Source organism: Flammeovirga sp. EKP202 (assembly GCF_014534745.1).
Taxonomy (GTDB): Bacteria; Bacteroidota; Bacteroidia; order Cytophagales; family Flammeovirgaceae; genus Flammeovirga.
Window position 1 is genome coordinate 1 of the sequence record NZ_JACVVP010000002.1, and the last position, 57,671, is coordinate 57,671.

At 35.1% G+C, this 57,671-nt stretch carries 46 protein-coding genes, 1 tRNA gene and 1 pseudogene; 17 read left to right on the forward strand and 31 right to left on the reverse strand.

Features of this window, described 5'->3' with window-relative positions; genetic code table 11:
- Window positions 1-54: 54 nt before the first annotated feature.
- A complete protein-coding gene (locus tag IC221_RS01130; protein WP_367397753.1) occupies window positions 55-3,096 on the forward strand; it encodes a hypothetical protein in 3,042 nt (1,013 codons plus the stop codon).
- A gap of 238 nt (window positions 3,097-3,334) precedes the next feature.
- On the opposite strand, the gene IC221_RS01135 is transcribed toward IC221_RS01130, so the two are convergent.
- Window positions 3,335-3,407: transfer RNA gene (locus IC221_RS01135), tRNA-Arg, on the reverse strand.
- A 219-nt stretch (window positions 3,408-3,626) separates the two neighbouring features.
- Here IC221_RS01135 and IC221_RS01140 point away from each other — a divergent pair.
- The 6 genes from IC221_RS01140 (at window position 3,627) to IC221_RS01165 (ending at window position 11,959) form a co-directional block, all read left to right on the forward strand.
- The gene (locus IC221_RS01140; RefSeq protein WP_188167219.1) at window positions 3,627-5,306 is read left to right on the forward strand and encodes a DcaP family trimeric outer membrane transporter; all 1,680 of its coding nucleotides are present in this window, start codon (window positions 3,627-3,629) and stop codon (window positions 5,304-5,306) included.
- A gap of 8 nt (window positions 5,307-5,314) precedes the next feature.
- Window positions 5,315-7,072, forward strand: coding sequence for a DcaP family trimeric outer membrane transporter (locus tag IC221_RS01145; RefSeq protein WP_188167220.1), 1,758 nt, complete (start codon window positions 5,315-5,317; stop codon window positions 7,070-7,072).
- Window positions 7,062-8,777, forward strand: a complete 1,716-nt coding sequence (locus IC221_RS01150) for a PAS domain-containing protein (RefSeq protein WP_188167221.1) — start codon at window positions 7,062-7,064, stop codon at window positions 8,775-8,777. Before IC221_RS01145 ends, IC221_RS01150 begins: the two co-directional genes overlap by 11 nt.
- Before the next feature lies 1 nt (window position 8,778).
- On the forward strand, window positions 8,779-9,435 hold the full coding sequence (locus IC221_RS01155) for a response regulator transcription factor (protein WP_188167222.1): 657 nt from the start codon (window positions 8,779-8,781) through the stop codon (window positions 9,433-9,435).
- Between the two features lie 280 nt (window positions 9,436-9,715).
- The gene (locus IC221_RS01160; protein ID WP_188167223.1) at window positions 9,716-9,862 is read left to right on the forward strand and encodes a hypothetical protein; all 147 of its coding nucleotides are present in this window, start codon (window positions 9,716-9,718) and stop codon (window positions 9,860-9,862) included.
- Between the two features lie 567 nt (window positions 9,863-10,429).
- Window positions 10,430-11,959, forward strand: a complete 1,530-nt coding sequence (locus IC221_RS01165) for an arylsulfatase (protein ID WP_188167224.1) — start codon at window positions 10,430-10,432, stop codon at window positions 11,957-11,959.
- A 150-nt stretch (window positions 11,960-12,109) separates the two neighbouring features.
- Here the strand turns inward: IC221_RS01165 and IC221_RS01170 are convergent, their stop codons facing one another.
- A complete protein-coding gene (locus IC221_RS01170; RefSeq protein ID WP_188167225.1) occupies window positions 12,110-12,493 on the reverse strand; it encodes an AAA family ATPase in 384 nt (127 codons plus the stop codon).
- A gap of 200 nt (window positions 12,494-12,693) precedes the next feature.
- On the opposite strand from IC221_RS01170, the gene IC221_RS01175 reads away from it, so the two are divergent.
- A complete protein-coding gene (locus tag IC221_RS01175; protein WP_044211318.1) occupies window positions 12,694-12,951 on the forward strand; it encodes a hypothetical protein in 258 nt (85 codons plus the stop codon).
- Window positions 12,952-13,250: 299 nt separating this feature from the next.
- On the opposite strand, the gene IC221_RS01180 is transcribed toward IC221_RS01175, so the two are convergent.
- From IC221_RS01180 to IC221_RS01205, 6 genes are all read right to left on the reverse strand, one after another.
- Window positions 13,251-14,237 (reverse strand): nitronate monooxygenase family protein, encoded by a 987-nt coding sequence (locus IC221_RS01180; RefSeq protein WP_188167226.1) that lies wholly within the window; start codon window positions 14,235-14,237, stop codon window positions 13,251-13,253.
- A gap of 434 nt (window positions 14,238-14,671) precedes the next feature.
- Window positions 14,672-15,358 carry an ATP-binding cassette domain-containing protein gene (locus IC221_RS01185; protein WP_188167227.1) on the reverse strand — a complete coding sequence of 229 codons (687 nt, stop codon included), beginning with the start codon at window positions 15,356-15,358 and terminating at the stop codon, window positions 14,672-14,674.
- A 10-nt stretch (window positions 15,359-15,368) separates the two neighbouring features.
- Window positions 15,369-16,187, reverse strand: a complete 819-nt coding sequence (locus tag IC221_RS01190; RefSeq protein WP_188167228.1) for a hypothetical protein — start codon at window positions 16,185-16,187, stop codon at window positions 15,369-15,371.
- Window positions 16,188-16,334: 147 nt separating this feature from the next.
- The gene (locus tag IC221_RS01195; RefSeq protein WP_188167229.1) at window positions 16,335-17,060 is read right to left on the reverse strand and encodes a hypothetical protein; all 726 of its coding nucleotides are present in this window, start codon (window positions 17,058-17,060) and stop codon (window positions 16,335-16,337) included.
- Between the two features lie 427 nt (window positions 17,061-17,487).
- The gene (locus IC221_RS01200) at window positions 17,488-18,444 is read right to left on the reverse strand and encodes an SDR family NAD(P)-dependent oxidoreductase (protein ID WP_188167230.1); all 957 of its coding nucleotides are present in this window, start codon (window positions 18,442-18,444) and stop codon (window positions 17,488-17,490) included.
- A gap of 37 nt (window positions 18,445-18,481) precedes the next feature.
- Entirely contained in the window at window positions 18,482-19,381 is a 900-nt protein-coding gene (locus tag IC221_RS01205) for a S9 family peptidase (RefSeq protein ID WP_044213302.1), read from the reverse strand.
- Window positions 19,382-20,138: 757 nt separating this feature from the next.
- Between IC221_RS01205 and IC221_RS01210 the strand changes: the two genes are divergently transcribed.
- Window positions 20,139-20,420 carry a DUF427 domain-containing protein gene (locus tag IC221_RS01210; RefSeq protein ID WP_188167231.1) on the forward strand — a complete coding sequence of 94 codons (282 nt, stop codon included), beginning with the start codon at window positions 20,139-20,141 and terminating at the stop codon, window positions 20,418-20,420.
- Between the two features lie 57 nt (window positions 20,421-20,477).
- Here IC221_RS01210 and IC221_RS01215 read toward each other — a convergent pair whose 3' ends face one another.
- Window positions 20,478-22,082: a glutamate synthase-related protein gene (locus IC221_RS01215; protein WP_188167232.1), complete on the reverse strand. Its 1,605-nt coding sequence runs from the start codon at window positions 22,080-22,082 to the stop codon at window positions 20,478-20,480.
- A gap of 563 nt (window positions 22,083-22,645) precedes the next feature.
- Entirely contained in the window at window positions 22,646-22,843 is a 198-nt protein-coding gene (locus IC221_RS01220; protein WP_044213311.1) for a hypothetical protein, read from the reverse strand.
- Between the two features lie 161 nt (window positions 22,844-23,004).
- Here IC221_RS01220 and IC221_RS01225 point away from each other — a divergent pair, with 161 nt between their 5' ends.
- On the forward strand, window positions 23,005-23,850 hold the full coding sequence (locus tag IC221_RS01225; protein WP_044213314.1) for a helix-turn-helix domain-containing protein: 846 nt from the start codon (window positions 23,005-23,007) through the stop codon (window positions 23,848-23,850).
- A 91-nt stretch (window positions 23,851-23,941) separates the two neighbouring features.
- A complete protein-coding gene (locus IC221_RS01230; protein ID WP_188167233.1) occupies window positions 23,942-24,142 on the forward strand; it encodes a hypothetical protein in 201 nt (66 codons plus the stop codon).
- A 55-nt stretch (window positions 24,143-24,197) separates the two neighbouring features.
- On the opposite strand, the gene IC221_RS01235 is transcribed toward IC221_RS01230, so the two are convergent.
- The 3 genes from IC221_RS01235 to IC221_RS01245 all read right to left on the reverse strand — a co-directional run bounded on the left by IC221_RS01235 (window position 24,198) and on the right by IC221_RS01245 (window position 25,918).
- The gene (locus tag IC221_RS01235; RefSeq protein ID WP_188167234.1) at window positions 24,198-24,548 is read right to left on the reverse strand and encodes a DUF5713 family protein; all 351 of its coding nucleotides are present in this window, start codon (window positions 24,546-24,548) and stop codon (window positions 24,198-24,200) included.
- 152 nt (window positions 24,549-24,700) lie between these two features.
- Complete coding sequence (locus IC221_RS01240) at window positions 24,701-25,333, reverse strand: macro domain-containing protein (RefSeq protein ID WP_188167235.1); 633 nt, start codon at window positions 25,331-25,333, stop codon at window positions 24,701-24,703.
- Window positions 25,334-25,345: 12 nt separating this feature from the next.
- On the reverse strand, window positions 25,346-25,918 hold the full coding sequence (locus IC221_RS01245; protein WP_188167236.1) for a Crp/Fnr family transcriptional regulator: 573 nt from the start codon (window positions 25,916-25,918) through the stop codon (window positions 25,346-25,348).
- A 73-nt stretch (window positions 25,919-25,991) separates the two neighbouring features.
- Here IC221_RS01245 and IC221_RS01250 point away from each other — a divergent pair, with 73 nt between their 5' ends.
- Entirely contained in the window at window positions 25,992-26,657 is a 666-nt protein-coding gene (locus IC221_RS01250) for an HAD family phosphatase (RefSeq protein ID WP_188167237.1), read from the forward strand.
- Window positions 26,658-26,761: 104 nt separating this feature from the next.
- Here IC221_RS01250 and IC221_RS01255 read toward each other — a convergent pair whose 3' ends face one another.
- From IC221_RS01255 to IC221_RS01315, 13 genes are all read right to left on the reverse strand, one after another.
- Window positions 26,762-27,181 (reverse strand): hypothetical protein, encoded by a 420-nt coding sequence (locus IC221_RS01255; protein ID WP_188167238.1) that lies wholly within the window; start codon window positions 27,179-27,181, stop codon window positions 26,762-26,764.
- Between the two features lie 91 nt (window positions 27,182-27,272).
- Window positions 27,273-29,534 carry an SIR2 family protein gene (locus IC221_RS01260; RefSeq protein ID WP_188167239.1) on the reverse strand — a complete coding sequence of 754 codons (2,262 nt, stop codon included), beginning with the start codon at window positions 29,532-29,534 and terminating at the stop codon, window positions 27,273-27,275.
- Between the two features lie 58 nt (window positions 29,535-29,592).
- Window positions 29,593-30,645 carry a hypothetical protein gene (locus tag IC221_RS01265; RefSeq protein ID WP_188167240.1) on the reverse strand — a complete coding sequence of 351 codons (1,053 nt, stop codon included), beginning with the start codon at window positions 30,643-30,645 and terminating at the stop codon, window positions 29,593-29,595.
- Window positions 30,646-30,695: 50 nt separating this feature from the next.
- Window positions 30,696-30,947, reverse strand: a complete 252-nt coding sequence (locus IC221_RS01270; protein WP_188167241.1) for a hypothetical protein — start codon at window positions 30,945-30,947, stop codon at window positions 30,696-30,698.
- Between the two features lie 10 nt (window positions 30,948-30,957).
- A complete protein-coding gene (locus IC221_RS01275) occupies window positions 30,958-31,503 on the reverse strand; it encodes a hypothetical protein (RefSeq protein WP_188167242.1) in 546 nt (181 codons plus the stop codon).
- Window positions 31,504-31,732: 229 nt separating this feature from the next.
- A complete protein-coding gene (locus IC221_RS01280; RefSeq protein WP_188167243.1) occupies window positions 31,733-33,139 on the reverse strand; it encodes a hypothetical protein in 1,407 nt (468 codons plus the stop codon).
- An 80-nt stretch (window positions 33,140-33,219) separates the two neighbouring features.
- Complete coding sequence (locus tag IC221_RS01285; RefSeq protein WP_188167244.1) at window positions 33,220-34,317, reverse strand: hypothetical protein; 1,098 nt, start codon at window positions 34,315-34,317, stop codon at window positions 33,220-33,222.
- 405 nt (window positions 34,318-34,722) lie between these two features.
- Window positions 34,723-35,292 carry a helix-turn-helix domain-containing protein gene (locus IC221_RS01290; protein WP_188167245.1) on the reverse strand — a complete coding sequence of 190 codons (570 nt, stop codon included), beginning with the start codon at window positions 35,290-35,292 and terminating at the stop codon, window positions 34,723-34,725.
- Window positions 35,293-35,525: 233 nt separating this feature from the next.
- A complete protein-coding gene (locus IC221_RS01295) occupies window positions 35,526-36,017 on the reverse strand; it encodes a hypothetical protein (RefSeq protein WP_188167246.1) in 492 nt (163 codons plus the stop codon).
- A 414-nt stretch (window positions 36,018-36,431) separates the two neighbouring features.
- A complete protein-coding gene (locus IC221_RS01300; RefSeq protein WP_188167247.1) occupies window positions 36,432-37,169 on the reverse strand; it encodes a hypothetical protein in 738 nt (245 codons plus the stop codon).
- Between the two features lie 394 nt (window positions 37,170-37,563).
- The gene (locus IC221_RS01305) at window positions 37,564-38,844 is read right to left on the reverse strand and encodes a hypothetical protein (RefSeq protein WP_188167248.1); all 1,281 of its coding nucleotides are present in this window, start codon (window positions 38,842-38,844) and stop codon (window positions 37,564-37,566) included.
- A 109-nt stretch (window positions 38,845-38,953) separates the two neighbouring features.
- Window positions 38,954-40,294, reverse strand: coding sequence for a sugar porter family MFS transporter (locus tag IC221_RS01310; RefSeq protein WP_188167249.1), 1,341 nt, complete (start codon window positions 40,292-40,294; stop codon window positions 38,954-38,956).
- 4 nt (window positions 40,295-40,298) lie between these two features.
- A complete protein-coding gene (locus tag IC221_RS01315) occupies window positions 40,299-42,068 on the reverse strand; it encodes a class I mannose-6-phosphate isomerase (protein ID WP_188167250.1) in 1,770 nt (589 codons plus the stop codon).
- 321 nt (window positions 42,069-42,389) lie between these two features.
- On the opposite strand from IC221_RS01315, the pseudogene IC221_RS29840 reads away from it, so the two are divergent.
- A pseudogene (locus tag IC221_RS29840) lies at window positions 42,390-42,443 on the forward strand (hypothetical protein); the annotation flags it as partial.
- A gap of 11 nt (window positions 42,444-42,454) precedes the next feature.
- Here IC221_RS29840 and IC221_RS01325 read toward each other — a convergent pair.
- Window positions 42,455-43,339 carry an ROK family protein gene (locus IC221_RS01325; protein ID WP_188167252.1) on the reverse strand — a complete coding sequence of 295 codons (885 nt, stop codon included), beginning with the start codon at window positions 43,337-43,339 and terminating at the stop codon, window positions 42,455-42,457.
- A 475-nt stretch (window positions 43,340-43,814) separates the two neighbouring features.
- Window positions 43,815-44,543, reverse strand: a complete 729-nt coding sequence (locus tag IC221_RS01330; protein WP_188167253.1) for a GntR family transcriptional regulator — start codon at window positions 44,541-44,543, stop codon at window positions 43,815-43,817.
- Window positions 44,544-44,879: 336 nt separating this feature from the next.
- On the opposite strand from IC221_RS01330, the gene IC221_RS01335 reads away from it, so the two are divergent.
- Entirely contained in the window at window positions 44,880-48,158 is a 3,279-nt protein-coding gene (locus IC221_RS01335) for an AsmA-like C-terminal region-containing protein (RefSeq protein WP_188167254.1), read from the forward strand.
- A 452-nt stretch (window positions 48,159-48,610) separates the two neighbouring features.
- Here IC221_RS01335 and IC221_RS01340 read toward each other — a convergent pair whose 3' ends face one another.
- A complete protein-coding gene (locus IC221_RS01340) occupies window positions 48,611-49,111 on the reverse strand; it encodes a GNAT family N-acetyltransferase (RefSeq protein ID WP_188167255.1) in 501 nt (166 codons plus the stop codon).
- 604 nt (window positions 49,112-49,715) lie between these two features.
- Here IC221_RS01340 and IC221_RS01345 point away from each other — a divergent pair.
- Entirely contained in the window at window positions 49,716-50,873 is a 1,158-nt protein-coding gene (locus tag IC221_RS01345; protein WP_188167256.1) for a BamA/TamA family outer membrane protein, read from the forward strand.
- A gap of 521 nt (window positions 50,874-51,394) precedes the next feature.
- The gene (locus tag IC221_RS01350) at window positions 51,395-52,477 is read left to right on the forward strand and encodes an AI-2E family transporter (RefSeq protein WP_188167257.1); all 1,083 of its coding nucleotides are present in this window, start codon (window positions 51,395-51,397) and stop codon (window positions 52,475-52,477) included.
- 69 nt (window positions 52,478-52,546) lie between these two features.
- On the opposite strand, the gene IC221_RS01355 is transcribed toward IC221_RS01350, so the two are convergent.
- Together IC221_RS01355 and IC221_RS01360 are read right to left on the reverse strand one after the other, a co-directional pair.
- Window positions 52,547-55,192, reverse strand: coding sequence for a glycoside hydrolase family 19 protein (locus tag IC221_RS01355; protein WP_188167258.1), 2,646 nt, complete (start codon window positions 55,190-55,192; stop codon window positions 52,547-52,549).
- Between the two features lie 296 nt (window positions 55,193-55,488).
- Window positions 55,489-56,127, reverse strand: coding sequence for a cysteine hydrolase (locus IC221_RS01360; protein ID WP_044212756.1), 639 nt, complete (start codon window positions 56,125-56,127; stop codon window positions 55,489-55,491).
- Window positions 56,128-56,654: 527 nt separating this feature from the next.
- Here IC221_RS01360 and IC221_RS01365 point away from each other — a divergent pair.
- Window positions 56,655-57,521 (forward strand): SDR family oxidoreductase, encoded by an 867-nt coding sequence (locus IC221_RS01365; RefSeq protein WP_188167259.1) that lies wholly within the window; start codon window positions 56,655-56,657, stop codon window positions 57,519-57,521.
- Window positions 57,522-57,671 lie beyond the last annotated feature (150 nt).

The following is a 57,671-nucleotide window of genomic DNA, read 5'->3' on the forward strand; positions in this document are numbered from 1 at the left end:
GTCTAAAAACAGCTTAATTTAGCATCCTTATATTTATACTTTTACCATTCGCAAATTTTTGGTGAGCGAAAGGTCAGTTATTTAAAAAACTTTACTTCGGAACATCTCAAAATTGATATATTCAGCTTTGAAGTAAATAAAACTTTTCAAATACTACTATTCATCGCTTGTTCAGTAATAGCACTGTGTTTCCTTATAAGATATTTACAGATTAAAAGCATTAAAAAAATTAACCTTCTCAAATCTGAGGTTGAGTTTAATCATGATTTTAAAGAATCTCTTTTCAACAAATATATCGATGAGTTAATTTATTTCTTCAAAAGAACAAAATATGATGTTGTCATTTTTGAAGATATTGATAGATTTGATTGTATTGAAGTTTTTTCAAATCTCCGAGAAATCAACTTTATCTTGAATAATAATGATCAGATAAAACAAAAGATCACTTTCGTATATGCTATTAAAGATTCTTTATTTAAACTTCCAGAAGAACGTACTAAATTCTTTGATTATATTATTCCAATTATTCCACATGTAAACTCTGCAAATGCTGAAGCTACATTATATAAGAAGTTAGACTTAAATCATAAAGATAATAATGAGCTATTAAGGCAAATTATTGACAATATTTCTATATATATTCAGGATAACCGAATCGTAAATTCAATTTTAAATGAATACGAAATTTATGAGGAAAAACTGACAGATATAAAAAATGAGATAACAGCTAACGATAAAGACAATAAGACTGAAAAAGAGAAAATAATAAAATCTAAAATCTTCGCAATGATATGTTATAAAATACTTTGTCCTGAAGATTTTCATAAACTCCTTATTGGAAAAAGTGTACTGAATGAAATAATAGATAAGAAAAAAGAATATAAAAAATTATATATAGAGTCTCTTGAAGAAAAAATACAAGATTTCACAAATGATACCTTCGAATCACTAGTAAAAGAACATAGGAGAAAATATATTACTGAACTTGCTTTCAAAACTACTCCTCATAGTGGATCAAGATTGTATTTTAATGGTAGTAATTATTATTCATTCAAAGATTTATTGGAGAATGATCTTTTTGAAACTTGGATAGAAAGAGATACAATCATAGTAGGAAATCATTCCGCTTCTTTTAATGAAATACAAAAAATTATTGAAGAAGTATCTTATAAAAGATCTTTAATTAATATCGGTTTGCAAATTGATTTTAATGATAAAGAGGCTAAAAAAATTAGCAGTAAGTTGAATAATGTTAATACTGTAACATTGAAAGATTTATTGAACATAAATGAGATTAACAATAAAATTTTAAATGATTATAAGAAGCATAAACTCCTAATCACTTTATTAAGATATGGTTATGTCGGAGAAGACTATAATTTTTATATCAATCATTTTAGACCTGGTTCATTAAGTATTGATGATCGAGATTTTATTATGAAAATCAAAAGTGGTGAAACACCAACCAATGTAAATTTCGATTTTGAAACATCAATTTCCAACCCTAAGAAAGTAATAGAAAAACTTAAACATGATTTAAAAAACCCGTATTGTTTCAACCATAACATGCTAGAGCACTTATTTGAAAATAGTCAAACTGAAAAATTCACCTTTATTGTAAATAAAATTCTACAAAGTAACTTTTTCAAGGAGGTTATTGAATACATATCTAAGAAAGAAGACTATAGTTCTGACTTATTTCAAAATATCATTAAAATATTTATCAAAAATGATAACGATTTATGGGTTAGGATTGAAAATATCTCTGGTATTAATTCGCCACAAAAGATTGAATATTTAAAGCTTATCTTATGTTCAATCGATAAAGATTGTTATGACCCTTTAAATCGGTCTGATTCTTTCAAAAGCTATCTTACACATTCTATTGATTTATTATCTTTTGATGAGCTGTTACAATCCCAAGAAAGTATTATAGCTCTTGTTGACTTTCTAGATATTAAATTTACAAAGCCGAAATCTACTGATAGTTTAAACATAAAACTAAAGGACGTTTTTACGCATATCTATGAAAATAATAGATATGAATTAGAAACATATATAGTAAATGTAATTATTCATTACTTTGAAGTAAATGATTTTTCTCCATATTATTTAGACCACAAAAAATCAGAAGACTTATCACACTTAATCAATTATATTGATAGTAATATTAATGATTATGTTTCAAATATTTATCTAGAAGATGACAGTTCTAATACAGTTAAAAATGGTGAAATTAAATGGTTACTTCATGTTTTGAACAATGAATATTTGAAACCAGAATCAGCCAACGAAATTATAAACACAAAAAAATTCACTACAAATATTGATGAATTTGAGAAAGACGACGACAAACTGACAGCTATCGAAAATAATAGAATAGAACCAACTTGGACCAATATAGAAAAATATTATGTAGGCAATAAAAAACAAATTGATGACGCAATAGTTGGGTTTATTAATGTCAATTATCAACCACCATCATATAAACCTTTAATTAATACTCTAAAAGAGCTTGAAACAGTAGACCTTGAATATGAGGGATTTGTTAATGAATTAGTAACTCATGATAATATAAACCATAAAGTTCTCATTGAGATATTAAATCATTTTGATGAAGACTTATCATTTTATTACCTTGAAAATAAGGTTGATCAAGAAAAAGAACTTAATACCTACATTCAACTTATCCCTCAAGAAATAATAACTTCTTCATCTAAAGTATCAAACTATATTATTGATTTATATTTAGATAGAAAAATTGATCTAGACGATTCTTTAATACGAAAAATTTTAAGAAGTACTAATAAAGATTTAATTGATGTTTTTACTAACCAAAACTTTGATAAAGCTTTTATACAAAAAAATATAGCGTTGCTTCATGAAAGAGAACGTGATTACAAAACATGGAGTTATATTTTCTCTCATAATCGGAAAAAGCAAATTCCTTATACAGATAGAGAGTTTTCTCTTTTAGAGAGATGCCAAACGGAAGACTTTATGGTTGCTAACATTAACACTGAACAAAAAACATTCAATCTTAGAAAAGACTTTGATTCAATTAGTATTAAGTCTATTTACGATAAAAGTCTATAGAGCTAGTTAATCATATTATTTGGGAGTGTCAGTTGTACTCTGTCTCAATTTTCTTATGGTCCATTAAATACTTTGTCCCCCAGACTGGGGGACATTTGAAATAGAAGCTGGAATTATGAACGCATTGCGTTCACTATTTAATTTGTGCAACAGCTTGTTGCACAATTGTTTTTCAATCAAATGTAAAAACTCTAAAAAAAAGAAGTTCTTCCCACTCACCTCTTCCCTGAAACAGTTGTAGCCCCACCGGGAATCGAACCCAGATCTTAAGCGCCGGAAGCTTACGTACTAATCCGTTGTACTATGGAGCCATTTTTTTGTTTTGTGCGAATATACGACCTTGAGCAGACTCAAACAATAGGATAATTTTCAAATTCAAGGTAAAATGATGTATTTTGTATGAGGTATTTCTTTCTTTTGATCAATCTAACCGCTGAATTAACTCGTTTTCAATGAGATTCTCTCTTAAACTATATATTTATCTAATTTCTGTTTTTTTATTGCTTTCTAATGAAGCTTTTTCTCAATGGATGAAGGCGCAGGTAAATCATGACGTATTTATGCGTGATAGTCATGGACCTAATGGGCATGTGATGATGATCTTAAAAAACGGGAGAAACCTATTGGCACTTCCTATTGATAGTAACGAGTCTTATATACGTGTTTGGGATTATCAGACGGGAAAGCGGGGCTTTGTGTATAAAAAATACCTGACCTTGTATGAGATTCTGCCTAGGGTAGAGTTGAAAGAGCTTTCCAATCATGGCACGCTGAAACGTGGGGGGACGACCTTGCACTTGGAAAATCAGTTTAAGAAGGATATTAATTTTGAATTGGATCAGATTCCGTATCAGTTACAGCCTTATGAGGAAATCACTTTGAGGATTCGTGAGGGGGAACATGGTATTTGGATCAGCCGGGATGGTGCGTTTCCTTTTTGGGGAAGTTTGACGCTGGCCGACAGTGCGGAATATGTGCTAAAAATCAATGAAACGGAAGAGGTTTTGGTAAGTGAACTGTATCCTATTTTATCGCATCAGGATACAGTGCTGACGGAGTATTATTCTGTAGACACGGTAAATGTCACTCCTAAAGTGAGGGTGGATACGGCGAGGATTGTCAACAATAAACACCCTCAGGATTTGGAGGAATCGAAATCCAAAATCGGAATCAGAGGATATGTAAAATTAAATGCTATTTATGATTTCAATGGGCTTTCGGATGTGGACCGTTTTGTGCCGGTTGAAATTCCTGTTGGTGATGAGCGAAATACCATCGACAGAGGTTTTTATATGGGAGCAAGACAGTCACGTTTGGCGTTTTATTCTAATATCAAAGCGAAAACGGGCTATCTGAAAATCTATATTGAAGCGGATTTTGCGGGAGGAAGTACTATTCAGATGCTCTTCCGATTGAGGCAGGCTTATGCGGAATACGGTTTTCTTACCATCGGACAAACGTGGACCACTTTCGCCAACCTTGAAGCAATTCCTTTGACGGTAGATCGAGAAGGGCCGAACAGTTCAATTGCCATTCGTCAAGGGATGGTCCGATGGGAAAAGAAAGTGGGGTATACGGACAATGAATTTGGTGTGGCCATTGAAACGCCCACTACCGCTTTTTCGGATTCCATTGCTGTAGATCAACGACAGAAATATCCTGATATCAGTTCCCGTTATAAGGTCAAATATGACAAAGGGCAAGTGCAACTTTCTGGTCTGTTCAGAATCATTTCCCATACAGATATCAATACCAATCATGTCACCAACACGGCCGGTTATGGCATTATGGTGAGTGGTAAACAGTACATCGAAAACAAAGATAATATCCTGTATTTTCAAGCGGTATACGGAAAAGGCATCAGCAGATATGTTAGAGCATTTCGAAATTATTCTATGGACGCTTTTGTTAATCCTGCCGATAACAGCGTTTTTATTCCTCAAACGTCCGGTGGATATCTTTCCTTTGAACACCATTGGTCGGAAAAGCTTTTCAGCAACATTACGGGTGGTGTAACTTGGTTGGAAAATGCGGAATGGCAAGCGGAAGACAGCTATAAAAGTAGTTACTACGGCAGTATCAATAGCTTTTGGTTCGCCTTCGATCGTATGCAATTAGGGGTTGGATATATTTATGGAATCCGAAGAAATAAAAACGATGAGCAAGGCTATGCTTCTCGGTTCCAAATGTACATTAGATACGATATTTAATGATGACCATGAAGCAGTTTTCATCCCCTACATATCGTCTTTTCATCACTCTTTTAATGGTTTTTATCCATCAAAATACCTTCGGGCAATGGATGCGTTCTACCGTTGAATATTCTACACATCTCCGTGACCATCGTTCCATCAACAGCCCTGCCTTGATGCGTTTGGAAAAAGGAAGAGACATTTTGGCCCTGCCCTTACACGAGGAAAGTCAATTTGTAAAAGTGTGGGATTATCAAACTGGAAAAAGAGGTTTTGTATTAAGCAAAGAGCTAGTGTACATTGATACCCTCGCCAAGGCTGACTTATTTGTTCCCAACTTCCAAGGACAGATTCATAGAAAAGAAGCATTGCTCCATATTGAAAATATTGAAGAATATTCTATCATTGTAGAGATAGATCAATACCCTTATGAGATTGCTCCTTACAAAGAAATCAAATTGGCTTTACCCGAAGGACAACATGGCATTTGGGCTTACAGAGATGGTGCATTACCGTTTTGGGGTGATATCGAATTAAAAGACAGTTCTGAGTATATTATCCAAATCAAAACAACGGAAGATGAAGATGTGATTATGGCGGATATTCAACCTGTAGAGCATGTGGTAGATACCGTAATTGTGGAAAATCGCTATGAAAAGACATTGACTTTCCTTCCAAAAATAAAGATTGACACCACCAAAATTGTAGACAACAAACACCCTCAGGATCTTGAAATGGCTCAAACCCCTTTTGACATTCGAGGCTACGTCAAACTCAATGGTTTATATGATTTCCATGGTCTGGCTAGAACAGGCGGTTTTCCACCCTACGACATTCCAGTGGGTGAAGATAATATTCTGAATCCCGGTTTTTACTTAAGTGCCCGTCAATCAAGATTGGGTATTTCTTCCAATATTCTCACGGACCAAGGCTACATCAAACTTTTTATTGAACTTGATTTTGTAGGTGGAGGAAATGCATTGGATTACGTTCGACTGAGGCATGCTTATGTCCAATACGGCTACCTCACCGTTGGGCAAACCTGGACCACTTTCACGGACCTCTACTCCACTCCACTTACTGTAGATAATGAGGGACCAAGTAGTTCTTCCTCTACAAGACAAGGTGTAATTCGATATGAAAAAAAGGTTGGAAATAACAATAACGAGTTTGCTATAAGCCTAGAAACACCTACTAGGAATTTTTCGGATACAATTGCAATCGACCAGAGACAACTTTGGCCTGATCTAGCCTCAAGGTATAAAATCACATTACCTAGAGGTCAGATTCAAGCAGCAGGTCTATTCCGAATTTTATCTCAACATAATCCTGATGATAATGTAATTTCAAAAGTAGGTTATGGTTTGATGATTTCTGGTAAAAATTCTTTCAAGGATAAACATAAAATTTACTATCAAATTATTGGAGGAAGAGGTGTAACACGCTATGTCTCTGCCTTTTCTTCATATAACCTTGATGCTGTAGCAAGTCCTACCAATGATATTTATATTCCATTTTCTGCAGGAGGGTATTTTACTTATGAATATTACTTCAAACAAAACTTATTCATAAACTTCGTCAATGGAGTCTCTTGGATTGATAATGCCGAGTGGCAACCGGATAATACATTTGAAAAAAGTTACTATACCAGTGCCAATTTATTTTGGTTTCCATTTGACAGATGCCGAACGGGTGTCAGTATAGTGCAAGGGGAAAGATTCAATAAAGATGGTCAAAGAGGTAGTGCTTGGAGATTTCAGATGTATATTCGTTATGATATTTGATAATAGATCTACGATTCCATTATTTATGAACATCAAAACCACTTTTACTGGACTTTTTGGAGTGATCATCTCACTTCTTCTTCTTATATCCCTGCTTTTTCTTGCTTTATTCAGTAATCGAAAAGAGTTTGGGAAGTTGCAAATCAATCGTCATGAAAGTATTCTCATAAAGAATGAAATTGAGGATACTAGCCGTGAACTTCATCAACTTCTTCTCCACTACATTACGAGTGAAGATGAAAGGTACCTCCAAGAATATAATGCACTAAAAAATGGAATTAGTAACATCAATATCGATACGCTGAAACTTGAAAAGGCAGAAGAAAAGAAGATCAATAAAGCGATAGTGAGGTTGAAAAGTCAACTCTCAAAGGAGGAAGAAATTCTACAACAATATCAACAAAATCGAGATTCAGCAATTCAGTATTTATATCAAGAGGATTATGTAAAGCTCACTTCAACTATTCCTGAAGAGTTGGATCAGTTTGAGAGTGATTTCATTCAAAAAACACAAACGGTTTGGGAGCAGAACAGAGCGGAAGGATTTAAGTACTTTTATATTTCACTCACCTTTTTATTGTTTACACTGATCTTTGCCTGTATTTCATTTTACTTGATTAGGAAGAGATTACAGAGGCAAGAGGTCGTTGATAAACGTTTTAAAGAAAGCGTTGAAGATCTAAAACGTGTAAAACAAGAGTTAGAAAAGAGTGATGAACGATTTACTTTAGCCGTAGAAGGAACGGGTCTTTTAATCTGGGATTTTAATACTCAAAACAAAACGATCAATTGGTTTCCGAAAGGATGTCGTCTTTTTGATTATGAATACAATGAAATCATTCCCACTATCGATTTTCTTTTAGAGCATATACACAAGGATGATAAAGCATTATTACAAGGGCAAATTGAACATCACAAAGCGACGAGAGAAAAGATATATTTTGATGCTCGTTTTTATACAAAAGATAAAACATTGAGGTGGTATAGATGTCATGGTGCTCCTGTTTATCAAGAAGGAAAAGTCGTTCGTATTGTTGGTACATTTAATGATATCACTGAGCAGTTACATCAAGATGAAAAAATTGTTGATGCAATTCTTGAAACAGAAGATAAAGAGAGAAGCAGGATTGCACGGGAGATTCATGATAATCTTCAACAAACAATGTCAACCGCTATTCTCAATCTTGAAAAGGTAAGAGCTGAATCAGTGATTTCAAATGAAGAGGAAATAAAGCATTTTAATATTGCATACAACTACCTCAAAAAGGCGATTCAAGAAAGTAGAACATTGGCACATAACTTAATGCCGAAAGTTGTAAGTGCAAATGGAATTGTTTTGGCGATTCAAGCTTTAATTTCAGCATTGGAAGGAACTACTGACACAAAAATTCATTTTTATGAAAATTTAGGTAGTGAAAGAGTGAAACTTTCTGTGGAGATGACGTTGTATAGAATTGTGCAAGAAAGTATCAATAATATGATCAAACACGCTGAAGCTTCTCAATGTACTATTCAACTCTTGAAGCATTCGGATATGATCGTATTGACTATTGAAGATGATGGTAATGGCTTTGATTTAAATACTCAAATGAACTCTTTTGGGTTGAATAGTATGAAAACTAGGGCCAATGCTGTGGGGGCTTATTTCCAAATCTCCTCACAAAAATCGAAAGGAACAGAAATAATTTTTGAACTCGGAATATAATATGGATACACCTATTAAAGTAATATTGGTAGATGATCACATCATGATCAGAGAAGGCTTAAAATCATTCTTACTTCAGGAGCAATTTCAAATTATAGGAGAAGCCAATAATGGGAAAGAGGCATTACAACTTTTACAAGACAATGAAGTGAATGTAGTGGTCACAGATATTATGATGCCCGAAATGGATGGTATTGAATTATCAAAAGTAATCACCAAGGAAAATCCCGAAGTGCAAGTACTAGCCTTAACCATGATGAATGAAAATTATAATATCAAAAAAATGTTAGCTGCCGGTGCAAAAGGTTATGTATTGAAAGATTGCACGCAAGATGAACTCCGAAATGCTATCTTATCCGTTGCTCAAGGAAAATCATTTTACTCTGCTGAAGTCACTAATATCATTATGGAAGGGCTTTCGAGTGTGCCGACTTCCAAAAAAAGAGTGTCTTCTGAAATCCCATTGACAGGTAGAGAAAAAGAAATATTGCACTTGATCTGTAAAGAATATTCTAATCAAGAAATAGCGGATGAACTTTTTATTTCCTCAAGAACTGTAGAAACACACAAAAGAAATCTGTTAGAAAAAACAGGAGTAAAAAACGTGGCCGGACTCGTCTTATATGCTATTGAACGTAAATTATTTGATGATTTGTAAAAGTAAACGAGTGTTTCTAGCACCATAGTTAAAACTATGACCTCATCAAGATTTCAATCTTGATGGTTAAAAGTAGAAACATCACTTTAGTGTTGTTGGAGTCAATATTACCTGCCCTTGGCTTCAGTCATGGGGTACGATATAGCTACAATTTTCAATCTAAGGGAAACACGCAAAAATTGAAACTCCGGTTTATACAGACCTCACTATCAAAACTGTACTATACATTTGTAATATCAAAAAAGACAAATCGGTTTAATAATTTACAAATAGTACAAACATGAAAAAATTTAAATTATTCGTATTAATAATCTCATTGTTCAGCCTTTTTACAACTACTTCATGTAATAACGAAAATGAGGAGTTAGGACCTATCACTCCAGAACATCCTATCGGTGACCCTATAAAAGAACCGTTTTCAGAATAAAGGATTTTAAAAAAAACTAAGCCTTCATTACAATTGTAGTGAGGGCTTTTCTGCGTTTGAATTTATCCAAACAAAAAAGAGAATTAAATTACCACTGGCGCGAATGTTAAGCGAATGCGACATTCGTGCCTTGCAGATCATCAGAAATCTCCCGATTTCTAAATATTACGAACATTGAAAACATAGTTTACAACACTCTAAGGGAAACACGCAAAAATCACTAATACCGAATTTACAGATCTAACTCTACAAACATCACTCTACCTTTGTAAGGTTAGTAAAAAAGATAACAGAAAACAGTAACTTAATGGTTTTAGTAAGCGAAATCTTCAAGATGCTAAACTTATAAACAGTATAGGCCTGAGTGATATTACTCGATTCCCATCAACACTCAGGTACTAAACATCATAATTAATTGGTTTAAGCCTTCCCTACCTTTGTAGAGAAGGCTTTTTTTAACTGCAAATCAAACTGTGTGTTTCACGTAGATTTCTAAACTCCTGTTTTCCCTCTCAATTTCCCACTTTATACAACCTAGTTTTGTATCACAATCAATCAGAAAGAATTATGAAAAAATATCTATTTCTTGTCTTGCTTTTCGCTTTAAGTGAAATGACTTATGCCGACAAAAAACCAAACATTATCATGATCATGACAGACGATGTGGCACCACAAGATTTGTCGATCTATCATAGAGGGTTAGGAGCCGTAAATACTCCAAATATAGATAAGATTGGTAATGATGGGATGATGCTAACGGATTATTACGCACAACAAAGTTGTACCGCAGGAAGGTCTTCTTTTCTTACTGGTCAGTATCCGATCAGAACAGGATTGACTTCTGTTGGCCAGCCTGGATCAAAACTAGGGCTAAATGCAAAAGATGTAACATTAGCTGAACTATTACAAGATCAAGGGTATGCTACGGCACACTTTGGCAAAAGTCACTTGGGTGACCGAAACGAACATTTACCTACCGTTCACGGATTCGATGAGTTTTATGGTTTTTTATATCATTTAAATATGATGGATATGCCTGAACAGCCTGAGTTTCCTGATGATCCCAACTTTGTTGGCAGACCAAGAAATGTGATTTACAGTAAAGCCACTACTACTGATGATACTACTGTAGACCCTCGTTGGGGAAAAGTGGGTAAACAAGTCATTGAAGACCGAGGTGAACTGGGTAAACTCAGACAAGAAACATTTGATGATGAGGTATTAGAATATTCTCAAAAATGGTTGAAAGCAAAGAAAAAAGCTGATGAAGAATTTTTCTTATTTTTCAATCCATCAAGAATGCATCAAGAGATCTATGTAAGCGAAAAGTGGAAAGGAAAAAGCGGACATAGCACCTACGCAGATGGTCTTTTACACCTTGACTATCTAGTAGGTGAACTCCTAAAAACATTGGAGGAGATTGGTGAAGCAGACAATACAATTGTAATGTTTACTTCTGACAATGGGGTCAACCTTGCTCACTGGCCTAGTGGGGGTACGGCTTCTTTCAGAGGTGAAAAAGGGACTACTTGGGACGGTGGTTTCAGAGTACCAATGCTAGTAAAATGGCCTAAAAATATTCCTGCAGGAACATGGAGTGGTGAATTATTTACAGCAGAAGACTGGGTGCCCACTTTAATGGCAATGATTGGTGAAGATAACGTCAAAGAAGAACTCTTAGAAGGTAAAGAGGTCAACGGAACGGAGTACAAAGTACATATTGATGGTTATAATCAGATGGATGTACTTACTCAAAACGGGAAATCAAAAAGACGAGAGTTTTTCTTCTATGCAGAAAACGAACTGCAAGCCATACGTGTAGATCAATGGAAAATCTACCTGGCCGTAAAAGATGAATGGCTGAAAGACTCTGAAAAATTGCCGGGTGGTATGATTGTCAATTTGAAATTAGACCCTTATGAAAGATCGATTGATACTCCAGGGCATTTCTTATGGATGAAAGAGAAAACATGGGTGTTACCAACAATAGCACCACCATTAAAAGCATTCGCTGAAAGTATGAAGGCTTTCCCTCCAAGACAAAAAGGTACAGGAATTGGGGCCGCAGCTATCTTAAACCAACTAAACAGTAAATAAAGAGAAAGAAATAAGAAGTTTAGATACACAATTTGCAATGTATTGCAAAAAATTAATGAGAGAAAAAGGGTGTCGATATAGACATCAACTTAGTTTAGGGTTAAAACCGATGTAAATGATGTAAGCCGAGTGTATTTTATACTTGGCTTACTAAAGTTTTATCTCAAAGCGTTCCATCATCCTTTTGATATTACTGTCTGGAACATTATGAATTGATTTACTTCCATGTCTATTTTCAACAATCAAAGAAGAAACTTGATAACCGTACTTTTCGGCCATTACAAAGTAATTCTTCATTTCATCTTCTGTTGTAAATGTATTGGAAACTACAATCAATTCTTGGCTTCTTGACATGCAGAGTTTCACCATTTCTTCACATTGTTTATGGGCAAAAGGAAGGTTTCTAGGATCAAATTGATATTCTCCATTTTCATTTACCATAAAATCATCCGCCTCAATTGACCCTCCCATTGCCTGAGCAACTGTTGTTTTTCCTGCACCTGGTAAACCTCTTAGTAATATGAGCTTCTTCATTTGTTAACAAAAATAAATAATAAGTTCTATTCACTTTTTAAAGATAAGCAGTAACTTTAGAGAAACTAAGTATCAAATCAAAATTACTTTACGCCATCACTTGTTATTGTTTTTCGAATTTTTACCTCAAAAAACTCTAAATTCATAATTTAATTTTGACCTAGTACTTTAAATTTTTAATAACTTCTTCCGAAAAACTAATGGTACGCCTTCAACATATTACTTTTAATAAATTAAGCTTAATTCAAAAAGCGGAAATCGTGCAATACTTTTCAGACTTCCTTACTTCAATGTATAAGATGGATAAGAAATTTGAACTTTATAATTACGATGGTGCCTATATCCAAGTCAATTATAAAGATGGGAATAGTATGGAAAATGAAATTGAATCAATTTATGAAATCGATAAGATCTCACAGTATTGCCCCGCCATCGATTGGAAAAAAATATTGAAATAAAAGGCTTAAAAGTATTTGCTATACTCTTAAGCCTTTTTTATAATACATGCACTACTTTCTATTCTTGACTACATTAACGCCATCTTCCTACAAGATTTTATAGGGTCTACTTTCAAGCTTCTTTCTTCTTCATTTTTCCATTGATGAAAAACGAAGCAAAAAATTCAAGGCTCACTGGCGCGAATGTTAAGCGATAGCGTCATTCGTGTCCTTCAGATCATTAGAAATCTCCTGATTTCTAAATGCTGTAAATATTCGAAAATTTAGTTTACAATGTAGTAGTTTTACACATACTTCATTTACTTTTCAATTAATTTTGCTGTAGCTGCATATTCTTCTACCATACTTTCAACTACTTCTTTTACAGACCGAATCGATTTTACATATTCGATAGAAGGCCCTGCACACCAAACGGTTTTATAAGTAGCGCCAAATGCCGATTTTTCTAACATTTTCATCCCTTTGTAAAAGGTAAGCATCTTGGCAAATTTCTTCAATCGCTTATTCTTATTCAGAAGGGATTCAAGCCAATTCTGCTTTGTACCAATTTCCTTCATATAAGGAGTATTGATTACCGTACATGGAGTCCCTGAAAGCTTGGTGGTCATCACAATATCATCTGCCCCGTAATCTACACACGCTTGTTTGTAAGCATCATTGACACCTCCTTCGTGTGTGGCAATAAAAGGACTCCCCATTGAAATCCCAACGGCTCCAAGGTCAATTTTTTCTTTCCATTGCGTACCATTACCCACTCCTCCGGCAGAAATAACTGGAATATCACATGCTTTTACCAAGGCCGGTACTAATTCACTGGCAGAAGTTGGACCAGCGTGCCCCCCTGCTTCTTTATTTACTGCAATGACCGCATCTGCTCCTAATTCCTGTACCTTCAAAGCGTACTTGGTATCCACCACATCACAAAAAACTTTAATGCCAGCAGGCTTACATTTTTCTATGATTTTACGTGGAGATCCTAAAGAGGTAATGATAAAATCAACTCCCAACTCAACGCATGTATTTAATTGTTCTTGTAGTCGGACATTAGATTTATTAGCAATCAAATTCACTCCAAAAGGTTTATCACCTATGGCAGTTCGTATTTCGTGTATCGCTGCTCTAAATTCTTTGTCAGTTCTATAGTTTAAGGCTGGAACAGTCCCTGTTATCCCGCTTTTTGCTGCTGCAATCAGCATCTCCGCATTGGAAACTAAAAACATAGGAGCCATAATCATCGGGTAATCAATACCCAACATTTCAGTTAGTGGTGTGGAAATTTTTTCCATAGTGTGTGTTGTATTGGTTAAAAATAGTATGCATGCATACTAAATATTTTATTACAATATGGAAAAATTATATTGGAAAGTCAACCTGATGAGGAATGAGGGAAATTAATATCGTCAAACTTAAATCCTATTTTTTTGGTGTAATACTTTAAACTAATTTTTCGAATATTTATGATCTTTAGACATCAGGAGATTTATAGGTCACGAATGAAGCTGTTGTTTAACATTCGCGTCATTGCCCTTTCAACCCAATTAATTTAGTAGTAATTCCCTCGGCCTTGAAGGGAAAAGCCTTGCATTTTTTGCTTCTTTTTGTTTAAACACAAAAACGAAGAAGGAGGATGCTTGAAAGTAGGTCCTATAAAATCTTATATAAAGATTGAACGAAAGTTTAGTTTACAATATAGTAGTACAAAGTTCAAATTTCCCCTTAATTACAGCAACTTATCAACAATATCTTGATGGTTGTTACTGAAATATTCTTTCATATATCCATCAAGTTCATCAAAGCTTTCCTTATCGAAAGTTTGTTCTACTTTTCCTCCTGAGAAGTGATAGATTTTATCTGAAAGTTTTTGAAGAGCACTCAAAGTATGAGAGGCTATTAATATAATTTTACCTCTCTCTTTTAAAGTATTGATGATTTTTTCAAGATCAATAGATGCCTCTACATCTAAACCGAGAAAAGGTTCATCTAGAAGAATCACGGGAACATCCGCACTCAATAACATCATTAGGGCTAACCTCTTCTTCATTCCTGTAGAATAGTAATCTACAATCTCATCCAAAGGAAGCTCAAAAATGCTATTCCAACCATCTATGTCAAAATCAGGAAACCTCACTTTAAAAACATTGAGATGTTCTCGTCCTGTAATCATGGAATAGAAAGTAGGCTTCGCTTCTAAATAGCCTACTTGAGCTCTTAAAAGTGTCTCATTCTCTAGTAGCGTTTCGCCATTAAAATTCTTTTTCCACTGTGCTATGATCTCAAATAAGGTCGTTTTTCCTACGCCATTTTTTCCTAATACACCGATAATTTTTCCTTTTTCAATGGATATATTGATGTTTTGAAGTACCTGCTTTTCTCCGTAAGCGAAAGAAATATTTTTTAACTCTAACATACTATATGCATTAAAAATAATAGGATAATTGACGATTGGCTCTTTTCCATGACCTTAATCCCACAATCAAAGGCAATGGAATAAGGAAAGGAATAAAAATACTTATGTAGTAGAACGCAATGATAAAGGTATTTGCTCTAAAATTAGTGTTCGGTTCATAGGTAATATACTTCTGAAGTATCATCAAGAAGAGAACAAAAAATGAACCTAAAAATAAATAAGCGACCACATAAAAAACTTGGAAGTAAAAAACTAAGCCAATAAGTAATGCAAAACTATTGATGAGCAGAAAAAGCAAAGCCATCTGTTTAATTTTTTTCTTCAAGAAAGAGGTTGAAGTATCGGCTACTGCATAAAGGATTTGTCTTGGTTCGTTTTGTGTATAAAAACCGAAGATAGAGATACTTGAAACTACGATCCCAATTAATAAAAACTCAAAACGGAAAAGTCCGATTACTGTCAAAACAATGGCCACAATAATCCCCCACGCTCCTCCATTTCTCATTCCTGAACGCCAATCATATGCTGAGGCAGAAAAAGGAATAGGAAGTACAAATCCCTGACTTTCAATAGACCTATTGGTAGGTAAAAAGCTTGTGATTAATGGTAAAAAAAGAAGGATGGGATAGAGATAATTAGAGGGAGAAAAAGCGATTCCCCAAGTAAACAGGAACACCCAAATCAGGTTTTCAAGTAAATAATACAAGATTGGGAACTTCATGAGTTGCAATAAAATTTTCTCATCTTTTCTATTGGCTTGCGCTGCAGAAAGAAGTGAAAGCAGTGCCGCGTCCACAAAAAAAGCATGAAGTTCTTTTATATGAATCAAGAAAAATTGAAAAAAACTATAGAATATGAATAGCATTAGCAATCTCAAAATTCCTAAATCAGCTAAAATTCTGCTAATCTGTTTCCTTCTAAGATTTAGTATAGATAGTGTTAATTGTAAAATCACATCAATTTAATTTAGGTAATCCTACCAAGATTGTTGTCGTTCGTAAGTAGACAATGAGACATGTAAATGATCTCCCGTCCCATGATGTCTTATGATATTAAACCCTAAAGTATTAAAATAAATCTGACTAAACCAAATCATCCAGAAAGGTCTTCCCTTCGTTCTGAGGTCCATAGCGTGTACATATCCCGTGTTTTGCTTGAAGTGTAAAGAGCTTGATTTGGAAGGTAAACCCATTTTCTTATAGTCTTCAGGCTCTCTACTTAAAGAGGTGATTAATACATCTTTATCAAAAAATAAAAGTGTTCTTAAACTGATTTTCAAGTAGGGATGAAGCTGTGTATATTCCTGTTTGATTTGATCACTTTTGGCATTTTTTCCAGTAAAAGAAAATAACGAAAAAATTGTGTAGGTTATTACGAATAAAAATACAAATAGTGTGATTCTCTTAATTGCAAGAAAGCTGACCTTGTATTTTCTGAAAAATAATAAGTAGCCGATCGAGAGGTAAAGTAACAAAATAAACGACAGTACCACGATCCCCACAACTAAACCTAACCAAACAGAAGCTGCATATTCGTGATACATATAAATGCCACTTCTGATCATCATGGTAAAGGGTAATACACATAAAAAAAGGAAAAAAATGGTCCACAGAAAGAATTTCAGTACTGCTTTTTTCCATGAAAATTTCTTTTGTGAGTTGAAGTCTGTTTGATAAGAGTAAGGTTCGTATTTATAACTCATGTTATAGTTTTTAGATCATTTAATACATGAAGATATAAAACTAGTGATTTGTATTCAAAAAAAGGCTAGGCTTTGAAGAGAAAAGCACTACCAAATTAATTGGGTAGAAAGTCCACTGGTGTGAATATTAAGCGTTAGGTCCTACTCATCAGCAGAAATCTCCCAATTTCTAAATATTATATCGTTAATTGATCTATTTCCTTTTATGAGGGATAAATAGTAGTGTATTGTGGTTTGCAAGGACGTTGCATTGCAACGCCCCATACAAAACTACATTTTAGAAGATGATTATAAAATTAGGAGACTTTGCAAAAGTTTGTTTCAAAAAGGATTTGAATATAAATTACACTCTCTAATTCAATAGAAGTGATGATAGTTGATTGATAGGTATTAAATTTCAAAGCTTGGGTAATAAAAAACGGAATGTCTACAAAGCCACCATTTTCTTACTAAGTTCTACCAACTGCTTTGCTGCTACTCTATCGTTGGCATTCGGATTAGGTGAGGTCATAGGCCAACCTCCTTTTTTACATTCTTTATCTCTATACAGTACACTGTGTTGACTGAAATAAGCTCCAGAATAGTTAGGCGCATCATCAGATAATAATACATGAAGAGAGGTTTGTGCTGACTCCTCATTACTATTTGTGATTGAATGCCTGAAGGGATATAATAAAAATCTCACTATTTTCATCATCACTCCATCCCCTCCAAAGTTACTTCTTGCCCATCCCGGATGGATAGAGGCTGTACTCACACCTGTACCTTTCAAACGTTCACCGAGTTCCAAAGCATATAAATTGACGGCTACTTTAGCTTCACAATAAGCGTCTACACCATTGTATTTTCTATTTTTCCAATTGATATCTTCAAAGTGTACCTTGTAGCGGTTTTTAGCACTTCCCGCATGTCCCACTGAAGATAGAATGCCCACTCTAGCAGGTGCACTTTTCTTCAGTTGCTCCAATAGAAGTTCTGTCAAAAGAAAGTGACCAAAGTAACTTACACCAATCGACATCTCAATACCATCTTTGGTGTATTGTGCCTTATCTCCTGAAAACAGGGCGCCAGCATTACACATCAAGCCATCCAGTCGATCATATTTTGCCTTAAACTTTTCTGCAAAATCTCTTACTGATTGCAAGTCGGCAAAGTCCACCTTCATTACTTCGTAACTGCCTTTTAAATTACCAAAGGCTTTCGCTCCTTCCTCTCCAGCATCTACTCTTCGACATGCCATAATCACATGACCTCCTTGCTTCATCAACTGTTTTGAGGTTTCTAGTCCAACACCTGAATTAGCTCCAGTGACTATATATATTTTACCACTTATATCTTTTTGGAGTGTTTTTTCATCACACCATATTACATTTTTGTTCGCCATTTTTTCTGATTTGAAAGTTTAAAAACCGGACAATGCATTAATGTCTATCATACCAATCAAGCATCTGTCCAGGATGCTCAGAATAGTAGGTATAACCATGGAAACGCTGCGATGTCCCTTCAATCCAGAAAAGCTTCTTATCCCCTACTGGTATTGCATCATAAATGGCTTGAACATCTTCCGGAAACGTCATTTTATCGGCTTTCACTTGGGTGACAAACGTAGGTATCTTGATATACTTGGCGTCAATAATTGGTGATGAGTCCTCAATTCTAAAACCGAACTGCTCACGATAGACTTCTTCGAAAGCTTTCTCTCCACTTTTCCCCAAATACATATTCTTAGACAATTTTTTGACAATAGCTTCTCCCGAAATAGGCTGGATCAACATCATCGATTTTACACCTTCAAAAGCTTCTGGATGTTTTTTCATAGCTACTAATGTAGAGTTACCTCCAAGACACATACTATGCAGGTGGATGTCCATCCCTTTTGTATCCTCACGTTGTTTTACATAATTCAAAGAACCCACCACATCTTTATATTCAAAAAGACTTGGATTATAGGCATTGCTTTGAGCTGGTGCACTAAACCCATGATTTCTTAAATCATATGCCAAAACATTGTATCCTGCATCTGTCAGTGCTTTATATTTAGGTAAGAAGTTTACCTCAAATCCTCCTGCATTCGTCCAAGGCTTTATATGCCCTGCGTAACCATATCGGTTACCTGGAGAAAAATGATTACATATCACTATTTTGTTTGATGCATTTTTGGCCGGCATATACCACCCTTCCAATACAATTCCATCTGTGGAAGTAAAGGAAATATCTTCAAAGTGCATTCCGTATTCATCTGGTCTTCTCAATATCGGAGAACGTCGAACAGTTGCAATCATAGGAACTATTCTTTTCATCAGCATTCTAGCAATCATCATCGTTCGTTTTAGTGTTCTTAATAGGAAAATAGAAAATCAAGATGGCAGGAAAATGCTTTTTTACCTTCTTGATATTACAAAGGTAGCTTGATGAAAAATGGAAAAAGTATACATATTGAAGCAATAGAGAAACATATTGAAGAACTTTATTGTTCTGTTTAATAATCTCTAATTCTTACGTTTTAAGCTTCTTGAGTTAAGAGGAAATTTTGACTAAAATGATGATCATTTTTTGGGAGGATAATTGTTGATGTTTTACTAATTACACTGTAAATTAACGTTAACTTCCAATCGATCTTTCTACCAGCTTTTGTAGGATTTACTTTCAAACTTCCTTCTTCTTCATTTTTGTCTTAACACAAAAACGAAGCAAAAAAGTCAAGGCTTTGAAGTCAAAAGCTAAATTTCATTTCTCTCACCTAAATGATTTTAAACTCGCTGCGCTCAAACAGCAAAATCATTTTTAACGGCTCATTCCATGAAATTCTTAACGCTTTTCCCTTCAAGGCCGGGGGAATACTACCAAACTAGAATGGTAGAAAGTCCACTTGGCGCGAATGTTAAGCGTCAGCGTCATTCGTGTCCTTCAGATCATCAGAAATCTCCTGATTTCTAAATACTATTATTAACGATAATTTAGTTTACAATTTGCTTATGCTTTAATATATTCTCTCTATTTTCTTGTAGATAAAAACAATCGGCACTATTTTGAATTATTATATCTATAAAAAACTCTCAAACTAATTATTTAAAAGCTATGAAAAAAGCAATTTGGAACGATGTCGTTCTAGCGGAAAGTGATGAAACCATCGTTGTTGAAGGAAATCAATACTTCCCTCCTTCTTCTGTGAAAAAAGAATATTTCTCAGAGACAGCCACACACACTACATGTCCTTGGAAAGGGGAAGCGTCTTATTATACCATTGAAGTAGATGGTCAGAAAAATGTAGATGCAGCTTGGTTTTATAAACAGCCTAAAGAAAAGGCCAGTGAAATCAAGGATTATGTAGCTTTCTGGAAAGGAGTGAAAGTGATGTAACGATAGAAAAAATAGCCTACAATTTTAGTTGTAGGCTATTTTTTTTGTCTTGAATCATCAATGTCCTGCAAACCGGATCAGTGTCAATTGATGTATTTTATAATCCATCGTAGATAAATCAGAGAAATTGAATTCCGTGAAGTCCCGATGACCGCAAGCCCTTGCCACCACTTTCATCAACCCTGTAGTGGCTTCAAAGAAGTTGGACAATTGCTGTGCAGACTTCTGCATTTCCAACCGAGCTCTTAAATGATCCTTCTGTGTAGCAATTCCAACAGGACAATTATTAGTTGAACATGCTCTCATCCCCAAACAACCAATGGCTTGCATGGCAGAATTGGAAACGGCAATTGCATCAGCACCTAACATCAATGCTTTTACAAAATCATCTGCGACTCTCAATCCTCCCGTAATAATCAAAGAAACGTCCTTCGCTCCCATTTTATCCAAATGCCTTCTTGCTCTTGCCAATGCTGGAATGGTAGGTACATTGATATTATCTTTTAAAATGTTAGGGGCAGAACCTGTTCCTCCACCTCTTCCATCAAGAATAATATAATCTACACCCACGGCCAACGCAAAATCAATATCGTCTTCAATTCTTGATGCGGCCATTTTAAAACCAATTGGAATTCCACCTGTTTGTGCCCTGACTTCATTGGCAAAGTTTTTATAATCCTCTACGCCATGAAAATCAGGAAATGTAGCAGGTGAAATGGCAGATTGTCCTTTTGCTAAACCTCTTACTTTTGCAATTTCTTCCGTCACCTTTGTGCCTGGCAAGTGACCTCCTGTACCGGTCTTCGCCCCCTGCCCTGCTTTAAAATGAAACGCTTGAGCTTTCTTTACTTTGTCCCATGAGAAACCAAACTTACCCGAAGCCAACTCATAAAAATACCTTGAGTTGGCTTCTTGCTCTTCAGGCAACATCCCACCTTCTCCACTACAAATTCCCGTTCCTGCTTTTTCAGCTCCCATGGACAACGCAATCTTTGCTTCCTTTGACAATGCTCCAAAACTCATGTCTGATACAAAAATGGGAATGTCTAATTGTAAAGGCTTCTTCGCATTTTTTCCTATCACGGTAGACGTGGTCACCTCCTCTTTATCCAACAAAGGTCTTCGAGAAAGTTGAGCTGGCAGAAACTGTATTTGTTCCCACCTCGGTAGAGTGGTACGGTCGACCCCCATAGACGACGATGGACCATGCTTCCCCACTTGCTTTAAACCATTTTTCGCCAATTGTTGAATATAGGCCGTGTAGGGTTCTGTTTCTTCGGGATGTGTATCGGCGTATTGCCCTAAGTAATCCTCTCTGTTAAAAGGCTGAGGAAACTGCTCTAAATAGGCATTGATTTCGTCTTCATCTACATACAAAACCCCCTCTTCAATACTCGTTTGAAACTTATGTAAAGCTTCTTCATTATTGTATTCACTTACACCTGTATCGTACCGGTAGTCCCAACCGTGAAGGCCACAAATCAGATTGTGTCCACTGATACTTCCATCGGCCATTAATGCTCCTCTATGCAAGCATCGGCCATACAAAACAGAAATTTCATCTCCGTATCGTACAACCACCAAGTCCAATCCATTGACTTGAAATCCTACGGGTTCCTTTTCCGGAAGCCCTGCTATTTCGGTAAGCTTTACTTTTTTCATTGTGTTGTTTTTGGGTGATTAAGTAGTTCTTAAATTGTTCCTATATCCTATACTTAAAGTATCCCTATAATTTACATATTCTTTTGGTAAAAGTGATAATAAAACACTGTAAACTAACACTTTGAATACGCATTATGCTATAAAGTAAATTCCCAAATATTTATTACCGATGGAAGAGGTGGTTACTGTGGTGGCTCGTTAGGTCGTTGCAATGCAACGACCCTACAGAGCTGCGATTATCATAAAACATTTGTCTTTTGATCTGTCATCAGACAATCATTTAGTAGTATACCCATCATCGGCCTTGAAGGGAAAAGCGTGAAGAATTTCATGGAGTGAGCCGTTAAAAATGATTTTGTTGTTTGAGCGCAGCGAGTTTAAAATCATTTAAGCGAGAGAAATGGAATTTAGCTTTTGACTTCTAAGCCTTGAATTTTTTGCTTCTTTTTGTTTCAAAAAAAAAGAAGAAGAAAGACGCTTGAAAATAGGACCTAAAAAGCGGGTAGAAAAATCTATTAGAAGTTGAAGCAACAAAAAAGGCTACCATCACGGTAACCTATAGATTAATATTTTTGATTGGGAGTCAAATTTTCCAGCTCCTCCTTTTCAGATTGCTGCTCTTCTACTTGTTGTTCAATTTTCACTTCTTCTTTCACTTCCTCCTCTTCTTCTACTTTAAACGATAATAAGACGATAGGAATACAAATAAGCATTACAATTGACCACAATGTAGTGCCAAGCATTATTTTGATATTTTTCATTTTCAATCGTTGTTCATTTCACTAAATCATATCAATAAAGAAATTTAAATTACAAAAACGGGTAAACAAAGAAGAATGTTTCAGAATTATAATTTTATAAGATAATTGACATTTATTGAAAGATAAGAGTAATTTGATGTTTCAATTCAGCAACAAGAAGTATGGACCAAAGGATCACCAAAAAATTCTTATTTGAGACGTTTGCACTACAGCCTAACGATATTTTTCATCTTGCGCGTACAAGTATTGATCATCATGAGGACCTGATTATGCACTACCACGATTACTATGAGTTTTTTGTAATATCCGAAGGTGAAGGGATTCATATCATCAACAACGAGGAGTTTCCGATCCAAAAAGGAACGGCTTATTTTATACGTCCGAGCGATGTACATACTTTTAAGAAAACCTCAAAAGAGGAATTGGTCATTAATAATTTAGCCATTAAAGCTCATTGTATTCCCCACTATCAGCAACGCTATTTTGAGGCTCCTGAACAGTTTTTTTGGAACGATACTCCACTTCCCTTTTCTTATAATTTCAACGAAAGTCAGCTTCAAACCTTATTGGGGCATTTGGAACAGATGAGCATCAGTGAAAATTCACTGCTCACCTTAGACCTCTTACTGCTCCACCTCTTTGCATTATTACAAAAGAGAGCCTACCAGAATGGTCAACTTCCACCTTGGCTCAACTATACCCTTCAAGAATTTCGCTCTCCTTATTATCTCAAAATGGGAATTGATGGTTTTATTCAGCTCTCTCAGCGTTCTGGCGACTACATCAATAGAGTAATCAAAAAGGCTTTCAAAAAAACGCTTACTGAGCTTATCTTAGAGGAACGCCTGAACTTTGCGGCACATCAGCTTGCCATGACCAACGCCCCCATCAAAAGTATTTATACTAATGCAGGCTTTGAAAACCATAGTTATTTTTTCCGTGTGTTTAAAAAGAAGTTTGGGGTAACGCCTTTGCAGTATAGAAATAAGAATCACAAAGTAGTTTGATGAATAGATATTCCTACATGTCTTTCATATTCTACTTTCAATCTTTCTTCTGCTTCATTTTTTCAACTGCTCTTGAACTCCACTAGCGCGAATGTTAAGCGATAGCGGCATTCGTGTTTGTAAGATCAATAGAAATCTCCTGATTTCTAACTACCACAACTATGCTATTGGCTCCTTTTATATCGCAAGTGTTAAGCCGATAGGCGTCACTTGTGATGATACATTGGCGAAGTCTCCCGACTTCGAAATGAATGAAAACGTAGCATTTATATTCGAAGTCGGGAGACAATAAGTAGTTCCAAGTGACGCTAACGCTTAACACTTGAAATATGGTGATAATTGAGCTTTTACCAATCTCTAGTAGCGATCAACTCTTCAATATCTGCTTCAAATCCGTAAGCTTGAGCAATGGTCTCAAAATTTTCTGCTAAACACTCCCTTGCCACCGTTTCAATTTCACTGTTATTTTCATCGAATTCACCCTCCAAATCATTTATTTTATTGGTCGATAAATGAGTGAGTTGATATAACTCTTCGAGCGTAGTGGGTTGCTGTTCCTCGATATCTTTACAAAGTGTTAACAGAATATTCTTACACTTGTCTACTAAAAATTTAGGGAAGTAGGAATCATTGTACATACAGTCTAAAAATGCATATTCCTTTAATGTTGGGTTGGTTAAATCTGTTTGCTTAATCATTTTTTTTATTTGTTTATTTGAGTTCGAAGATGCACAAGAAGTGAGTCCGATACACAGAAAAATAACAATAGTTTCCTCATTTTAATCTCTTTTCTAACTACTTCACTGCAGACTGATGGAATTAAAGTTGAAGCTACTGTTGATATTTGATTTTAAGGTATATCATAATGCAAATCATTTTCATCATGCGTGAAAAAGTAAGCATAGTTTGAACGTAACTCCTCCCAACCTTCTTTGGTTTTATACTTTTCATTGATAACATCCTCCCAAGCTATTCTCATTTGTCTAGCACATAACAAAGGCGGAACTTGCCCTACGCCTGTTCCAAGTCCTGGAATAGCCACTGAAGAAATTTTCTCTTTTAAAGGTGTTCCATCTTCAAATTTTCCATATTGAAGTAAAGTCAAGATCGCTTTAGTTGCTAGATAAATATTGGGAGAACGTAATATCGTCATTGGGGTTCTCATAGTAGGTGCTGAAATCAAATAAGGAAATTGCTTATTCTCTGTTTCCACAATCGTGGCTTGCCCTACTAATAATTCACCAAAATAGTCCTCTCGTAATTTTTGCTGAAGTTTTTTTTCGATGTGCCAACCTAATGTTTTGGAAATTGCAAAGTCTATTCCGCCATTCATAAAACCAAAACTATTTGCTGGACTGACAATCACATCACATGATAGATCAAAAATAGATTGATTTTTAACTTCTACATTTTCAACTCCTTCAAAAACTTTATGCCATGCTTCAGTCAATTTAGGATTGATGTCTACTAAATAAAATTTCATATTGCTTATTTTCTACTCTTTGATTTCTTTTCTTAATCGACTGATTGTAACAGGGGAAACACCCAAATAGGAGGCTATGGCCTTTAATGGTACTCTTGATCTGACGTTGGGTTTATGCTTGATCAGTTCTTGGTACCTTTCTTTGGCGGTTCTGGACTTGTATTCGTCCATTTCTTTGATGGTTGTGGCAAAATTGTGCTCAATAAAACTCCTTCCCCAGTTGGCCCAATCGGTATGGTTTTGATACAATGCTTTGACGTGACTGATTTTTACTCTGTAAAACTGACTGTCTTCAAGAAGTTCAATGGTCTCTGGTAAATAGGCCACGTCAATATAAGCACTGATGGAAAAACAAATATCACTTTCAAAACCAAACCACACGACTTTTTTATTGCCCTTTTCATCAATATAGGAAGTGGCTACGGCTCCTTTTTCTATAAAAAACATGTACGGTGATTTTTCCAACTCCTGTATAAGTACATCTCCTTTTTTCAGACGGAATGCTTCCATTTCATTGACGATAAGTGCTTTGTTTTCGTCTGATAATGAATAATACTTCTCAAGTACTGACAATACATTTCTCATAAAACAAAAAATTTTGAAAATGACTTTACAAATGTAAAGTAGTATGCCAATAGTATAAAATATATTTGTGGTTATGGAAATAAGAGAAAAAAACGAGAACGTGAAGACTATTGCCTTCTTTGATATTGATGGTACATTAAGGACAGTAGTAGACCCTTGGATGTTGCTGCACAATCACCTTGGAACTGGTGAACAAGGTGGGAAGTATTATGAGGCATGGAGGGAGCATAAAATATCTTATACCGAAATGACAGAGTTGGACGCTGCACTTTGGAAAGGTGTCGCACTGGATAAAATGACAGCTATTTTACAGTCTAATCCGATACGTAAGGGAGCCAAAGCATTGGTGCATTGGTTAAAAAAACAAGGGATTCCTTGTATTGGGATCAGTACGGGGATGTCCTTTTTGAATGCCATCACTGCCAAAGAACTTGGGCTAGATGAAGTCATATCCAATGAAATCCTATTTGAAGATGACGTCTGCACTGGTGAAGTTTTGATCCATGTAGAAGAAGATTCAAAGGCTCAGGTAGTACAATCCGTTTTGAAACGCTACGCTACCCCATTTGACAATATCATCTCTTTCGGAGATGGACCTGCGGATATTGCAATGTTCAAATTGTCAACGTTCTCTGTAGCCACTTTTCCACGTACCGAAGAAGTCAGCAATCATGCTGACCTGACTATTGACAAGGAACCGATTGATCTGCTTATTGAGCACCTTGAGCATTTGGTGTAGTCGCTTTTATAAAAAAGCTTCTCTTTCAGGGTGTGGGGCTGGGAGAGGAGTTTTGGCTATGTACAATATAGTGTCCCACAGAGCATTGCGTGCTGATCGCTTTTTTAGAAGATCGAAAGATTCTCTCTGTTTTCATGAACCTCAATCATCTTATCAATCTTACCTAATTGACTGGTTAATATATTATTGTCTTTCTGATTTAAAAATTCTATTTGGCTCTGAATCATAAACAAAGCACTTGAAAAAATATTCTTTTCTTTTAGTTCATTCAGATAATTATCAAGATCTATTTTTAAGCTTTTGTCAACATCTTTCAACTTGTAAATTGCGAGTGTAAGTCTAAAAATCACCTTTTTATAAAGTTCCTTTTCTTTTTTGATATCAATCTTTAGTATGAAGTTCTTTATTAACTCTTTCACTCTTTCAGTTGACATATCATAAATGCTTAAGAGAAGATTTTGAGAAACCTCAATTTTACTAGAGATATTATAACCCTTGATTTCACCAATTAATCTATCAACCATTGAGTAATTATCAAAAATCACTTCTTTTTCACAAGCGTATATATAAAGATTATTTAACTCATTAGTTGTGATTGCCCTGTACTCATGTCCATTAGTTTTTTTTTGTAATGAGACGTTTGATCAAATTTTCTATCATTTCTAGAAGGATCGTAGGATCTATTTCAGATTTGTACAAATTGTACTGGATTCCAAGAAATAGGTTAATTGACTTGAAAATAGAAAACGTATTATTACCTTCTGCTATTATTTTTGCAATTATTTTAACAATTGCTTTAAACTGTTTTTTTGAATGTTTAGCAACCGATAAAATCAGAAGTGTATTCTGGATATATCCATCATATTTGTTAAAAATCTCTTGAGAAGATAGGAAGAGTTTAACAATATTCCTAAAAACATTATTAACTAGCCATTCTCTCTCCTTTTTCGTAATTCTAAACTTTCCAGATCTATCCGATCCATTATAAAAATCATTAAAAATGACTTTTAAGTCCTTAAACTCGATGTATTTAATACAAGCGAATAATTCAGTTTTTGTCAATATAACCTCAGGCTGCTGAACTTGACGGTGAAGTGAAATCACAACAAAATGGCGGTTGATACTTTTAAAAGCAGAAATACTCTCAACCATAATTGTGTTGCGAAGTACAAAATCTATCAGATTGTTATGCCTCGAAGCATACTTTTTGACCTCACTTCCAAAAACCATCCCCCCTGACTCAATTGTTCTTTTTGAATCCTCTGTTTTCTTTAAATCCTCTGCGATCCTATATGCATAACTTATGATTGAAGATTCATCTACAAAATTGTAAATTGGTTCAATAGCTACTCTTAGTTCTTGAGGAAGGTTGTAAAACCTTTCTTTAAGATTGTACTCTTCAACTTCCCTATACTTTTCTCGCATTTCCTTTTTACCAAAAAAATACTTAAGTTTCCAAAGTAAAGAATTTCTGTTGTACATGGCGACAAATAGCAACGGATAAATTCTTTGTTTGAGACAAAGTGAAATAGCTTCCTCAACGACATAGAATGATTCTTCCAACTGCCCGATTTGCTGTAAATTAAAAGAGTACTCAATAAGGTCAATGACATCATTATTTGATGTATTGAGGTTCGAATAGTCAAAATTCAAATGCTTTTCTTTGCGATCTGAGTTTGGTTTTGCTAAATATTTTGAGAATTCAATATACCATTCTCGATAAGGGGCTTTTTCTTCTTTTCTTAGAACGATTCCTTTTACATTGCCTTTGGATAGTATTTTGAAGATATCGATTAACCTAGCAGACGGCTTTTTTTCTTTCTCATCAATTAATTGGAGAATCGATATGAAATTTTGATAAATATTCCTTCTTGTTTGATCATAATCACCCGTTAATTCACCTTTATAGAACTTTAGAATGGGTTGTTCATCCTCATCAAACAAAAATCCACAATTTGAAAATGCTGTCTGAATTTGATCAAGAAGAAGCCCTTCTAAAGAATTTAAAATTTTCAGTTTGTTTAGAATGAAGTCTAATGTTAAGGATTCCGATTTTACTACACTCCTTTCATTATGGTTTTTGATCCTATCCAGAAATGAGTAAGTCTTACATGAGTAATCACTAGCAAATTTTATTAAAGATATCGGCTCATTTGCAATATTTAAAGAAGTGACGCCATGGTTTTCTAAATATTTCTTAGAGGTGTCATTTTGATGGAATGTGGTAAGGTACATAGGTGGTCGAACCTCAGAATGTTTTTGTATCCACTGTAAAATTTGCTTTAGGTTAAAATCATTGTAGGAATAACCGATGAAAAGAATGGTATGCGTTGATAGAATACTTTTTAGGTAATTCTCAAGTAAAGGAAAGTTAAGCTGGTAGTTGATGTAGTCATCTTCCTTAAACACAATGTTGTTATTAGTGAAATCACCATGCATTTTAATGACTTTATTCTGCAGTGATGACCTAATAAGGTCAGTATCTGAACTAATCGTATCATATATAAATGCATTTTCTTCAATTGTTCTCTCAAGTATATTGTCCCAATTAGTTGTTACGATTACATGAGGATTAATTCTGAAAATCAGCTTGTGTAATTCTGATGGCTTAATATAATCAGGAAAGTATTCTTTTAATTTTTTGTTGTAAATGAATTCACCAAATTCTAAATAATAGAGCTGTGCAATCTTCAAAAAGTCAAACTCATCTTGAATATCAAGTTCTATTTTTAAGTCCTTGATCAGGTCGGACCAATCTGGAAGCTTAAAAGATTCTGTCTCTGATGATTTTGAAATTCCAGCTCCTACAAATATTGCAAGGCTGTTATTATTTTTAGCATTGATGATATTCTGAATGTGCTTGTTATCTATGTTCATGATTTAGTTACGAATAATGACCTATAACAGCTCGTATACCTGCAGGTATGCAGCTGTTTTATTTGAACTTTTCAATAATTCTATTGTAATTGGTTTGTATCCATTCCCACACTTCTTTATTTTTACTAAACTTCTTCTTTGCAAATTCATAAATCGTAATGAAACCTTTTTTATGATCCGGTGATTCAAAATGTTTATTTATACAATAAGCTGGTAATTCAAATGTTTTGGTTTCATTCGCATTTAACTCTATTTTCCATGCATTTGTAATAGCTAAATTTTGAGAAGGTTTTTCTACAAATTCATATTTTTCATTTTCAAATATTTGTCCTTCAGGAAGGAATGCCTTAATTTTTTCATCTGTTTGATTTGTCAATTCTATTTTTACATAATATCTTGTTCCATCAACTTTAGTACCTCCTGAGTAAGTTTCAAAATAAATATTGTCAATTTTAATTTCATCTTTCTCGACTTTTTCTATTAAGCTCTTTTGATCATCAATCACTTTAAATCCCAACAATTCAGGTGTAAGTATAAAAGGTTCGCCAAATTGCTTACTTGATTCTATTATTGCATTTTTTCCACCTATTTTCCTATCTAAATATTCCTGATCTTGGATTTTCTTTAATTCAGGATTAGTTGATAAAAGAAGCTTTAATGATTCTTCATAATATTCTTTGGGATTGTCTAATGATATATTTTCAAACTTTCTAGCCGTGAAGTTATTTTTTGCGTTTAATACTTCTTTGGCAAACTTTATCAATCTATATTTCTTATTAATGGGTTCAACATATTCACTTGATGACCAAGTAAGGCACCCTCCATGGAATTGTTTGCAAACAGATACCATTTCATCTAATTCTGCATGTTCTGGTCCTGGCATTGTATCAATCAATTCAAAATAATCATTAGCTTCTTCTTCACTAAGATCATCTTCAAAAAATTGGGAGAAAATTTTTTTCCCATATTTTTTATGCCAATGATAAACTTTGGAATAGGATTCTTGAACCTTTCGAATCAATATATCATTAGCAACCTGGATATTGTTCGTGATTTTATCTCTTCCTATATTATCTCCTTTACCTGAATGACTTTGATTTAATCTGTCCATAAAATTGCTTATTAGCTTTTTGACGAAAAAGAACAACTCATATTTCAATTTTATTTATTTACAATTTTATCTCTTCCTATATTATCTCCTTTACCTGAATGTCTTTGTTTGGTTATTTTTTTGTTAGGGGGATTTTTTTTTTCTCCTTGACTTTTATTTTTGTTAGCAACTAAATAACTAATCAATGTGAATATTGCTCCCCCTAGTGCTGCAATAGGCTCTCCAATTATCTTGAAATGCCAGAGAATTATTAATATAACTGTAACAATACTGCCTAAGATTAAAATTTGATTAGGTTTCATATATCGATTTTTATTTTTCTAATGGGTTAAAAAATTCTTCTAGAATTTTAAGGGTTAATATTGTCTTCTGTTTGCCATTTTTAAAAATTTCCACTAATTTTTCAGGGCTATTCTCTGTTTTTAATTCCGTATAACACACTGTAATACCGTTACTTATATTAGCGTATAATAATTCATCGATCTCAATTTCAGTTCCCTCCTTAATACTCATATCACTAAAGGGATCCTTAAAACCTTTAGTACAAATAAAGTTTTTAGATGAAATTCCTAATTCAGATAAACTCATTTTTGTGTCTTCAAATTCTCCTAAGAAGGTTAATTCCGAATCTTTTATTGTTTCATTTAATAAGCCACTAAAAGTTTCCAATTCGATTAGTTGTTTACGCAAATTATACATCTGTTCAACAGTTAAATCTTTACACGAGTTAAGTGAATTAATTGTATTATAAACCTCTTTGAATACTTTTTCTCTACTCATTAGTGAATTTAATGCTTGAGTAAATGTAGTACGAGTATTCGTATCGTTTAATTTGTCACAGAATTCTTTTGTAGTCATTTTTGTATTTCAAATTTATGTTACTAGTAATTGTAAGTAACGAATCGGTGTTAAATTTTTTATTGAATTTAGCTTCCTATTCTGCACATGTAGACTGAAGGGAAAATGTGGAGGAACAGGAGCCTTGGTTCCGATCCGTTCGGATGAAGCCCGACCGGTCTGGCTAAATGCAGTAACCCAGCATAGGGGCTATTGACATTTTAGACTTTGTTCGTTTCTCGTCTTCTTTTTATAATTCCATTTGTTTCTTTATTAATTCCGTTACCAAATCCATTCCAACATCCTTTGCTGTATCAAACACCCATTTTCCTGCACCTTTTAAGTGTTTTACAACCTTGTTCCCGTCTTTATCTTTTGAAGCTAATTCCGCTTCTGCTACTTCACCAATAGCCTTAAACTCTTCTGGCGATTTTGCTTTCATCGCTAAGTTTTCTCTTAATTGACCTAATTGACCATGAAGTTTATTAAAGTCTAAATCTTCTGGTATATTATAGTTCATTTGTTGGAAACTATTGTTTGTAGAAATAGCATTTGAGCCAACAGCACCAATCTGTGAATTTTTGAATACGTTTTTGTCACCCATGATTAATTCGTTTATTTGATAATGAAATATTTCTTTAAAATAGTGTAATTTGTCCAATGGTATTTTTCCATTAGCAATTTGTTTAATTGGAAATTCAACATCCCCGAAATGATTAAATTCTTCATCAAAATCTCCTAAAATTATAGGATTTTTTTCTTCTGAATATCTCTCAGCATAGTCATGTAACCAAGAAACAGCTCCTCTTAATTCACTATTATTATTAGTCGGATTAAAAGAGCAAAATGAATATGAAAATGAATTATTTCGTATAAATTCATCCTTTTTTGCATAAGTTATTGCGACACTAACAACTGCATTCGCTGGACTTTTAAAGTCAGCAACGCCTAATTCTAATACTTCTAAATAATATTTAGGAATTGTCCTGTAATGCTGATAATTGTTTTTTATTGGAGAAAACTCTTCCGGTAAAATCATTAATCTCGCCGTAATATCTACCTCTGGTACTTTTCCTTTTCTTAATTCTTCTACAACTTTTGCATAATGTTCTTTTCTAAGTGATGTGGTAATTCCTTCATGGCTTACACCACTTGAAGTGGCACAAAGAATATAGAACAAATCATTATTAATTGTTTTAGGTGCAACTCTTAACGAACCAAATCCCCCTTGAATCATACTTCTTTTTTCACTAGGTCTTAGTTCAATTACTTTTTTATTCTTTACATGTCTTGTGGGAAAACGTATCATCTCTTCATCTTCTCTTTTTCTTTCCCTCCACCTTCTATTACTACTCATAGCAAATTCTCTTTTTTGTTTAGCTTGTCTCGTGTGAAAAAGTCCAGGAGAAGAGGGTACCCACTCTAATAATTTATAATTTGGTAATTTTATTATTTGTCCTGCGTATAAATCATTTTCCATAGCTGCAATCCAAAATTCTTCACTATTCGAAAATATTTTGTCAGGTTCATTTAATTCTTTTACTTCTAAACTTTTATTCAAAAGAGCAACATCCAAATAATCTTTTAGTGATGAGATTATTTCATCTGAATCGATGATTCTGTTTTGTTTACCTCTAAATTTTAATGATTTATCCATTTAGTATATTTTATTAGACGGAAGCAAACGGTTAGTATAAAGAGCGATTAATGCCCTTTATACAGTGTTAGCACATGTTTTTAATTCATTTGATCTAGCTGATTTTGTAGCGAGTCTCTTCTGCTGGAAATATCTTCAATTGTAAGTGTTGGTGGTGTTTGATTAATGTCGTAATTGGTGACATAAGTTGAATAGGTGATAAATGAAGATTTTGATTTTATTTCACCACCAGCATCAACACCTCCGCTAATGGAAGCCCCTAAGCTTGCTTGGCTTTTTGCCTCTAATTTACCTCCACCGTTAAAGCTTGATTTACCTTGATTGGATGAAAAGATAACTTGGAAATTCTTATGCAGGTAAATTTCAGTTGAATCATTTTTGTCAGAAACTTTTTCTAGTATCGCATTCAGGTTAGCTATTCTTGTACTAAGAGTTTGTTTATCATTTTTCTTAAATAGTACTTCTCCAGAGTAAGCTTCCCAAAGAGGGGAGTACATAACTCCTCCAAGAACAAATAAAGATTTGTCACTTCTGGCAGCCGCTTCAGCGGAGGCCTTCATTGAAGATTGATTGAAACTTGCAGAGGCCTTTACTGCCGTTGAAATATAACCAGAGCAGTCCATTGTATATAAGAAGTTTGGATAAGTGCCATAGTCTTCTTCTATATAAGTCATTGGTTCAAACTCAGGTTTGGTAACTGCATTGTTTACAAAGATCAGGTTAGATTTTTCACCGTTTTCTTTCTGAAATTGAATACTGTGGGCCAAGACGTTTATACCCGCACTATAATTTAGCATTTCTGCTGTATCGTTGTAGTATAAATTATTGAGTACAACTCTTGGAATAAACCCTTTTTTCTTATTCTTTGGTTTAATCTTATTAATTTGTCTCTTGAGCTTTCCTGTGCAGCCACAATCAAAATTATCTGGATTAAATAAAGTTTGAAACTCTGAATACAAGTTTACTTCCTTTCCTAACGCTTTTGCTTCTGTGATATTTAAGTCATTTTTAACGCCAATTATTTCGTTACTTAAAAGTTGATTGAATTCTTTGATGAACCGAGAATTTGATTCTTCTATTGGATGTACAGCTTCTGTTTCTATAAATTCTGGTTCTTGTTCTGTGCAAGAGGAAAAAATAGCTAGGATTGAAATATAAAATAATCTTTTTAATGACATGGTTTTTATTTAGTTAATATTTACTAACATTCGATAAACACCAAGTTCACTTTATTTCAATAATGTGACAGTGGCATATATTCATTATAAAAATAACTCTTACTCCAATACACCAAGTCTTTAGCTAAATTTTCAAAGTAAGTTTGCTTGCTGTTTTAGTTTTATTGTAAGAGATGCTTGAAGTTAAAAAATTATTCAATAACAAGAAACAAAACGAACTAAAATTTGTATTTCGTTTCAATTCGTGAGCAAATGCAATTTTATTTTTAAAAAGTAAGAAATATTGAGCTTAGACTAGTTTTTGGAAAGTTTGGGCATAAAAAAATCCCTAATGGAGGGATGAGGTTTGAAGTAAGAAGGAAGAGGTCGAAGTAGTAAGGTAAAAAAGAGAGGGAAGAGTGAGGACTAGACACACTTCTTCTGTGCCAATACGGTGATCGGGTTTTTCCAGAGGGTAAATGGCTTTTTGTCTTTGATCAGTTCACGCATCCAATAGTATTTTGGACCGGGTTGGAGTTGCAGTGTTCTTTGGAGGCGGAAATGTTCCATCCAAAGGTCGTAATATTCCCAATCATCTTTGTGGTGGTAATACTTTTTACCAATTCTGTAAACGTACCATTTTTTGAGATAAACTGCATCGTAGTCTTTGCCTTTTAGCTTGAGATCATAGTATTGATCCGAATACCAATAAATGTATTTCCTTTCTGCGTAGAGTTCGTACTTGTTTTTTCGGAGAGGACGGGGTTTAAAAGGATTCTTCTTTTTGGAACCTGCCATTTTTTTTCGAGCAAGGTACAACTTATGAGCATACTCTGCATTGTATTTTTTGGTTACAGGGTGCGTATTGCGTTTGAGTTCACGGTAGATGGTGGAAGGTGATACTTCCAACCCCTCCGCAATTTCCGCAACGGTAAACCACTTGTCTTCGATCAAGCTTTGGATAACTTTTCTATGGTAGAGTTGAAGGTTTTTCATAGTACTTTTATATAAAACAGAAAGAAATTTCAAGTCCCTTATGGACCAAAATCTGCAGGACTTATTAAAGATAGGTCGCTTGAAACTTCCTTCTGTTTGTATTAAGAGAAATAGAGGTTGAGAACATCACGGTTCAATCTATTATGATAAAAGGTCAATACAACATTTTGGTGTTGTTGACATCAAGACCTTCTATCCATATACTCTGATTGATGATGTACCTCTTTCCTTTTTTAAGCAATTGCCGTTTCAGGTAGTAAATCAAAAGAATTTACAGACCACCCTTTCAATTGAGCATAGTCTACAACTATTTTAACAGCTTCTCTTAGTTCTTTTTTAAAAGCGAACTCCACTTCAGTTTCAAACTTGTTTTTAATAAATCCGAAGCCACACTTTGCTTCGTAGCGTTTACGCAGTTCTCTTTCTTTGACATACGCCTTGTCTCTTGCCAATTGTGTATCTTCTTTCAGTGGGCCATCAGACATACTGCCCAGTAGTTCATCCAAGCTCAAAATTTCACTTTGGACTTTGGTCAATTCATTAAGTAGCACTTGTCGTGTTGTTTCACCTTGATCAGTCTGATACTCTCCTTTGGTATATTCCATCTGCAATTTTTTATGCATCTGATGGATCTCATTAATAAAATATTGTGCCTCTTCTTGAGAACTTACGAAGACTGATACGTTCTGACCGTTAAGTGTATCGTTAAAATTAATAGTTTGCATGATCGTTTTATATAGAAATGTAGCAGATTTTGGATGTATAAATTTTGCAAAATATTCATCTGATTTTCACAATCTAAACCTCATAAAATTTCATTTTCTTAAATGATAAATAATTTTTATTGGGATAGTACTAAGAGAAACGACACTAATCACAGATCATTTGTGAGAAAATTTATGTACTCGATGGTTAGATGCATGGAGCATTTTGTAGACCCACGATTAAAATCATGGGCTGGTAATACTAACTTCAACAACACTAAAGTGATGTTTTCGCTCTGAAAAAACCTTCAAGATTTTAATCTTGATCAGGTTGAATTATCACCTGCCCATAGTTTTAACTATGGTGCACGATGCAATTGATAAAAATACCTACTTGCATGTAATGTAAACCCATAATTGAAATTATAGGAGAGTTTATTCTGATACCTTTTGTGATAAATCTATAGTGTAATCTAAAGTAGACCCTACATCAACCGTAACAGTATCAACAACTTGATAATATATCGAATCTGATTTTCTTGAATATACATAGGTTAAGGCCATAGGATGATTTCCTCCTACAGGAATTAATTGGGTAGAGCTTGCTTCAGATCCAAAGTTTTTTTGCATTGCAAAGCGAGATGTTTCGTAATTTTCGTCTAGTAAAAGTTTAATACTCAAATGCGATATATCATTTTCCTTTATTTCATCATGATTTGGTAATGTTACATTTAAGTATGCTTTACGAAATGTATTAAAATTCACTTCTCTTTCATCATCCAGAAATAAAAGAGAAAGAGGAATTTTGAAATCATTATCCCCTATTTCTAAGAACTCATCTTTACTTACATCATAATAAATGTTGAATTTTGCATTTGGATTTCTTTCATCATCTCTAAGCTTAAATTTTATATAAAAGTTGCCATCTAGATCTGTAGTAGTCTGAGCTTTTATCCTTTCGACACCACCTCCACCAAATAAATAAGTACTCTCAAATTTTAAGGTTAGATCAACATCTCCAACAGGAAGTGTTCCGTTATCGGTTAGTAATTTACCCCTTATTACTGTACAACCTTCTGTACAATCTTGGCTTATTATGTCGTCTTCATGTTGTATTCCACAACTCATCATTGCGAATAGTAAAAATGAACAATAGAAAAGTATGCTTCTCATAATATTTTAGTTTAGCAAAAGTAATAGATTGATAATTTTATAGAACCCTAAATATTCTATCACAATATTTAGGCTTTATTTACAGATAGACAAATATAAAATAAAAAGTATCATTTTGAATTAACACTCAATATATTACTACTTTAAAGTACATATTTCAATCCATAAAATTTATTTGCAGGAGCTATTTCTAATGCCGTGCAACGGTTTATATATGTAAAAAAAATTTTATATCAAACAAAATCTCAAGATAAGTTACCTTAAGGTTTTGTCTGATTTTCATACCTCCTTTGCTAGGCAGGTACAACTCAATCATTAGATAAAAAGGAGAACAACACAAAAGCCCACGACTTAAAATACCGTGGGCCGATGATACTTGGTGTAATTAATTTTATTATTGTTCAAGATTTTCAAAAGCATCAATCACATCCAACAACACGCCTGCTGAACCTCTGAACATGCCTGATCCGTTAGGTTTGTTGTCTTTGGTGTACCATTCGAAGAAGCCCTTGTTTTTGATGACTCTGTCGAACATAGGTTGTGCTTGTTCCCATGCTTCTTGTTCAAATCCATTGTCGATTAAAGCTGTAATCATTCTTGCTCCAAACCAAGTCCAGTCACCACCATTTTGATAGCCATAAGGATGCATTCCTTCGTTTTTGAAAGTACCTTCTGGGTAAACAGGATATAAGGTCAAACCGATAGAAGGTGCTCCTGATTCCTTTACATTTTGAATCATTTTATCCAACTGTGTTTTGATTTGTGCTTTTTTCAAGAAACCCGCTTGAATGGCCACTGCTGTTCCTCCATGATAAAACACTTCATCTTCATCAAAGTCAGCTGGGAACGGTGAATCCGTAATGTAAAGATGTGGACGATATTTCTGACGTTTTTCATCCCATAAATGCTTTGCTACATTGGCCGTGATGTCTTTTCTGACTTTCATCCACTTTGCTTGATCAATCTTGTCTCCTCCCATTTCAATCAGATTATTTAATGCGATGACGAACATGGCATTGTCATAAATATCAATGGTCAAATGAGAGTTTTCATCTAATGCTACACCCCAATCGTGTTCGGGCTGTACGTCTCCCCAATCGGCGGTAGTGGCTCCCCAAAGTAATTGGTAATCTTCATCAAAACGTTCGTTTAATAAAAACTGCATGGAAGCTTCCAAGCGTTGAGCTACGGTTTTTCCTACTACTACCTCCTCTAAAATGGAGACATCGCCAGTGGCTTTGATGTAGTTGTAAACCGTTTGAACTAAGGATGTTTCCTGGTCTGTTTCTACTGTGTTTTTGTGATAGGCTAAAGTCGGTTTGTGGACACTTTGGGTATAGTAATTCGAATTAAATTCTCCTTGAATGGTCACAAATCCATCTGCTATATTTCCGTCTTCTTCTTGAATGTAGAAGAAGTTCAATATATTTTCTTTGATCAATTGATGATCTACAACTTTGGCAGACTGGGCTACGAAAGTATTGAAATCTCTAATCCATACTTCTGCATAACCGTCTCCTGCATTGAAACCTGACTTCATCAGATTCAACCCCATTTTCTTGATCTCGGGCAATTGCTGATCGCTGGCAATTTGATCGGATAATGTTTCTTGATTTTGTGGGCTTGAGCATCCTATGGCTAAGGAAGCTAGACCGATTAGTAAATAATTCTTCATTCTTTTGTACTGTTGTGGTTGTTTGTGTTGTTGTTTTTATCGTATGGTTTGTGTTGTGGTTCTTGTCGGGTAGACATCTTCCTAATCGGGTAGACACATAGGTCTACCCCTACGGGGTCCACATGTTTTCGATTTCCTCTAGGGATTTTCCTTTGGTCTCAGGAATGTTTTTGATGATGAAAATGACGCATGGTATGCAAATCAACCCGAACAGTAGAAATGTCAATGTAGCTCCTCCACTTTCTAATAGTACCGGGAATACTTGCCCGACTACGGCATTGGCTCCCCAAAGAATTAGGGTACTGATGGACATGGCTTTGGCTCTGTATTTTGTAGGAAATACTTCTGCCGCCACTACAAATTGTACGGGGCCTAAAGAGAAGGCATAACAAGCAATAAATAATAGGATACTGCCTACAATCCATAATCCATTGGTCAAATCCAAGAAGAACAATACGCTTGTGGTCAATAAAGCAATCGTCACGCCGATGGCTCCAAATGTCAGTAATGGTTTTCTACCCCAATGGTCAATTTGCTTTAAAGCTAAGAACGTAAATAGGCAGTTCACAATCCCAATGGTCACTTGTCCGCCTAATGAATCTGAAATACTCAAACCTGCTTCTGCTAAAATCGATGGGCCGTAATAAATAATGGCATTGATTCCACAAAGCTGTGAGAACATCATCAAGAAAATGGCAATGCCCATTGGTTTCTTCAGCCAACCGTTGAAAAGCGTATTCAAGGCTACTTTCTCTTTGTTATTTTCTGGCTTTTCTAAATCAATCACCAATTCCTTAGAAACAGCTCTTGCTTCTTCAATTTGTCCTTTGATCTGCAACCAACGCGGGCTTTTGGGAACGAAGAACATTCCAATCAAAAATACAATGGCCGGAATCAATTCTACAGCAAACATCCCTCTCCAATATTGACTGACCATCAACTCGTGCCACTGCCCATTGAATGAAGTTGTTTTTAAAGCGATATCTTGTACAAGATGATTTGAAAAATAGGCTCCAAGAATCCCTAATGTAATAGTCAACTGGTAAATGGTCACCAATTTTCCTCTGTGCTTTTTGGGGGCAATTTCACTGATATAAAGCGGTGCCACCATGGAAGCAAAACCGATGGCTATTCCTCCCAAAATTCTATAGATCACAAGGGTTTGAAAACTATCAGAAACCGCACACCCAATGGCTGAAAGCAGGAACAATAGGGCAGAAGCAATCAGAATATTTTTTCTCCCAAAACGATCACTACACCAACCCGAAACACTTACTCCTAAGATAGATCCCAATAAGGCTGAACTAACAAACCACCCCGTAAGAGCAGCTGTTAGTTCATATTGAGATTGTACAAAAGGAATAGTCCCCGAAATTACAGCCGTGTCAAAGCCAAAAAGTAGCCCTGCCAATGCTGCAATAATGGTAACGATGATAACTTTTGTATTCATAAGCTTAGCATTCTTCTGATTTCACCCAAGACTTAATCACCTTCACTCTCTCTCCTGATGTGTTCACTAATTTATAAGTACCACTTGCTGCTGGAACTACAAACGTCTCCGCATAGTTCACCTCGAAAGTGTTGTCGTTAGTAATCACCGTAATGCTTTCTCCTTCTACCAAACTCATCACATGGCATTGATTGTTCAACTCCACTTCCATTTCACTATCGAATTCCAAACGGTCCACGGCATAGAAATGCTCTTTGTGTGTTGGTAAATTGATGATTTGATAGTCATCACCTTCTTCCATTACTTTAGGGTGAGAAATTAAATCCTGCTGCACCTTGTCACCTTTACGGTCAAAGTACAAGTTCTCCATTCCTCTTTTGATGTTCATTGGTCTTGGCTTTCCATCTAAATCCAAACGTAACCAATCATACATTTTAAAAGTGAAAATATAAGGCGTAGCACTGATTTCTAATACCATTCCGTTAGTACCCGAACAGTGGATTGTACCATTTGGAATCAAGAATAAATCATGCTTCTTCGCAGGATGCACCTGTACATAATTTTCAATTTGAAGCTCTTTTGCATTCTCAAAACTATCCGTCAATGCCGCTTCAAATTCTTCTGGAACAATATCTTCCTGGAAACCCAAATACACTTTTGCGTCTTCTTTAGCATCCAGCATATAGTACGTTTCATCTTGGGTAAAAGTATGACCAAAATGCTCCTTCATATATTCAGGTCTTGGGTGACATTGTACCGAAAGGTTTCCTCCACCTACGGTGTCTAAGAAATCAAAACGGATAGGGAAATCATACCCGAAACGCTCACTTGCTTCACCCAATACATTTTTATTATTATGGAACATCAAAAAGTCAAAAGAAACTTCCAATAAATTGCCGTTGGCTTCAAACACAATACCGTTTTCAGGAACAATCAATTCAAATGACCATGCATAGTTTGGAACATCTTGTGCCAATCCTCCAATTTTGTCTTTGATCCATTGACCTCCCCAAGCACCTGGCTCAAACCAAGGACGTACTCTGAATGCATTTTTCGACATATCTTCCAATCCCTTACGGAACGTGTCACCATCTGTCCAAGTAATGGCATCACTTCTCTGCTCATCAATGATATAATCGATTTTAGGAAGAATATCTGCTTTTTGGTGATTCAATACGATCCAATCCACAAAGTACATTCTCTTGTACTGTGGTTTTGGTGCAATACTTTCCTTGGCACCTAAGTTGATCACTCCTGCCGCTCTCGAACGGAACTGGATCTCATTTTTAGGAACATCCAAATACGCCAAAGCCGCATTTTCAATATTGATTAAGGAAGCACCACAACCGTAGATCACGGTCAAATAATCTTCTTCAGCTGTAATGGCTTCTAATTTTGATGCATCAAAAAAGTCATTGATTTTTCCTTCATAAAGCTTTCCGAAAATAGGATCATCTCCGCCTAAGAACGGTGCAATCATTGCATCAATTTCTTCCTCTGATTTTAATGCTCCTTCAATATTTACAAAACGGATTTTCGTTAGTCCTTCTGCTTTAAAAGCATCTAACAATTGCGTAGTCACCGCTTCCCAGTTCACCCCTACATATCCATCAAGTAGAATACATGAATGCTGTTGCATTGCTTTTGCCAACGAAGTGTAGCCAATATTGATTTCTCCTTCTTTTATAGCATGAGAAGGGTAAATGTTGTACATCCCTTTTGATGGTTTATCCACCGAGGATGGCATTAGGTATTGTTTTGTGTTTCTAGTCATTTTTATATTGATAATGGAATTATTTTGAATCTGTTTGTTTGTGTTTTCTAAACTGTTTTCACTAAATATTTTAGTGCTTCGTATTAATTACATTGTAAACTAAGTTCTCGCTGTTTATAGTTTTTAGAAATCAGGAGATTTCTGATGATCTGTAGGACACGAATGACGAATGACGCTTACGCTTAACATTCGCGCCAGTGGTTTTTAACAGCTCAATACATAAAATTCTTCACGCTTTTCCCTTCAAGGCCGGGGAAGATACTACTAAATGATTATCTGACTATTATGTCAAAAGAAAAAGGTTTATTATAATCTCCTAAAATGCAGTACTGTAGGGACGTTTTAGTAAAACGTCCTCACGAACCATTTAAGTCGTACAGTCGTATTTATTTTTTCTGTTGTAGAAAATGCAACGCCGCTCCAATCATTGAAGCTTCTTCCGTATGAGGGTAGGCGATGATTTCTTCAATATTTAATTGATTTTTTAATGGAGAAGAAAACCTGTCCAATGCATTGGTGATATTTCCTCCTATGATCATTTTGGTGGGTTGGAACATTTCGCTCCATGGCTTTAGTGTGGCTGAAAGGTGGTCTCCAAATTCATCAAAAAGCTGTTGAGAAGTGATTTTATCAGCTTCTGCTACTTCTTTTACACCTTTGATTTTTTCACCTTCTCTTTTCTCCCATTCTTTCACAAACCATCGGGTAGAAATATAATCTTCTGCAATTCCTTCCTTGTAAGGTTGGCAATACATCAATCCACCTTTAGGTACTCTGCTGTCCTCGGTGATCAATTGACCGTTTTCAACAAAGCCTGATCCAAAGCCAGTACCAAGCGTCAGTCCAATGACTTTTTCATTTTTATAATTTTGAGACTGAACGGCCCCCAAAACAAACGCATCGGCATCGTTAAGAAAAGTGATATGAGAAGGATCAGTGATATATTTTTTAAATTTCTCAAAAAGTACTAACCGAATGTTATATCCGAATATACTTTCATACTTCCCTACTCCTTTCATTACACAAATGCCTTCCTCGTAATTAAAAGGTCCTGGCATAGAAAGGGCAATACCCTCAATTGTTCCTGCATGGTTTTCTAATGATTGCTCTAATGCCTTAGTCCAATCTGAAATAATATTTTCAGCATCTGCCTGACTGTTTACTTTTACAGTGGCTATGGTGTCTTTTAAAATTTGCATGGAAGAAAGTGTAATCACACCACTGCTGATATGACTTCCTCCTATGTCTGCTGTTAGTATAAATCTGTCCATCGGTTTAACATTTCATTTCTACTTTGTGTAGTGTTGGTACGCTATAAACTAACTTTCAATCGGCCTTTCTAAAAACTTTTAAGGTTCTACTTTCAAACTTCCTTCTTCTTCATTTTTGTCTTGAAACAAAAACGAAGCAAAAAATTCAAGGCTTTGAAGTCAAAAGCTAAATTTCATTCCTCTCGCCTAAATGATTTTAAACTCGCTGCGCTCAAACAGCAAAATCATTTTTAACGGCTCATTCCATGAAATTCTTAACGCTTTTCCCTTCAATGCCAGGGGGAGTACTACCAAACTAAAATGGTAGAAAGCTCAATGGCGCGAATGTTAAGCGTAAGCGTCATTCGTGTCCTACTGATCGTCAGAAATCTCCTGATTTCTATTTAGTTTATCGCTAAATTCTTACGAAGCGTAAGTAAGTTTCAATACTGTAGACTTGTAGCTATTTTACTAAGATAGCACTACAAAACCTACGTTATTTATTGATTTCAATCTGATACGTAAAGCGATCTGCTCTGTAATATCCATGATTGATTTCCACCACTCTTCCCCCTGGATCAGAAACAATTCTTGATCGGAATAAGATTGGTGCACCTTCTTCTATTTTTAATAGCTCAGATAATTTCTTATCCGCTAACATGGCCGTCAGTTCCTCTGATGATTTTGTCAATACAATATTGAACTTCTCTTCGATGATATCATAAAGAGGTTTTTCAAATTGCTCTTCTTGATCAAAAGCGACTCTAGGGTGAAACCATGAAATGAAATAAACAAAAGGATCAGTTTGATCACCTCTCAAACGCGTCAATCGGTGGATCTCTTTGCCTTCTTCAATATTCAAAATTTCAGCGGTTAACGCTTCAGCATTGACCGTATCGTGTTGTACCAAGTAATTTTTAAAAGGAATGCCCTTAGCACTCATTTCTTGTGTAAAGCTATGCCATTCTGATAATTTCGTTCCGATTTTTCTTTTGGCTACAGTTGTACCCACACCTTTCTTTCGCTCCAATAGTCCTTCTCCTACCAATGTGTTGATCGCTTGCCTTACTGTATTTCTAGAAACACCCACACGGTTACTGATGTCTACTTCCTTCGGAAAAAGTTTCCCGTTGTCGTATTCGCCTGTGTCGATTAGTTTTCTTAGCTCCTCTTCAATTTGTTTATGAAAAGGGATTGATGATGTATGGTTAATAAGTATATTCATAATTCATGTTCATATGTTTGAACATAACAAAACAAGTTAATAATTCTTTTAATGTCAATAGCACACTTTAAACTTTATGGTTACTTCGAAAATGTTAACATTCATACTGCTTTTCGAGTGTACTTTATAAAATCACTCTATCCTCTTAAAAATGAAGGTTTTAAATATTTATACACGATTCATCAATATTTATTTTTAGATAAATTAAGGCTTCCATCTTTTTTTTATATATTTCTAAAAAATCTATTCTCTCATTTGGTCGTATACATCGAATAATAAAAACATCGGAGTATTACGTTAATAAATTCCTAATTCCCTTAAAAATTATTATTGCAAGTGAAAAATCAAACATCTATAGGAAAGCAAATATTAAAATGGTTTGGTTATATCTTCGGAACTATTGTAGGTATATTAATCATAGCGGTTATTCTATTTTATGCAAATAGACAAACTATCAAAGAAAAAGTAATGGAAGCTGCCAATCAAGAGCAGAACGGTGATCTTCAAATCGGGCAAATTGGAATTGCACCTTTTGAAGACTTCCCTAATTTCACATTACAATTACAGGACATTATTTATCACGAAAAGAAAATTGAAGACAGAGAAGAAGTTACAAAGCCGATTGCCGCTTTGGGTAACTTTTATGTTTCAATCAACATCGTAAAACTTATAAAAGGTGATGTGCATATCGGTGCCATCAAATTAGAGGACGGGGAGGTCAATCTCCGTACCTATAAAGACAGCACCTTCAACCTTGTCAATGCATTAGGTATTGATCTCTCAGACACCACTGCGGTCGAAGAACCTGCGGACACTACAAAAAGTGCTCCTCCTGCTTTTGATATTGCGTTGGATGAACTGACTTTAAAAAATATCAAAGTTACAGCCTACAACGGAATGACAGAAGTTGGAGTTGGAATGCAAGTACATCAAATCACTACTTCTTTGGAATACAATGCCAATGAAATTACCAACCACTTGTTATTCAATGTGGAGTTATTGGGAATTCTTAAAGAGAAAAAAATCCTTTGGCCTAATAAAAGTTTAGAGTTTACATCTGATTTACGATTCGACAGACAACGAAAATTCATCACCATTGATACTTGTGATGCTTTATTACAAGGGGCCGCCTTTTCCCTTTCGGGAACTGTTGACATTCCAAACGATATGTATTTGGATTTGGATATTCACGCCTCCCAAAAAGATTTGAACATCATCAACTTACTTGCCAACGGAAAGATTGATGTAGAAAAATTAGAATCGAACTATTCAAGTACATTAGACGGGTTGGAATTTGATGCTAAAGTAACAGGTAAATCAGCTTCTACTCTTCCTAAAGTGGAAGCCAATGTAGAATTGAAAAAATTCACTTTAAAGAGCCTTAAAACACCTTATGCGATCAACGATTTCAGTTTTAAAGCCTACTTGAATACGGGTGATTCTACTGATTTCTCCCAATTACAATTCGATTTAAGCAAGTTTGTACTTGAATCTTCAAATGGTGATACAAAAGGTAAACTTTCTGTTTCCAACGGTATCAAACAACCTCATATCGACCTACAGTGGGAAGCGAATATGGGACTGGACAACTTCAATGATTTACTCACAGACCTTCCAATTGATAGCCTTGGTGGTAAAGTCGAATTTCAGGCCGATGTGACGTATGATATAGATATTGAGAAAAAGAAATTCTTAAATCTTGATGATACGGAACAAAAGATTGCTCTGAAAGTAGATAACCTTCATTTCAAGCACAAACCAACTGGAATGAAACCTCATAGCATGGGTGGTATTTTCTATATCTGGGACAATCACTTGGGTGTAAAAGATTTGAGAGGACAGTTGGATGGTAGTGATTTTAAATTCAATGGTAATATCGACAACCTACTCTTTTATGCTTTGGGTATGAATACAGACATTATAGCGGATGTGAAATTGGAATCTAAACACCTAATGGTTAAAGAATTGCTCCAATATTCAGATTCTATTAATTCCGATCTGGCAGAAAACCTCCATGATATTAATATTGATTTCACCTTAAAAACAACCTCAGAAGGAATCAATGATTATAAACTTCTTCCTTACGGAACACTTACTATCAATGACCTTCAAACACACTTTGAAAACTTCCAGCCGGTGCATAGTGTTACCGGATTGATGGGCATTACGAAGAAGCACATTGGAGTGAAATACCTAAAAGGAAATATTGGTGAAAGTGATTTTAAATTCCAAGGTGGCTTTGAGGATTATGACGGGTTGGTCTACAAAGATTCTACGATTACCATCAAATCTGGCTTTAATATCCAATCCAACTCCATGCGTGTTGTGGATTTCTTTACTTATGGGGATTCATTGTTAGTACCGAAAACTTTTGAGAATGAAAAGATGAACAACTTCCAAATTGCAGGAGGTGTGGATGTCGTTAACCAAGAGTTATTTTCAGGTAAAAAAGTACCGAACTTCCGCTTATGGATGAAAGGTCTGAAATGGAGATTGAGTATTTCGCCTTTAATATTCAGAAACTTTAAGTTTGAATTGGTCAAAAACGATAACAATATCCTTCTGAATGACTTTACGGGTAAAGTAGGACAAAGTGATATGACTTTTAATGCCCAACTTTACAATATAACCGATTCTACTCGAAAAGATTTCTACGGAAAATTCCAAGTTGACGCCAAAATGATCAACTTCAATGAGCTTTTGAAACTGACATTGCCAGCTGAAACTTATGAGGCTTCTTCGGCTTCAAGAGCTCAACAAATTGAGGAGGAAGAACCTGTTGATATTTTTGCAATCAAGTATCCTAAATTGGAATTGGATGTGAAAGTAGACCGAATGAAGTTGATGGAAATGGACATCAAAAACTTCAAAGGGCAAGTAATCACTTCACCGGATCAGACTATTGCACTTAATGATGTTCAGGTACGTTTGGGTGATATTGGTGGATTGGAACTTTCGGGTATGGCCAACCTTCAAGATCCTCAAAAAGTGATCATGGACGGTAAAGCCAAACTGAATAATGTAGACCTTTCTCAAGTAGATTTCGAAGTGGAATATGAAGGGGAGAAAATCAATATCTCTAGAAATTTTGATGGTATTTTGAATTCGACCATGACCGCTAAAGCACATATCAATAATGACCTTACTATTGATATTGCGGAAACAAGTGCTGACATTGATTTGACCCTTTTAAATGGTCGTGTAGTTGATTTTGCGCCTTTAGAAGCCATGGCCACCTACTTCGGTAACAAGGATATGAATAATATCCGTTTTGATACTTTGCAAAATAAATTTACCGTGGAGAATGGTGTTTTCTATATCCCACGTATGAGCATTGCCTCTACAATCGGTCAAATTTATATGTCTGGAGAGCAACATTTAGACATGCAAATGGCCTATATGGTAGAAGTGCCTTTCCGATTGGTAAGGTCAGTAGCCTGGAATACTTTAACAGGTGGAGGCAAGAAGAAAAAAGACGATGAGCCAGATGAAATCCAGCAAGATGAAGGTGGTAAATATGTAGCCGTCAGAATTGAGGGAACAGTGGATGATTATAACATCAAACTGGGGAAAGGCAAGAAAAATAAGAAGAAGGAAAAAGAGAAAAAAGGATAATAAAAAAGAGGAATGAAAACATCATATTTCATTCCTCTTTTTTTATGTGAGTGTACTACATCGTAAACTAAATTATCGTCAACTTGAAATCCATATTTCTACTAGACTTTATGGAGACTACTTCCAAGCTGCCTTCTTCTTCATTTTTGTCTTGAAACAAAAACGAAGCAAAAAATTCAAGGCTTTGAAGTCAAAAGCTAAATTTCATTACTCTCGCCTAAATGATTTTAAACTCGCTGCACTCAAACAACAAAATCATTTTTAACGGCTCGATTCATGAAATTTTTAACGCTTTTCCCTTCAAGGCCGGGGGAGCACTACCAAACTAAAACGGTAGAAAGCTCACTGGCGCGAATGTTAAGCGTTAGCGGCATTCGTGTCTCACTAATCATCAGAAATCTCCCGATTTCCAAAAAAACCAAAAGCCAAATACTTAGTTTACAATGTAATGACTATTTACAATAACTAAACAGTTTTAGCTTCACATCATCTTGTGTGAAATAATGCCTGAATTCTAAGCCTAGCTTCAATGCTATCTTTTCAGACGGAATATTTCCATCTTCAACAATCGCAAAAATAGGATTAACCTTCCAATCATTCACTCCATAATCAAAAACCACTTTTGCTGATTCATAAGCATATCCTTTCCCTTGAAATTGACTACTCAAAATCCACCCAATCTGAATATCATGTGTGTCCGGCAATTGATTAAGGTTGATCAACCCCACTAATCGATTTGAATCCAATTCCCTTACGGCCCAAATATATCCTTCCTTGTTTTTGGCTTCATTGACTTTTCGATGAAGTTTTAAAACGTGCTCAACCCTACTCAATCCTTGAAGCGGAGCAATGTACTCGAAGATTCCTTCTTCATTAAAAATTTCAAGTATTTCATCGAAATCAGAAGGATGAATGATTTCTAATTGAAGTCTGTCTGTTTGAAATGACAACATAGGATTAATAATTATAAATGGATAGACTTTCTGTTGAATGTCTGGTGAAAGGTACCCAAAATTGTTAACATTTTAAATTTAAAATCAAAAAACTGAACAATCGTTCAACAAATAGCGTCTAACTAGGAAAAAATGCTCTAAATTTTATTAATCAAAAACGTTATGAAAAAGATATTTTCTACCTGTGGAAAAATTATGGTTCTTGGATTCAAAGCAGCTGTTATTTCAGCTACAGTTTATCATCTGAAAAGTAATAGAAGCACAAAAAGCTAGGTCTTGAAGGGAAAAGAAGATATTAATAAATGATTACCTGATTACAAAAGAAATGGATTTTGTAATTATCTTCTAAAATGCAGTTCTGTAGGGACGTTTTAGTAAAACGTCCTCACGAACCATAATACACTACCATTTATCCTTCTTAAAAAGAATTGAATTAATTAACTAAAACTTAGTTTACAATGTACTTAATATAAAATGTATTTCATTGAAGCACTACAAGAGCTTCTCTGTTAAGTTACTGATTACAATGATTTTATGATATATTTGTTTAAAACCCATAGTTAATTTCAAATCCTCTTTCATATTATCATTCATCAACATTTCCATGAAATTTCTCAAACTATTTTCTTTCTTCTTTTTATTGCTCATCTATCAACAATTATCGGCTCAAAGTATCATTCAAAAGTATTTTATTGATTCTACGGATCATGCCTTGGATGTTAGTCAATTTTTGAATTCTGGCTTTGGTTTTCTCCCTGTACCTATTATTATCACTGAACCTGCTGTGGGTTTTGGAGGTGGGCTTACCGCTATTTATTTTCATGGACAAAAGAGAAACAGGGAAAGTCTTGATACTCTTAACCGATTTGCTCAAAGTAAAGATTTACCTCCTATTACCACTGGAGCAGCGGGAGCTTATACCGCCAATGGAACTTGGTTAGCGGCACTTTTTCATCAAGGTTCTTATCATAATGACCGCTTCAGATATCTGGGTGCCTTTGCTTATTTGTCTCCCAACCTTACATTTTATGGTTCCGGTATAATTGACAATGGAGAGTACAACTTTAATATGCAAGGGGTCATGACATTTCATGAGTTCCTATTCAGACCTAAAAAAGAACTTCCTTTGTTTACAGGAATTAACTATTTATTCTTCAATAACAATATCACTTTTATTGACAGCGAACCAGAAACTGAACCTTTAAAGGAAGAAACTAATCTTGGTGGTATGAATGCTGTATTAATGTGGGATAATCGAGACAATACTTTCACTCCAACAAAAGGTATCATGACTACTACCGAATTTGGGATTTTTCATAAAGCTTTAGGAGGTGATAATGATTATACCAACTTCACGCATCGCACCTATTATTATTTACCAGTCAAAAAAAGGAAACTCTTTTCAGGTTATCGATTGCAGTACCAAGCCAAGTGGGGAAATAATGTACCTTTCTTTGAGTTGCCTTTTGTTCGCCTTCGAGGAATTCCTGCCCTACGCTACCAAGATCATAATGCATTGGTATTGGAAACTGAATGGAGGTGGCAGGTTTTTAAACGATGGAGTGCCGTTGGTTTTGTGGGAACCGGTTTTACTGCTCCAAAAATTCAAGAATTTGATTTTACTCAATCCAGAGTAGCAGGTGGTTTTGGTTTCCGATATTTTATTGCTTCTGATTATGGCTTGCATGCAGGTATTGACATTGCGAGGGGACCAGAAATTTGGGCTTGGTACTTGACAGTAGGAAGCAATTGGTTTAGATAAAATAGTAGTATATATCGAATACTAGTGTTTTTTATTTATAGGAAACAAATGACGCTATCGCTTAACATTCGCACCAATGGCCATTCTACTTCATTAGTTTGGTAGGGCTTTCATCGGCCTTGAAGGGAAAAGCGTGAAGAATTTAATGAAGTGAGCCGTTAAAAATGATTTTGCTGTTTGAGCATCTCAAAACGATGAAGTTTTGATCGAGTTATCCTTTCAATAGGCGAAAGGAATGGAATTTAGCTTTTGACTTCAAAGCCTTGAATTTTTTGCTTCTTTTTGTTTCAAGACAAAAACGAAGAAGAAGGAAACTTGAAAGTAAGTCCTATAAAGTTTGTAGATATGTAATTTGATGATCAACGATGATTATAGTTTACTGTATAACACGCTTCAACCAACATTTAATACCTTATAACCGAAATTTATAAATACCATCCTCTCTGACTCCGTTTTACATACTAAAATTTGCGGTTCTTCTTCAAAAGCTCTGCCTGTTATCAACAAAATTAAATTGTAAAATGGATTATAAATTAATCAGTAAGGGCCTTCTGGATACCATCAAAAAATTGGTATTCATCTGTATCGGTCTTTATGCACTTTTCCTTCTAAAATCGGTCATCATCTACATTGCTACAGCGGGTGTAATTGCTCTGATGGCGTATCCTTTTAAATCCTATTTAAAAAGAGAATGGCATTTATCCAATACTTCGGCAGTTATGGTGGTGATGAGTAGCTTTGCGCTTCTGTCATTACTTTTTCTTAGTCTTTTTATTCCTTTGATCATGCAAGAAGCACATAATCTTTCATTAGGGAATATCGCCAAGTTTAAAGAAAATGTAAATGCTGCTTTTCTAGAAATCAATCAATTTACGGTACGCTATGGAGTAGACCTTACTTTATTTAATTTAGGTGATCTTATTCACAAAAAAGTAAACAATACTCCCAAAGTATTTTCATCCGTGATTAATTCGATTGGTTCTTTTAGTGTAGGCATTTTCTCTGTCGGTTTTATTTCCTTTTTCTTTATCAAAGAAAGTGAGCAAATCGGTAACTTCTTGATTTCTATAATGCCAATTGAAAACGAGAAGGAAATCATGTCTTCCATTATCAAAACCAAAAAGCTTTTATCACGCTATTTTCTTGGGTTGACCGTACAAATTCTTATTGTTTTTGTAGCATATCTTATTTCACTTTTTGTCATCGGTGTGAGCAATGCTTTAGTAATCGCTTTTCTTTGTGCCTTACTTAATCTAATTCCTTATGTAGGACCTCTTATTGGATTAGGGTTAATGGGGTTGTTAGCGACAACTGAAAATTTGGGTATGGATTTTAAAACAGAATTACTTCCATTACTGGGAAAAATTGGGGTGGCTTATGGACTAACTCAGTTCATCGACAATAATTTTTCACAACCTATTATCTTTTCCAAAAGCGTTAACTCTCATCCCTTAGAAATATTTATAGTGATCTTTGTATTCGGAATTTTGATGGGAATTGTAGGAATGATTCTCGCAGTTCCTATCTATACGGTCATCAAAGTGGTGATGAAGGAATTTTACCCTGAAAATCCATTTGTAAAAGCTTTGACACAAGAGTTATAAAAACACAAAGAGATGGTTCGTCATCAATGACTTGCCATCTCTTCTACTATTTATTGATTTTAGATTTCTCTATTTTATAATTTTTTTCCAAGTTTTATTTCCATCAGAAGACTCCAATAGGAGATAATAGATTCCATTGCCTAGGGTTGAAAAATCAATTTTCAAATGAGATTCCTTTTTGTTTTGGGAAAGGATTTGTTGTCCATTTTCATTAAACAAAGCCACTTGAAAAGTATCTCCCTCTATCAATTGAATATGAAGTTGATCAACAACTGGATTAGGATATACTTTAATCTCGTCCATGGTACTTTCTGCTAAATCTCTTTTTCGAGCATTGGAAGCACCACATTCTCCGAGAGGCTTCCACCAATGATCCGCTGTTCCTGGCGTGACATTATAAAGATTATTGACGACTGCCTCATAAAGCATTCCTTGATAGCTGACTCTATTTCCACTTTGATAAATCGACGGATAGTTGGCATATTCTTCTACTCCACCACAATCTCCTCCATTTGTTTTTTCAATGACTGAAATAGTAACAGAAGTTGCCGTTTGTCCTCCATCATTATCAGTAACCGTTGTAGAGATCAAATGTGTTCCAAAAGTTGAAGGTGTAAAATTAAAATCGGGAGTCGCAAAAGTAGTACCATCTACCTGAGAAACGATAGACGTTATTTGTCCATCCGTATCATTGGCAATAATGGAAACTTGAACTGGAGATAAAGCTTCTTGCTCAATGTTATTTTCCACAACGATACTTACAGTGGGTAACTGGTTTTCAGTATTTTCTTCTTGAAAAAGAACTTGAATACTTTTTGTAGTGGACTGTCCTCTGGTATCAGTGGCAATTGCCGAAATAGAATATTGCCCGTATGAAGGAGGTGTAAAAGTGAATTGCGGTGATGTACTTACTTCTTCATCATTGATTTGAATACTCCAAGCGATTGTACCTTGATCATCCGTACCGTTGATTTGAATATTAATAGGTGAAAGTGTGGTAAACGTCGTATTATTTTCAGGTGAAATAAAAGAAACTGTTGGAGGATTATCCACTTCACTTCCTCCTGAGCAATTGCCTAAAAGTTGCCAAGTAGACGGGTCTTGATCGGGTTGATTTCCCGTAGACCACCATTTTTTGAATGTATAAATTTGATTGTTGTATACCACCTTCATACCATTGGTTTGATACGTTTTAGAAGCACTCCATTCTTCCACCCCTGTACAATCAAAGGTGTAGCCTGGGCAAGTCGATTTGATTTTCCAAACATTGGAAGTACCTGGAATATCCTCCGCTTTGGTTTCCCATGCTGCGTTATAAACGATCCCATCATAGACTGCCTCTTCTCCTGCTGTATAAGTTTTAGCTTCCCAAGCCGTACCACAATTGACTTTAGGATCAATGATTTCCAAAGTAGATGTTAAGGTACTTTGTTCTCCAAATCGATCTTCTGCAACAATAGTGATCGTTAAAGTTCCATAAGCAGTTGGGGTAAATGAAGCTGTTGTTCCTACCGTAGATAACACATTTCCATTGACTGAAATAGAAACATCTGCTATTGCTTGATCCTCTTTATCCAATACACTCGCTTCAATTGAAATAGCTGAAAAAGTCTCCATACGAATTTCATTTGAGGATGGAGACAATAAGGAGATTCTTGGTTTCTTTGGCGTAGGTTCTGGCTCATTTCCACCAAAAGGTCTTTGATTCGCACATCCACAAGCATTGCAAGAAGATTGTCCATCTAAATCAGTAGTTACATTCAAAATTGAAGAGTGTCGTTCATAATGTCCTATTCGGCTCAATACTTTTGCCTTTTCTGTACCTGAACCACATTCCAATCCTCCATTGATAATGTTAACGGTAACACCAAATCCTGGTAAACGGTTATTTTCTAAATCATAAGAAGTCGGTTCCCAATTTCCTACCATTACATCATGTGCTGAAGGTTTGGGGAATTGTGGTGTCATCCAAAACCATATCGCTGTCTGAAAAGCCAGTGCTCCATCTTCAATGACTCTCTCTGGATTGGCCAATAAGACATTTTTATCTCCATATAAAAACTGACTGACTTGACCGTAATTATAGTTCCATGACAATTGAATGGGACCTCTACCATGATACGATTTTCCAGCCACCGCAGGGTAATCAGGATGATTTTGCTCCACATACCCAATAAGGTCTGTTCCGGCATAACTTACCTCTTCTCTAAAGTATAATCCCCATGCATACTTTCCGCCAGGAGCAGTGGACCACCCTCCCGTTGTCTCTTGAGATATATTGGCTAAAAACGCAGATAATTCTCTACGACGCTGTTCCAATGTTCCTTCTGACAAGAAAAGTGCATAGTCTACTTCCTGTAAAATGATGCTTTTTTGTGCATTCCAAGAGTCATCAAAACCTGCGTCTGTTCTGATTATTTTCGTTTCACCTGTCGTTTTATCTTCTCTCGTTACTTTGTAAAGATTGGTTCCTTCCCGCCTTTCCATGTACACTTTAATATTCTTCATACGATCCATCGCCTCGATAAAGCTTGCATACGTATAAAAATCGTTCGCGGGATTGAGTACATATCCTCCATCGGGTGCTGATTCTGTTCCAAATCGGTAAGGAAATAGTTCGTTGTACTCTTGCTCAGTCAGTGGATTTTGTGCGTTAGTTACTGAAGGGAGTAAAAAGACTAACACACACATTGATAGTGTTGTTATAAACTTCATTTGTAGTAGATATAAGTTGGTTGAAATAGTAGCTTCTTTTGTTTTGAAGCATTTGATAATGCTAAAACTAGACGGAATAATGGCTTTTAAAAAATCAGCAAGGGGTACATTTAAGTAGTCATCTGCACCTAAATTTTGATGCAAAATGGGTACAATTAAGGCCGTTTTAAAGCTCTATGGTTTAATAATGAGGGTACAAATCAAAAAAGGAAGAATCAATCACTTGTAAAAAATGTAGTATCATTTACATAGTGGTTTCTTCTTCCTTTACGAGATGTTTAAGAAAAAATGAATTGCTATTCGTAGCCTCTACCTACCAAAGCAATCTCTTTTCCTTCTTCTAAAGAATCGATAAATTCTTCAGCTGAAAGCGGTTGGCTAAACATTGGGAAATCATGTTTTACAGCATTCTCATGTTCTTCAACACTTGTTGCAGCACAACAATCAGTCAATGTGATCACATTAAAGCCTTTTTCATAAGCTGTACGCATTGTAGATTCTACGCAGCAGTTGGTTAAGAAACCAGCTAATACCACATTCTGTATACCTTTACTTCTTAAGATAAAGTCAAGGTTTGTACTACAAAAAGTATCCAGACCTTTTTTCCCTTCAATGATGATGTCTTCGGGCTGAGGTGAAAGAAAATCGATCAATTGACTTCCCCACTCGTCTTTTAGGAAAGCATTGTTATCCACCACTCCTTTTAAGATACCATAAGGGGTTTGGGTGAGTTCTCTGTAATCGCTAGAGAATGAAATAGGGACGTAAATGATTTCTGCACCTTTGGCTCTTGCTGCCTTTATTACTGCTTGCGTGTTAGAAAGCATGTCTGTTTGATGCATGACTGTTTTTACAGCTTCATGAAAGACACCTCCTGGAGTTGCAAAATCGTTTTGAAACTCAATGAGTACGACGGCAGTTTGCTTATAATCCATTTCTGAAAAATTTAAATAGTTAGTAAAAAATTGATTTAGCTCTATGAGCAAGTTTTCTAGTTTTAAGGTAGTTGAAAACCAAAAGATTCACAAGTTAAATCATTGTGAACACAAGAGTTGTAAAATATACTGTAAACTAAATCATCGTCAACTTTCCATTAACCTTTCTACAAGCATTTATAGAATTACTTTCAAGTTTCCTTCTTCTTCATTATTAACGACTCAAGACATGAAATTCTTAACGCTTTTCCTTTCAAGGCCGGGGTAGAATTACCAAATTAAAAGAGTAGTAATACCACTAGTACGAATGTTAAATGAAAGCATCATTCGTGTCCTTCAAATCAGCAGAAATCTACCGGTTTCTAATGATTAAAATGGAAAAAAGATTAGTGAAAACTAAAAAATGAAATGTATTTCTCCGAAAAGAGGTACTTCATGCTTTACTCACACTACTACAAATCTACTTCAAGCTAAACCACAAATATTTTATCTGAAATGAGACATTTATCTTTCTTACAAAAAACGAAATGAATATACTTATAACAGGAAGCAGTAGCGGATTTGGAAAACTGACTACAGAAACACTACTCAAGGAAGGATACACTGTTTTTGCCACTATGATTGGAGTAACTACTTTTTCAAAAAAAGCAATTGAAGAATTACAGCGTTTTGCTCAACAGACAGCAGGTACATTACATATTATCGAGCTGGATGTTACTGATCAAGAATCTATAAATAATGCAATTGAGAGCATCTACAAGTCAGTAGATCAAATAGATGTTTTGATTAACAATGCAGGCATTGGTGGAACCGGATGGACGGAAGCTTTTCCAGAGTCTCAGTTCAAAAAAATCTTTGATGTCAACGTCTTTGGTGTACAAAGAATGATGCGTGCCGTATTACCACAAATGCGAAAGCAGAAAAAAGGATTGATTATTAACCTTTCAAGTATTCAAGGAAGAGTCGTTTTTCCTTATTCGGGAATTTATACTGCTACAAAGTTTGCTGTGGAAGGATTAACAGAAAGCTATCATTATGAACTTTCTCCATTAGGCATTGATGTGGTGATGGTTCAACCTGGTGGATTCAAAACTAATTTTGAGTCAGTTCAGTCAGGACCTCATGATCAAGAACGATTGGAAAGTTATGGGGAAATGGTCAATACTCCTGATCAAATTTGGGGAGCTCCTCAAGAGGAAAAAGATTTTCTACCTCATCCTCAGCCGGTACCAGATGCAATTGTACAATTAATAAAAATGCCAAATGGAAATCGCCCACTTAGAACTACAGTGGATCCTCTACTCAATGCATTAGGAACGGAAACTATCAATCAAGCAGCAACCAAAGCTCAACAAGATTTAGCATCACATTTAGGTTGGAATATAGAGGTCTAAAACTTCAATTTGTGAATAACTTTATAAATTGTGAATAATTTCAAGTATCCAAAATGGAGTTATTCACAAATTTAGACTTATTCACACACTTATTCACAATAGAGCACTTGCTTGTGAACATTTTCAAATAACGCTTTTAATAATGGTAAA

Excerpts from the sequence above, each read along its gene's own strand:
- IC221_RS01185 (WP_188167227.1), bottom strand. The coding sequence starts at position 15,358 with ATGTTAGAGTTAAAAAATATTTCTTTCGCTTACGGAGAAAAGCAGGTA.
- IC221_RS01230 (WP_188167233.1), top strand. The coding sequence starts at position 23,942 with ATGTTAAGCGATAGCGGCATTCGTGTTTGTAAGATCAATAGAAATCTC.
- IC221_RS01360 (WP_044212756.1), bottom strand. The coding sequence starts at position 56,127 with ATGGATTATAAGCAAACTGCCGTCGTACTCATTGAGTTTCAAAACGAT.
- IC221_RS01200 (WP_188167230.1), bottom strand. The coding sequence starts at position 18,444 with ATGGCGAACAAAAATGTAATATGGTGTGATGAAAAAACACTCCAAAAA.
- IC221_RS01175 (WP_044211318.1), top strand. The coding sequence starts at position 12,694 with ATGGTACGCCTTCAACATATTACTTTTAATAAATTAAGCTTAATTCAA.
- IC221_RS01280 (WP_188167243.1), bottom strand. The coding sequence starts at position 33,139 with ATGGATAAATCATTAAAATTTAGAGGTAAACAAAACAGAATCATCGAT.
- IC221_RS01365 (WP_188167259.1), top strand. The coding sequence starts at position 56,655 with ATGAATATACTTATAACAGGAAGCAGTAGCGGATTTGGAAAACTGACT.
- IC221_RS01305 (WP_188167248.1), bottom strand. The coding sequence starts at position 38,844 with ATGAAGAATTATTTACTAATCGGTCTAGCTTCCTTAGCCATAGGATGC.
- IC221_RS01270 (WP_188167241.1), bottom strand. The coding sequence starts at position 30,947 with ATGAAACCTAATCAAATTTTAATCTTAGGCAGTATTGTTACAGTTATA.
- IC221_RS01295 (WP_188167246.1), bottom strand. The coding sequence starts at position 36,017 with ATGCAAACTATTAATTTTAACGATACACTTAACGGTCAGAACGTATCA.
- IC221_RS01330 (WP_188167253.1), bottom strand. The coding sequence starts at position 44,543 with ATGAATATACTTATTAACCATACATCATCAATCCCTTTTCATAAACAA.
- IC221_RS01250 (WP_188167237.1), top strand. The coding sequence starts at position 25,992 with ATGGAAATAAGAGAAAAAAACGAGAACGTGAAGACTATTGCCTTCTTT.
- IC221_RS01325 (WP_188167252.1), bottom strand. The coding sequence starts at position 43,339 with ATGGACAGATTTATACTAACAGCAGACATAGGAGGAAGTCATATCAGC.
- IC221_RS01215 (WP_188167232.1), bottom strand. The coding sequence starts at position 22,082 with ATGAAAAAAGTAAAGCTTACCGAAATAGCAGGGCTTCCGGAAAAGGAA.
- IC221_RS01300 (WP_188167247.1), bottom strand. The coding sequence starts at position 37,169 with ATGAGAAGCATACTTTTCTATTGTTCATTTTTACTATTCGCAATGATG.
- IC221_RS01310 (WP_188167249.1), bottom strand. The coding sequence starts at position 40,294 with ATGAATACAAAAGTTATCATCGTTACCATTATTGCAGCATTGGCAGGG.
- IC221_RS01140 (WP_188167219.1), top strand. The coding sequence starts at position 3,627 with ATGAAGGCGCAGGTAAATCATGACGTATTTATGCGTGATAGTCATGGA.
- IC221_RS01275 (WP_188167242.1), bottom strand. The coding sequence starts at position 31,503 with ATGACTACAAAAGAATTCTGTGACAAATTAAACGATACGAATACTCGT.
- IC221_RS01160 (WP_188167223.1), top strand. The coding sequence starts at position 9,716 with ATGAAAAAATTTAAATTATTCGTATTAATAATCTCATTGTTCAGCCTT.
- IC221_RS01180 (WP_188167226.1), bottom strand. The coding sequence starts at position 14,237 with ATGGAAAAAATTTCCACACCACTAACTGAAATGTTGGGTATTGATTAC.
- IC221_RS01265 (WP_188167240.1), bottom strand. The coding sequence starts at position 30,645 with ATGGACAGATTAAATCAAAGTCATTCAGGTAAAGGAGATAATATAGGA.
- IC221_RS01245 (WP_188167236.1), bottom strand. The coding sequence starts at position 25,918 with ATGAGAAATGTATTGTCAGTACTTGAGAAGTATTATTCATTATCAGAC.
- IC221_RS01260 (WP_188167239.1), bottom strand. The coding sequence starts at position 29,534 with ATGAACATAGATAACAAGCACATTCAGAATATCATCAATGCTAAAAAT.
- IC221_RS01165 (WP_188167224.1), top strand. The coding sequence starts at position 10,430 with ATGAAAAAATATCTATTTCTTGTCTTGCTTTTCGCTTTAAGTGAAATG.
- IC221_RS01290 (WP_188167245.1), bottom strand. The coding sequence starts at position 35,292 with ATGAAAAACCTTCAACTCTACCATAGAAAAGTTATCCAAAGCTTGATC.
- IC221_RS01255 (WP_188167238.1), bottom strand. The coding sequence starts at position 27,181 with ATGGTTGATAGATTAATTGGTGAAATCAAGGGTTATAATATCTCTAGT.
- IC221_RS01225 (WP_044213314.1), top strand. The coding sequence starts at position 23,005 with ATGGACCAAAGGATCACCAAAAAATTCTTATTTGAGACGTTTGCACTA.
- IC221_RS01235 (WP_188167234.1), bottom strand. The coding sequence starts at position 24,548 with ATGATTAAGCAAACAGATTTAACCAACCCAACATTAAAGGAATATGCA.
- IC221_RS01155 (WP_188167222.1), top strand. The coding sequence starts at position 8,779 with ATGGATACACCTATTAAAGTAATATTGGTAGATGATCACATCATGATC.
- IC221_RS01220 (WP_044213311.1), bottom strand. The coding sequence starts at position 22,843 with ATGAAAAATATCAAAATAATGCTTGGCACTACATTGTGGTCAATTGTA.
- IC221_RS01240 (WP_188167235.1), bottom strand. The coding sequence starts at position 25,333 with ATGAAATTTTATTTAGTAGACATCAATCCTAAATTGACTGAAGCATGG.
- IC221_RS01355 (WP_188167258.1), bottom strand. The coding sequence starts at position 55,192 with ATGAAGTTTATAACAACACTATCAATGTGTGTGTTAGTCTTTTTACTC.
- IC221_RS01210 (WP_188167231.1), top strand. The coding sequence starts at position 20,139 with ATGAAAAAAGCAATTTGGAACGATGTCGTTCTAGCGGAAAGTGATGAA.
- IC221_RS01195 (WP_188167229.1), bottom strand. The coding sequence starts at position 17,060 with ATGAGTTATAAATACGAACCTTACTCTTATCAAACAGACTTCAACTCA.
- IC221_RS01170 (WP_188167225.1), bottom strand. The coding sequence starts at position 12,493 with ATGAAGAAGCTCATATTACTAAGAGGTTTACCAGGTGCAGGAAAAACA.
- IC221_RS01150 (WP_188167221.1), top strand. The coding sequence starts at position 7,062 with ATGATATTTGATAATAGATCTACGATTCCATTATTTATGAACATCAAA.
- IC221_RS01345 (WP_188167256.1), top strand. The coding sequence starts at position 49,716 with ATGAAATTTCTCAAACTATTTTCTTTCTTCTTTTTATTGCTCATCTAT.
- IC221_RS01350 (WP_188167257.1), top strand. The coding sequence starts at position 51,395 with ATGGATTATAAATTAATCAGTAAGGGCCTTCTGGATACCATCAAAAAA.
- IC221_RS01145 (WP_188167220.1), top strand. The coding sequence starts at position 5,315 with ATGAAGCAGTTTTCATCCCCTACATATCGTCTTTTCATCACTCTTTTA.
- IC221_RS01315 (WP_188167250.1), bottom strand. The coding sequence starts at position 42,068 with ATGACTAGAAACACAAAACAATACCTAATGCCATCCTCGGTGGATAAA.
- IC221_RS01285 (WP_188167244.1), bottom strand. The coding sequence starts at position 34,317 with ATGTCATTAAAAAGATTATTTTATATTTCAATCCTAGCTATTTTTTCC.
- IC221_RS01340 (WP_188167255.1), bottom strand. The coding sequence starts at position 49,111 with ATGTTGTCATTTCAAACAGACAGACTTCAATTAGAAATCATTCATCCT.
- IC221_RS01205 (WP_044213302.1), bottom strand. The coding sequence starts at position 19,381 with ATGATGATTGCTAGAATGCTGATGAAAAGAATAGTTCCTATGATTGCA.